At 62.5% G+C, this 55,103-nt stretch carries 60 protein-coding genes and 2 pseudogenes (1 of these 62 running past the window's edge); 29 read left to right on the top strand and 33 right to left on the bottom strand.

Annotation, left to right across the window (positions count from 1 at the left end; genetic code table 11):
* A protein-coding gene (locus tag SAZ10_RS13260) for a YjhX family toxin (protein WP_318609711.1) crosses the window boundary here: on the top strand, positions 1-82 show its final stretch. It extends 176 nt beyond the left edge of the window; only the last 82 of its 258 coding nucleotides appear in the window; the start codon falls outside the window, past its left edge; its stop codon occupies positions 80-82.
* Positions 83-123: 41 nt separating this feature from the next.
* On the opposite strand, the gene SAZ10_RS13255 is transcribed toward SAZ10_RS13260, so the two are convergent.
* From SAZ10_RS13255 to SAZ10_RS13235, 5 genes are all read right to left on the bottom strand, one after another.
* Positions 124-555: a CBS domain-containing protein gene (locus tag SAZ10_RS13255; RefSeq protein ID WP_318609710.1), complete on the bottom strand. Its 432-nt coding sequence runs from the start codon at positions 553-555 to the stop codon at positions 124-126.
* Positions 556-696: 141 nt separating this feature from the next.
* Entirely contained in the window at positions 697-1,815 is a 1,119-nt protein-coding gene (locus tag SAZ10_RS13250; RefSeq protein WP_318609709.1) for an ABC transporter permease, read from the bottom strand.
* Positions 1,815-2,516, bottom strand: coding sequence for an ABC transporter ATP-binding protein (locus tag SAZ10_RS13245; protein WP_318609708.1), 702 nt, complete (start codon positions 2,514-2,516; stop codon positions 1,815-1,817). The genes SAZ10_RS13250 and SAZ10_RS13245 overlap by 1 nt, the downstream gene beginning before the upstream one ends.
* Before the next feature lie 32 nt (positions 2,517-2,548).
* Entirely contained in the window at positions 2,549-3,133 is a 585-nt protein-coding gene (locus tag SAZ10_RS13240) for an ABC transporter substrate-binding protein (protein ID WP_318609707.1), read from the bottom strand.
* A 184-nt stretch (positions 3,134-3,317) separates the two neighbouring features.
* The gene (locus tag SAZ10_RS13235) at positions 3,318-4,127 is read right to left on the bottom strand and encodes a rhomboid family intramembrane serine protease (protein ID WP_318609706.1); all 810 of its coding nucleotides are present in this window, start codon (positions 4,125-4,127) and stop codon (positions 3,318-3,320) included.
* 365 nt (positions 4,128-4,492) lie between these two features.
* On the opposite strand from SAZ10_RS13235, the gene SAZ10_RS13230 reads away from it, so the two are divergent.
* Both SAZ10_RS13230 and SAZ10_RS13225 read left to right on the top strand, forming a co-directional pair.
* Positions 4,493-5,122 carry a PAS domain-containing protein gene (locus SAZ10_RS13230; protein ID WP_318609705.1) on the top strand — a complete coding sequence of 210 codons (630 nt, stop codon included), beginning with the start codon at positions 4,493-4,495 and terminating at the stop codon, positions 5,120-5,122.
* A 112-nt stretch (positions 5,123-5,234) separates the two neighbouring features.
* The gene (locus SAZ10_RS13225; RefSeq protein ID WP_318610114.1) at positions 5,235-5,852 is read left to right on the top strand and encodes a PilZ domain-containing protein; all 618 of its coding nucleotides are present in this window, start codon (positions 5,235-5,237) and stop codon (positions 5,850-5,852) included.
* A 119-nt stretch (positions 5,853-5,971) separates the two neighbouring features.
* On the opposite strand, the gene SAZ10_RS13220 is transcribed toward SAZ10_RS13225, so the two are convergent.
* Complete coding sequence (locus tag SAZ10_RS13220) at positions 5,972-6,856, bottom strand: LysR family transcriptional regulator (protein WP_318609704.1); 885 nt, start codon at positions 6,854-6,856, stop codon at positions 5,972-5,974.
* A gap of 108 nt (positions 6,857-6,964) precedes the next feature.
* On the opposite strand from SAZ10_RS13220, the gene SAZ10_RS13215 reads away from it, so the two are divergent.
* Positions 6,965-7,504, top strand: a complete 540-nt coding sequence (locus SAZ10_RS13215) for a VOC family protein (RefSeq protein ID WP_318609703.1) — start codon at positions 6,965-6,967, stop codon at positions 7,502-7,504.
* A gap of 308 nt (positions 7,505-7,812) precedes the next feature.
* Positions 7,813-8,421 (top strand): transglutaminase-like cysteine peptidase, encoded by a 609-nt coding sequence (locus SAZ10_RS13210; protein WP_318609702.1) that lies wholly within the window; start codon positions 7,813-7,815, stop codon positions 8,419-8,421.
* Positions 8,422-8,810: 389 nt separating this feature from the next.
* On the opposite strand, the gene SAZ10_RS13205 is transcribed toward SAZ10_RS13210, so the two are convergent.
* The 3 genes from SAZ10_RS13205 to SAZ10_RS13195 form a co-directional block, all read right to left on the bottom strand.
* Entirely contained in the window at positions 8,811-9,521 is a 711-nt protein-coding gene (locus SAZ10_RS13205) for a hypothetical protein (protein ID WP_318609701.1), read from the bottom strand.
* 270 nt (positions 9,522-9,791) lie between these two features.
* Complete coding sequence (locus SAZ10_RS13200; RefSeq protein ID WP_318609700.1) at positions 9,792-10,526, bottom strand: hypothetical protein; 735 nt, start codon at positions 10,524-10,526, stop codon at positions 9,792-9,794.
* Positions 10,527-10,691: 165 nt separating this feature from the next.
* Positions 10,692-11,219, bottom strand: coding sequence for a gamma carbonic anhydrase family protein (locus tag SAZ10_RS13195; RefSeq protein ID WP_318609699.1), 528 nt, complete (start codon positions 11,217-11,219; stop codon positions 10,692-10,694).
* A 183-nt stretch (positions 11,220-11,402) separates the two neighbouring features.
* On the opposite strand from SAZ10_RS13195, the gene SAZ10_RS13190 reads away from it, so the two are divergent.
* Positions 11,403-12,137, top strand: a complete 735-nt coding sequence (locus tag SAZ10_RS13190) for a hypothetical protein (protein ID WP_318609698.1) — start codon at positions 11,403-11,405, stop codon at positions 12,135-12,137.
* A 4-nt stretch (positions 12,138-12,141) separates the two neighbouring features.
* On the opposite strand, the gene SAZ10_RS13185 is transcribed toward SAZ10_RS13190, so the two are convergent.
* The 5 genes from SAZ10_RS13185 to SAZ10_RS13165 form a co-directional block, all read right to left on the bottom strand.
* On the bottom strand, positions 12,142-12,351 hold the full coding sequence (locus SAZ10_RS13185) for a DUF3126 family protein (RefSeq protein WP_318609697.1): 210 nt from the start codon (positions 12,349-12,351) through the stop codon (positions 12,142-12,144).
* A 105-nt stretch (positions 12,352-12,456) separates the two neighbouring features.
* Positions 12,457-13,305: a serine O-acetyltransferase gene (gene cysE, locus SAZ10_RS13180; RefSeq protein WP_318609696.1), complete on the bottom strand. Its 849-nt coding sequence runs from the start codon at positions 13,303-13,305 to the stop codon at positions 12,457-12,459.
* Positions 13,306-13,464: 159 nt separating this feature from the next.
* Complete coding sequence (locus SAZ10_RS13175) at positions 13,465-14,238, bottom strand: alpha/beta fold hydrolase (protein WP_318609695.1); 774 nt, start codon at positions 14,236-14,238, stop codon at positions 13,465-13,467.
* Between the two features lie 10 nt (positions 14,239-14,248).
* A complete protein-coding gene (locus SAZ10_RS13170) occupies positions 14,249-14,746 on the bottom strand; it encodes a DUF192 domain-containing protein (RefSeq protein ID WP_412535224.1) in 498 nt (165 codons plus the stop codon).
* A 166-nt stretch (positions 14,747-14,912) separates the two neighbouring features.
* On the bottom strand, positions 14,913-15,419 hold the full coding sequence (locus SAZ10_RS13165; RefSeq protein WP_412535223.1) for a cold-shock protein: 507 nt from the start codon (positions 15,417-15,419) through the stop codon (positions 14,913-14,915).
* Between the two features lie 303 nt (positions 15,420-15,722).
* On the opposite strand from SAZ10_RS13165, the gene SAZ10_RS13160 reads away from it, so the two are divergent.
* Positions 15,723-16,163, top strand: a complete 441-nt coding sequence (locus tag SAZ10_RS13160; RefSeq protein ID WP_318609693.1) for a VOC family protein — start codon at positions 15,723-15,725, stop codon at positions 16,161-16,163.
* Positions 16,164-16,320: 157 nt separating this feature from the next.
* Here SAZ10_RS13160 and SAZ10_RS13155 read toward each other — a convergent pair whose 3' ends face one another.
* A complete protein-coding gene (locus SAZ10_RS13155) occupies positions 16,321-20,655 on the bottom strand; it encodes an autotransporter domain-containing protein (RefSeq protein WP_318609692.1) in 4,335 nt (1,444 codons plus the stop codon).
* A 363-nt stretch (positions 20,656-21,018) separates the two neighbouring features.
* Here SAZ10_RS13155 and SAZ10_RS13150 point away from each other — a divergent pair, with 363 nt between their 5' ends.
* The 4 genes from SAZ10_RS13150 (at position 21,019) to SAZ10_RS13135 (ending at position 25,057) form a co-directional block, all read left to right on the top strand.
* Complete coding sequence (locus SAZ10_RS13150; RefSeq protein WP_318609691.1) at positions 21,019-21,819, top strand: helix-turn-helix transcriptional regulator; 801 nt, start codon at positions 21,019-21,021, stop codon at positions 21,817-21,819.
* Positions 21,820-22,061: 242 nt separating this feature from the next.
* Positions 22,062-23,594, top strand: a complete 1,533-nt coding sequence (locus tag SAZ10_RS13145; protein WP_318609690.1) for an acyl-CoA carboxylase subunit beta — start codon at positions 22,062-22,064, stop codon at positions 23,592-23,594.
* Between the two features lie 299 nt (positions 23,595-23,893).
* The gene (locus SAZ10_RS13140; protein ID WP_318609689.1) at positions 23,894-24,742 is read left to right on the top strand and encodes a M4 family metallopeptidase; all 849 of its coding nucleotides are present in this window, start codon (positions 23,894-23,896) and stop codon (positions 24,740-24,742) included.
* Positions 24,743-24,793: 51 nt separating this feature from the next.
* Complete coding sequence (locus SAZ10_RS13135) at positions 24,794-25,057, top strand: protealysin inhibitor emfourin (protein ID WP_318609688.1); 264 nt, start codon at positions 24,794-24,796, stop codon at positions 25,055-25,057.
* A 24-nt stretch (positions 25,058-25,081) separates the two neighbouring features.
* Here the strand turns inward: SAZ10_RS13135 and SAZ10_RS13130 are convergent, their stop codons facing one another.
* From SAZ10_RS13130 to SAZ10_RS13115, 4 genes are all read right to left on the bottom strand, one after another.
* Positions 25,082-25,708, bottom strand: a complete 627-nt coding sequence (locus SAZ10_RS13130) for a CDGSH iron-sulfur domain-containing protein (RefSeq protein WP_318610110.1) — start codon at positions 25,706-25,708, stop codon at positions 25,082-25,084.
* Positions 25,709-25,821: 113 nt separating this feature from the next.
* Positions 25,822-26,874 carry an aldo/keto reductase gene (locus SAZ10_RS13125; RefSeq protein WP_318609687.1) on the bottom strand — a complete coding sequence of 351 codons (1,053 nt, stop codon included), beginning with the start codon at positions 26,872-26,874 and terminating at the stop codon, positions 25,822-25,824.
* A gap of 122 nt (positions 26,875-26,996) precedes the next feature.
* Complete coding sequence (locus SAZ10_RS13120; RefSeq protein ID WP_318609686.1) at positions 26,997-27,458, bottom strand: hypothetical protein; 462 nt, start codon at positions 27,456-27,458, stop codon at positions 26,997-26,999.
* A gap of 307 nt (positions 27,459-27,765) precedes the next feature.
* Positions 27,766-28,272, bottom strand: a complete 507-nt coding sequence (locus SAZ10_RS13115; protein ID WP_318609685.1) for a DUF1993 domain-containing protein — start codon at positions 28,270-28,272, stop codon at positions 27,766-27,768.
* 116 nt (positions 28,273-28,388) lie between these two features.
* Between SAZ10_RS13115 and SAZ10_RS13110 the strand changes: the two genes are divergently transcribed.
* Entirely contained in the window at positions 28,389-29,435 is a 1,047-nt protein-coding gene (locus SAZ10_RS13110) for a DUF1176 domain-containing protein (protein WP_318609684.1), read from the top strand.
* A gap of 78 nt (positions 29,436-29,513) precedes the next feature.
* On the opposite strand, the gene SAZ10_RS13105 is transcribed toward SAZ10_RS13110, so the two are convergent.
* From SAZ10_RS13105 to SAZ10_RS13075, 8 genes and pseudogenes are all read right to left on the bottom strand, one after another.
* Positions 29,514-30,377 carry an alpha/beta hydrolase gene (locus SAZ10_RS13105; protein WP_318609683.1) on the bottom strand — a complete coding sequence of 288 codons (864 nt, stop codon included), beginning with the start codon at positions 30,375-30,377 and terminating at the stop codon, positions 29,514-29,516.
* 16 nt (positions 30,378-30,393) lie between these two features.
* A pseudogene (locus tag SAZ10_RS33595) lies at positions 30,394-30,557 on the bottom strand (precorrin-3B synthase); the annotation flags it as partial.
* A gap of 93 nt (positions 30,558-30,650) precedes the next feature.
* Complete coding sequence (locus tag SAZ10_RS13100) at positions 30,651-32,264, bottom strand: molybdopterin-binding/glycosyltransferase family 2 protein (protein WP_318609682.1); 1,614 nt, start codon at positions 32,262-32,264, stop codon at positions 30,651-30,653.
* Positions 32,261-32,971, bottom strand: coding sequence for an XdhC family protein (locus tag SAZ10_RS13095; protein WP_318609681.1), 711 nt, complete (start codon positions 32,969-32,971; stop codon positions 32,261-32,263). The genes SAZ10_RS13100 and SAZ10_RS13095 overlap by 4 nt, the downstream gene beginning before the upstream one ends.
* The gene (locus SAZ10_RS13090; protein ID WP_318609680.1) at positions 32,971-33,309 is read right to left on the bottom strand and encodes an XdhC family protein; all 339 of its coding nucleotides are present in this window, start codon (positions 33,307-33,309) and stop codon (positions 32,971-32,973) included. The genes SAZ10_RS13095 and SAZ10_RS13090 overlap by 1 nt, the downstream gene beginning before the upstream one ends.
* A gap of 28 nt (positions 33,310-33,337) precedes the next feature.
* Complete coding sequence (locus SAZ10_RS13085) at positions 33,338-34,588, bottom strand: VWA domain-containing protein (RefSeq protein WP_318609679.1); 1,251 nt, start codon at positions 34,586-34,588, stop codon at positions 33,338-33,340.
* A gap of 8 nt (positions 34,589-34,596) precedes the next feature.
* Positions 34,597-35,526 (bottom strand): MoxR family ATPase, encoded by a 930-nt coding sequence (locus SAZ10_RS13080; protein WP_318609678.1) that lies wholly within the window; start codon positions 35,524-35,526, stop codon positions 34,597-34,599.
* A gap of 28 nt (positions 35,527-35,554) precedes the next feature.
* Positions 35,555-36,049 carry a flavin reductase gene (locus SAZ10_RS13075; protein ID WP_318609677.1) on the bottom strand — a complete coding sequence of 165 codons (495 nt, stop codon included), beginning with the start codon at positions 36,047-36,049 and terminating at the stop codon, positions 35,555-35,557.
* Positions 36,050-36,219: 170 nt separating this feature from the next.
* Here SAZ10_RS13075 and SAZ10_RS13070 point away from each other — a divergent pair, with 170 nt between their 5' ends.
* The 7 genes and pseudogenes from SAZ10_RS13070 (at position 36,220) to SAZ10_RS13040 (ending at position 41,425) form a co-directional block, all read left to right on the top strand.
* Positions 36,220-37,305 carry an ABC transporter substrate-binding protein gene (locus SAZ10_RS13070; protein WP_318609676.1) on the top strand — a complete coding sequence of 362 codons (1,086 nt, stop codon included), beginning with the start codon at positions 36,220-36,222 and terminating at the stop codon, positions 37,303-37,305.
* A gap of 47 nt (positions 37,306-37,352) precedes the next feature.
* Positions 37,353-38,315, top strand: a complete 963-nt coding sequence (locus SAZ10_RS13065; RefSeq protein WP_412535222.1) for a P1 family peptidase — start codon at positions 37,353-37,355, stop codon at positions 38,313-38,315.
* Positions 38,316-38,392: 77 nt separating this feature from the next.
* Positions 38,393-38,947: pseudogene (locus SAZ10_RS13060) on the top strand (DUF2259 domain-containing protein); the annotation flags it as partial.
* A gap of 98 nt (positions 38,948-39,045) precedes the next feature.
* On the top strand, positions 39,046-39,120 hold the full coding sequence (locus tag SAZ10_RS13055; protein WP_318610108.1) for a hypothetical protein: 75 nt from the start codon (positions 39,046-39,048) through the stop codon (positions 39,118-39,120).
* Positions 39,117-39,662: a hypothetical protein gene (locus tag SAZ10_RS13050; protein WP_318609674.1), complete on the top strand. Its 546-nt coding sequence runs from the start codon at positions 39,117-39,119 to the stop codon at positions 39,660-39,662. Before SAZ10_RS13055 ends, SAZ10_RS13050 begins: the two co-directional genes overlap by 4 nt.
* A 106-nt stretch (positions 39,663-39,768) precedes the next feature.
* A complete protein-coding gene (gene purB, locus SAZ10_RS13045) occupies positions 39,769-41,070 on the top strand; it encodes an adenylosuccinate lyase (RefSeq protein WP_318609673.1) in 1,302 nt (433 codons plus the stop codon).
* 190 nt (positions 41,071-41,260) lie between these two features.
* Entirely contained in the window at positions 41,261-41,425 is a 165-nt protein-coding gene (locus SAZ10_RS13040) for a hypothetical protein (RefSeq protein WP_318609672.1), read from the top strand.
* A 14-nt stretch (positions 41,426-41,439) separates the two neighbouring features.
* Here SAZ10_RS13040 and SAZ10_RS13035 read toward each other — a convergent pair whose 3' ends face one another.
* Entirely contained in the window at positions 41,440-42,252 is an 813-nt protein-coding gene (locus SAZ10_RS13035) for a VOC family protein (RefSeq protein WP_318609671.1), read from the bottom strand.
* A 173-nt stretch (positions 42,253-42,425) separates the two neighbouring features.
* On the opposite strand from SAZ10_RS13035, the gene SAZ10_RS13030 reads away from it, so the two are divergent.
* Positions 42,426-42,980 (top strand): alpha/beta hydrolase, encoded by a 555-nt coding sequence (locus SAZ10_RS13030; protein ID WP_318610107.1) that lies wholly within the window; start codon positions 42,426-42,428, stop codon positions 42,978-42,980.
* Here SAZ10_RS13030 and SAZ10_RS13025 read toward each other — a convergent pair.
* Complete coding sequence (locus tag SAZ10_RS13025) at positions 42,969-43,757, bottom strand: HpcH/HpaI aldolase/citrate lyase family protein (RefSeq protein WP_318609670.1); 789 nt, start codon at positions 43,755-43,757, stop codon at positions 42,969-42,971. The two genes, SAZ10_RS13030 and SAZ10_RS13025, sit on opposite strands and share 12 nt — an antisense overlap.
* A gap of 101 nt (positions 43,758-43,858) precedes the next feature.
* Positions 43,859-44,179 (bottom strand): DUF1476 domain-containing protein, encoded by a 321-nt coding sequence (locus SAZ10_RS13020; RefSeq protein ID WP_318609669.1) that lies wholly within the window; start codon positions 44,177-44,179, stop codon positions 43,859-43,861.
* A 264-nt stretch (positions 44,180-44,443) separates the two neighbouring features.
* Here SAZ10_RS13020 and purC point away from each other — a divergent pair, with 264 nt between their 5' ends.
* The 4 genes from purC (at position 44,444) to SAZ10_RS13000 (ending at position 46,659) form a co-directional block, all read left to right on the top strand.
* Positions 44,444-45,238, top strand: a complete 795-nt coding sequence (purC, locus tag SAZ10_RS13015) for a phosphoribosylaminoimidazolesuccinocarboxamide synthase (RefSeq protein WP_318609668.1) — start codon at positions 44,444-44,446, stop codon at positions 45,236-45,238.
* A 35-nt stretch (positions 45,239-45,273) separates the two neighbouring features.
* The gene (gene purS, locus SAZ10_RS13010) at positions 45,274-45,519 is read left to right on the top strand and encodes a phosphoribosylformylglycinamidine synthase subunit PurS (protein WP_318609667.1); all 246 of its coding nucleotides are present in this window, start codon (positions 45,274-45,276) and stop codon (positions 45,517-45,519) included.
* A complete protein-coding gene (purQ, locus tag SAZ10_RS13005) occupies positions 45,516-46,187 on the top strand; it encodes a phosphoribosylformylglycinamidine synthase subunit PurQ (protein ID WP_318609666.1) in 672 nt (223 codons plus the stop codon). The genes purS and purQ overlap by 4 nt, the downstream gene beginning before the upstream one ends.
* Before the next feature lie 76 nt (positions 46,188-46,263).
* Positions 46,264-46,659, top strand: coding sequence for a hypothetical protein (locus tag SAZ10_RS13000; protein ID WP_318609665.1), 396 nt, complete (start codon positions 46,264-46,266; stop codon positions 46,657-46,659).
* A 115-nt stretch (positions 46,660-46,774) separates the two neighbouring features.
* Here SAZ10_RS13000 and SAZ10_RS12995 read toward each other — a convergent pair whose 3' ends face one another.
* The gene (locus SAZ10_RS12995) at positions 46,775-46,951 is read right to left on the bottom strand and encodes a DUF1127 domain-containing protein (protein WP_318610106.1); all 177 of its coding nucleotides are present in this window, start codon (positions 46,949-46,951) and stop codon (positions 46,775-46,777) included.
* A gap of 148 nt (positions 46,952-47,099) precedes the next feature.
* Here SAZ10_RS12995 and SAZ10_RS12990 point away from each other — a divergent pair, with 148 nt between their 5' ends.
* From SAZ10_RS12990 to SAZ10_RS12970, 5 genes are all read left to right on the top strand, one after another.
* A complete protein-coding gene (locus SAZ10_RS12990) occupies positions 47,100-48,512 on the top strand; it encodes a PLP-dependent aminotransferase family protein (RefSeq protein WP_318609664.1) in 1,413 nt (470 codons plus the stop codon).
* 286 nt (positions 48,513-48,798) lie between these two features.
* Entirely contained in the window at positions 48,799-51,015 is a 2,217-nt protein-coding gene (gene purL, locus SAZ10_RS12985) for a phosphoribosylformylglycinamidine synthase subunit PurL (RefSeq protein ID WP_318609663.1), read from the top strand.
* Positions 51,016-51,028: 13 nt separating this feature from the next.
* Positions 51,029-51,262, top strand: a complete 234-nt coding sequence (locus SAZ10_RS12980) for a BolA family transcriptional regulator (protein WP_318609662.1) — start codon at positions 51,029-51,031, stop codon at positions 51,260-51,262.
* Between the two features lie 197 nt (positions 51,263-51,459).
* Entirely contained in the window at positions 51,460-51,795 is a 336-nt protein-coding gene (grxD, locus tag SAZ10_RS12975; protein WP_318609661.1) for a Grx4 family monothiol glutaredoxin, read from the top strand.
* A 100-nt stretch (positions 51,796-51,895) separates the two neighbouring features.
* The gene (locus SAZ10_RS12970) at positions 51,896-53,161 is read left to right on the top strand and encodes a multidrug effflux MFS transporter (RefSeq protein WP_318609660.1); all 1,266 of its coding nucleotides are present in this window, start codon (positions 51,896-51,898) and stop codon (positions 53,159-53,161) included.
* Positions 53,162-53,207: 46 nt separating this feature from the next.
* On the opposite strand, the gene SAZ10_RS12965 is transcribed toward SAZ10_RS12970, so the two are convergent.
* Complete coding sequence (locus tag SAZ10_RS12965; RefSeq protein WP_318609659.1) at positions 53,208-54,035, bottom strand: inositol monophosphatase; 828 nt, start codon at positions 54,033-54,035, stop codon at positions 53,208-53,210.
* Positions 54,025-54,906 (bottom strand): tRNA 2-thiocytidine(32) synthetase TtcA, encoded by an 882-nt coding sequence (gene ttcA, locus SAZ10_RS12960; RefSeq protein ID WP_318609658.1) that lies wholly within the window; start codon positions 54,904-54,906, stop codon positions 54,025-54,027. Before ttcA ends, SAZ10_RS12965 begins: the two co-directional genes overlap by 11 nt.
* Positions 54,907-55,103: the final 197 nt, after the last annotated feature.

Here is a 55,103-nt window from a genome sequence, read left to right as displayed (position 1 = left end):
GGTCGCCTCCTCGAACAGCGGCCCCTACCGCATCACGCGGCGAGGGCTGGAGCTCGTCCGTTCCGAACTGGACAACCGCTGACACAAAGCCGCCGCCCCGGATTGTCGGAGCGGCGGCTCCTCTTATGCGGTTGCGATATACTGCTTGATGTCTTCCGCCTCGCGCTCGACCTCCTCGATGCGCTTTTTCACAACGTCGCCGATCGAGATGATGCCGTCGAGCTGGCCGTTTTTTTCGACGGGCAGATGCCGGAACCGGCCCTCAGTCATGATTTCCATGACCTGGTTGATCGTGTGGTTTTCGTTGCAGATGTTGACCTTGGCCGTCATCGCCTGTCGAACGCTCTGGTCCAGCGCCGACGCGCCGTGCTTTGCCAGCACCCTGACGATATCGCGCTCCGAAAGGATGCCTATCACCTTGCGATCGCCATTGGTGACTACGAGCGCGCCGATCTTGTGATCGGTAAGTTGCTTGATCGCCTGGGCGAGAGTCTGGTTGGGTCCGATCGTGTGGACGTCGCGTCCCTTGCCTTCCAGAATGGCTTTGACGTTCATCGTTTCCTCCAAGTGATATTGCGCCCCTCCCCTCGGCGCGGGAATCTGTCGCCCCGATACCGGAGCGTCTTTACCACCCTGAAATACATGGTGCGCCGCTGCAGCCGCCATTTCAAGCCCGACCTGGATAGAGGCCTGGACTCAGGCGCGCCTCAATGCGTCGGCCGGCGTCATCGAGACGGCTCTCCAGGCGGGATAGAGTGATCCGAGCACGGAAAGCAGCAACGCTCCCGCTACGCTGGGCGCTACGATGCCGAACGAAGGCTGGAATGCGAGATACCTGCCGACAACGGGCAGGAAGTTGAAGAAAGAGCAGGCAAAAAAACCGAGTGGCACGCCGACAGCACAGCCGGCGAGGCCGGTGAGGACGCCTTCGAGCATGATCGTTCCCACGATGCGCCGATCGCTCCAACCGATCGCCATCATGATGCCGGTCTCCCGCGTCCTCTCCTGTACCGCCATAAGAAGCACGTTGAGCACGCTGATGCCCGCCGTCGTCAGCGCGATCACGGAGATCACCAGCGATACGGCGCGCAGCACCTCGACATTGCGGTCATGCGAGAAGAGCTGGTCCGTCGGGGCAACGCTGAACGGGCCGAGCGCCTCGATCTTGTTCCTAATGGCGTCCCGGCCCTCGGCACCGATGCCAGGTTGGAGCGCGAGGTAGAACAGCGTCACCTGGTCGGCACGAAAGGCAAGCTCCTGCAGATCCTGCAGCCTGAGGTAGATGACGCCACGATTGATGGCTGTCTTATAGCCCGCGACGCCGACGATCCTCATGCTGTGGTCGAAGATCGTCACATCCTGACCGACCCCCTTGTTCAGCGCCTTGGCAACATTATCGCCGAGCACCACGACATAGCGCTCGCCCTTCTCGGGCAACCGTCCGGCGGCAAGCGGCATGGATGGCCAGAAATAGCTGGAATCAGCCATGCCGACTGCAAGGAATTGGTTTTCATTGTCGACCGGCGCGAACATGGCGAGCTCGCCGGCGACGCCCGCTACACCCGGCACTGCTGCGATCGCCTTTTCGAGGCTGGCCGGCACGAAGCCGCCGAACAGGTCGGCGGCACCGCGCTGGGAGACGGTCAGTTCGGCGCCCCGCTCGAGCGAGCTCTCGCCCGTCGTTCTCTCGATGCTCCGCGACAGGGCGAGCAGCGCAAGCGCGGTCGCGACAGCGAGCGCAATGCCGAGCACCAGCAGGACCGTCCGCGCCGGGCGGCGTAGCAAGTTGCGCCAGGCGAGCATCGCGAGTGTCATCAGCGCGCCTCCTGGGTCCCCCTACCGGCATCGACAATGCGGCCGTCCTTGATTCGGACGACAGTGTCGGCGAGCGAAGCGATCGCCTCATCATGGGTGACAAGCACGAGCGTCATCCCGGCTCTGCGGCGCAACGCGAACAGGAGCTCCAGGACGGCCTCGGTACTGCGGCTGTCCAGATTGCCGGTCGGCTCGTCCGCCAGCAGAAGTTCCGGCCCGTTGGCGATGCTGCGGGCAATCGCGACGCGCTGCCTCTCGCCGCCTGACAGCGCGAAGGGCAAATGCTTAAGGCGGCCGCTCAAACCTACCTGATCGAGGAGTTCGGCTGCGCGGCTGCGCCGCGTGCTTGCAGAGAGGCCGGTGCCGCTCATCGCGATCTCGACATTTTCGAGTGCGGACAGCGTCGGCAACAGCAGGAACTCCTGAAATACGATGCCGATCTTCTCTCGCCTGAGCGCGGTCCAGGAATGCCTGTCCACGACCTCCCTGCCCTGCCACAGAACGCGACCCGCCGTCGGCCAGTCGAACCCCGCCATGATGTGGACGAGGGTGCTCTTGCCGCTGCCGCTCGCGCCGACGATCGAAACGAAGGCACCACGCTCGACTGCCAGGTTGATCGCGCTCAGCGCGACAAGCGAGCCCCCGTCGTAGGTCCGGCTGACATTGCTCAGCGCAACCAACGGCGCCGTGGTGTCGTCCAAGCTTCCCTCAGAGCGCGGGCGCAACGCTGTCGCTACCCGCCGACAGATCTTATCAGTGCGGCAACATCGCCGTCGGTCCTTTTCAGCACCTCCTTGGCGTCCCGTCGGGCGGAGGCCGCAAGGCTTCTGCCGTCGACCGTCATGTCGACCGCCTTGAGCATGCCGCCGGCACTTCTGTGCACTTCCCAGATCACCGTCCGGCCCGCTCCCTTCGACTGCCTTACGGCGACGAGCCGATCGCCGCTTTCGCCGACGCGAACGCCGACGATCTCGACTATATTCCCAGCAATTTCATTGCCGTGAGAGGTGCAGTCCGAGACCGCTCTTTTCGTCAACCCGCGGGAATAGGCCGTACGCTGGTTGCCGCTCATGTGCGGCCAGGCTTCTTCGGCGATCGACGGAGCCATCGCGTCGATGTCGAAGGCCTGCTTGACCAGAATCGCGCAAGCAGTGCGGATCGCTTCACGGTCGCCAGGGGCGACCGGCGCGATCACTGCGTTGATGCGATTGACGAAGGCTGTCGTCGCCCGGTCTGCCTCGACCGCAAGGGCGGCCGATACCGGCAGAGAAAGAAGCGCGACGATGAGGCCGCTGATCGGCCGTTTGGTTGTCGGCATGCGAACTCCAAACTCCCGCATGCACATCATAGCTGCAAGAGCCCGTTCGGTCTTTCAAATTGCAATACGAGGGGACACATCCGGCGGACCAGTGAGCAAAGCCCAGCGAGCCGACTATCGCTTGTTGCGAAGGATGCTCGCCCAAGACGACCGCGTCATTCCTCACCGCCGATCCGTGATGGGCTCAACTCGGCCTGTCTTGCCCGTCCGGCTCGGCTGCCTGATCGGGTGGATCCAGAGGTGGAATATTCTCTTCCTCCGGTCTGTCGATCCAGTTGATGCCGAAGAAGCCGGCAAGAAAGCCGCCGATATGGGCTTCCCAGGCGATCTGACCCTCGATGCCGGGAGCGAAGCTGATCATTCCCGTCGCGAGGTTGATCAGCATCCATATCGCAAGGAATGTAACGACCCCGCGCGATCGCAGGCAGGCAGCGACCGGCAGGACCGCGCCATGGAACGCGGCTTTCCCATGGCTGCGGTCGATCTTGAAGCCAAACCGGGCGGCCGCCCCCATCATCCCGGAGATCGCCCCAGAGGCACCGACGACCGGCGACTGGTCGTGCCAATGCAGGACAAAGTGCAGCGCTACGGCGCTGATCGACGTCAGCGCCCAGAATAGCAGGAACCTCGTCGTCCGCAGCCGATTGGCAAGCGGCGAGCCGAAGGCGGCAAGCCAGATCATGTTGACCGCCAGATGCGCCACAGAACCGTGCAGAAAAGCATAGGTGAGCGGCGAGGTGAGGACAGTGAACGGCCAGGTGAAGGCCGCGATGTCGAGATCGAGCTGTCCGCTGTAGCGGGCAGGAATGAAGGCTGCGTTGGCCATCAACAAGAGATAGCCGCGCTCGGAAAGGAAATAGGCATCGGCGACATAGACGATCACGCAGATGCCGATGAGACAGAGCACCACCGGAGGCAGGTTGAACACCGGCTCGCGAGGTGCGTTTTCCTGGTCGCGCGATTCGTCGCTGCGGCTGCTGTGTGATTCGCTCATTCGGGGGGTTCCATCTGCTTCCCCGCATTTAACGCCGAAGGCAGCAGGCGGCAAAAGAAAAGCCGTCCAAGGTTGCCCTTGGACGGCCCGGTCGAGCCCCACTCTCCCGAAAAACCCTTTGACTACAGTGCCTTCCGGCCCGTCCGCCGGAAAACGCCGTGGAGTAAGAGCGGTGTGCCATGTTCAACTTGCCAGTGCAATCGAAACCATTCCTTAACCTTAACGGTTCCGACCGGTGAACAAGAAAGTGAACCGGGATGGCGATACTGGCACGCCTCGTGCTGGGCAATCCATACAGGCCGTCGAGGGGCGCCCTTCTGTCCACCGATGGCACACGGGCAGGCAGATCGTGCGGAGCATGCATCATGAAGTTGGACGGATCGATCGCATTGTTCCAATATTGGAACAGGTTGCGCGCGGGACGGCCCGCACCGAAACGAAGTGAAATCGAACCTGCGGATATCAAGACGCTGCTTGCCGACACCTTCATCCTGGAGAAGGACGCTCGCGGCGAAGCCGTGTTCCGGCTTGCCGGCACGCGCCTTTGTGCGACCTATGGGCGTGAGCTCAAGGGCTTCACGTTCGCCTCGCTGTGGAAGGAGAAGGATCAGCGCATGGTCCAACGCCTCGCCTATGGCGCCTTCGACGCGAAGTCGGTCGTCGTGATCCGTTACCGCGGCATGAGCCGGGCCGGTCGTTTCATAGATTTCGAGCTGATTATGTTGCCGCTCGATGGCGGCTTCGAGCACCCGCGCTGCCTGGGCGTCGTGTCGAGCTTCGAAAAGCCGTTCTGGCTGGGGGCCGACGCCATCATCGAATCTGCAATCGACACGGTCCGCGTCATCGATCCAGATCGGGAACCCTTCTTCCTCGGCAACCGCCCGGCGATCGCTGTCCCGCCGCTGGCACCGAGCCAGATCGCTCTCACACAGGGACCGAGCAGGGGCCGGCGGATTCGCCATCTGATCGTGCTCGAGGGCGGCCGGGAGAATTAACTTCGGGTGCAGCCGCAGCCGCTCGGCTTACCCGTTGTTAACCCGTTTCGCCTTATTTTTCGCGTAAGTTCCTCACAATTGCGCGATCCGATCGAACAGGGCGATGGCAGGCATAAGATCAGCGGCGATGGATCACGCGCCATCCTGGGCGGAAAAGCGGAATTTTCAGCGCGTACGCGTGAAAATTTACGGCCGCTTCATGCTGGAGGATCGGACCGAGCATCCTTGCCAGGTGACTGACATGTCGCCCGGCAACGTGGCGTTGCGCGCCGATCGCATCGGCGAGCCCGGCGAGAAGGTGATAGCCTATCTCGATCACATCGGCCGCATCGAGGGCGTCATCACCCGCACGCTGGAAGACGGCTTTGCGATGACTGTCATCGCGTCGGAGCGCAAAAGAGACAAGCTCGCCGCACAGCTTACATGGCTTGCCAATAAGCACGAGCTCGATCTGCCCGAAGATCGCCGTCACGAGCGCGTTGCGCCCCGCAACCCGATGACCGTGCTCAGGCTTGCCGACGGACGGCAATATCAATGCCGCATCATCGACTTGTCACTCTCCGGAGCGGCCGTCGAAATCGACGTCAAGCCCGCGCTCGGCGTGCAGGTGATGCTCGGCACCATGCGCGGCCAGGTCGTGCGTCATTTCGAAGACGGCGTAGCGATCGAGTTCGCAGTCGTGCAGATGCCAGAGACGCTCGACGCCGAGTTCAACGACCTGCGCGGCTAGCGCGTCACACCACCCCTCACCTTCCACCACTGCCTTCCGTCAGGGCTGGGCCCAACCAGCTCGACTTCAGTCGTTTGCACACATCCGTGCCCACACCGGTGTCATTTCACAGACCTGCCTTAGGGATGAAGCCCCAGGCGCTTGACGGTAGAAACAGCGAAATCCATGAACTCCCTGACCCGTTCGGGCACGAATTTTTGTGCCGGGTAGGCAAAGTAGAGGCCGGTAAAGGGCGAGCGCAGATCGGGGAGCACCCGCACTAGATTGAGCTGATGGGCGAGATAGCCGGGTAGGAAGCTGATCCCCATCCCCATCGCCACAAGCGCCCTGACCGTCAGCAGATCGTCGCAGGCGAGTCCGCCCGACAGGTCGATGCCGATCTTCTTGTCGCCCATCAGCATCGGCAGCGGTCGCGCCCATGGCTTGCTGATGGCGATGAGATCGTGGTGTTTGAGGTCGTCCAATGAGGCGGGCATGCCCCGGCGGTCGAGGTAGGACTGACAAGCAAACAGTCCCGACGGACCTGTCACGAACGCTCGCGAGATCAAGCTTGAATCACGCAGAGGGCCGACGCGTACGGCGAGGTCGAGGCCCTCAGCGACGAGGTCGGCAACGCGGTCGGTGACGACGAGATCAACGGCAACCGCCGGATAAGAAATACGGAAGGCGGCAATGACAGGCGGTAGAAGCGTCTGGGCAATGTCTACTGACGCCGTCAGCCGAAGCTGTCCGCCCATCCCCACCACCTCTGCGCGAAGCTCAGCTTCGACGGTCTCGATTTCTCGCAGCGCGGCTCGGCATCGCTCGAAATAGGCCTGACCCTCAGGAGTTGCGCGCAGCATTCTGGTCGTGCGCTGGATCAATGTGAACCCGAGCCGTCGTTCCAGGGCCGCTACCTTGGCACTCACCGTCGTTGCAGGCATGCCAAGACGTCGCGCCGCGCCGGCAAAGCTCCCCGCCTCAGGACGTTGATGAAGACGCTGATCTCGTCGATGCGCATTCACGACATTATGCAGAAAACGGGATGATCATTCCAGTCATCTCACATTTTCCGGGCAATGCGTTTGCGCGATACTCCGCTCGTGGAAATCGCCTGCAAAGGAGCGGAGGCCATGAACGACCAGCAGATCAATGCCAATGACGCCGCCAGTATCGCAGACAACTATAACATCGACCCGCGCGTTCGGGTCGGTCACGTCCATCTCAAGGTCGCCGACATCGAGCGATCGCTGGCCTTCTATTGCGGCGTCCTCGGCTTCGGCGTCAACATTTCGATTGGTAAGGAGGCCGTCTTTCTCGCCGCGGGCGGTTATCACCATCATCTGGCGCTTAACACTTGGGAAAGCCGCGGCGGTGCCGCGCCTCCCGCGGGCACGACGGGCCTACACCACGTAGCCTTTCTCTATCCGACACGGGCTGCCCTGGCGGCTGCGCTGCGTCGCCTGCGAGCGGCGGGAGTGGCGCTCACCGGCGCGAACGACCATGGTGGCTCGGAGGCGATATATGTGCGCGATCCTGACGGCAACGGGGTAGAACTCTATTGGGATCGCCCGGAACCGGAATGGCCGCGCAACCCGGACGGCACGCTAAAGCTGATCAGCAAGCCGCTCGACGTGGACAATCTGGCCCGCGAGGGAGCGCCCGACCGCTGAGCGGGCGCCGCCATGGCAGGCTTGGACTCGCAGGACTCACTGCGCCAGCGGGAGCTTTGCATCCTTTGGGCGGTACCGCCGGCGGCATCTTGTTCAAATCCGTCCACACGGCCTGGCTTTGAGCCGTTGGCAGATGGCGAGGCGGTCAGCCCTAACGCCTACTCGATTCAAATTTTAATCGGTTTTTCCGTAAATCAAACTCAAATATAGATTTCTTTCTACCTGATTTTTACTCAACTTCTACCCCCGACCTTTGCGTGAAGTAAATCGCCTTGTGTCATTGTCTCCATGTAAGGGGAGACGACACGATGACGAAATCGGGGACAGCATTTCTTGCATTGTTACTTGCGCTTTCATTCGATGCTTTGATCGGCTCAGCAGAAGCCGGGCAGGAATTCATGCGCACAGGCGGGCGAACGACCCAGCCGGTCGGTCACTACGAATTCTGCCAGAGCGAGCCGGAAGAGTGCAGACAGATCACTCCGAAGCAGCCGCCGGTCCTGCTGACGCGCGAACTATGGGCGGAGATGGTCGACATCAACAACGAGGTCAACACGACCGTGACCCCAAAGACCGACATGGAGATCTGGGGCAAGGAAGAAGTGTGGTCCTACCCCGTCGGCGGCGTCGGCGACTGCGAGGATTATGTGCTGGAGAAGCGCCGCCAGCTGATGAAGCACGGCGTTCCCGCCGGAAACCTGCTGATCACCGTTGTGCGCCAGAGAAACGGCGACGGGCACGCCGTGCTCACAGTGCGGACCAGCAACGGAGACTACATCCTCGACAATCTGGAGCCGCGCATCCTCGGCTGGGCCGATACCGACTACACGTATCTGAAGCAGCAATCGATGCGGAACTCCGGCGCCTGGGTGTCGATCGAGGATGATCGCAACATCGCCGTCGGCTCAGTGAAGTGAGAAGCAGTCCGGCTGAAGCGACGGCCGGCCCAGGATTGCAGAAATTCCGAGCGCAGCCCGCTTCAAAGCGGCGCGGTCGGAGGAGAAAACCCGGTCGAGTCCCCACCCTCCCCGTCCCCAACGACCGGGTCTAAGGAGCCGGCCCAGTCCCCGGGCCGGCTCCGCTTTTTCGGGACACCCTTTGAAATGGCAATAAACGCCGCCTTTCAGCAAGTTAGATTTCAGCTTGCAGCTCGTGCACGTCAGCAGTCCCGCGCCCGCAGAGAGTGCAGTCAGGCGCGAGGCTCAGTCTAGGCTTGGATACAAAATATCCGGCGCTAGCAATCTCAGTACGCGCATTACTGATGGTTGCCCGAGGAGGTCAAACGCCTTCCCTGAAGCTTCGTCAGTCAAGCCTGACGATGTAGCCGAACACTGTGGTTTGCCCACCGGTAGCAGAATGATGCCGCACGCTGCGCGATGACCTCGTCTGCGTTCAGAACGAAGAAGGTGCGGCAGCTATAAGCCGTGGCCCTGACTGCGATCGTCCCCTCTCCGAGCTGATCGATCCAGTAATCGACCTCGGCATCGTGACCACCAGCCCGTCTGGTATTGTGATGATAGATGACGGCGGTGCGGCCATCGGCCAGCGCCGTGGCTTCCGTCAACGGCATCTGCTTGCCGAAGACCTTCTTGCTGCGACGTCGAGGGTTGTCATCGACCAAGCCGTTGTCAGGATCGGCAAATACGATGTCGGCATCACGAAGATCGGTGACCACGCGACTAAACCAATCGGTTCTCCAACTTGCTCTTGATTGCCAATGTATCGACGAGGTGGTCAGCAGTTCCCTAGAAAAACGGCCGTCAATTGCTCCTGTAGCTTCGAGGTCACGAACACTTCGACCGTTGGCAACAACGGGAGCGAGGGCATCGAAGAGTTCAGGATCTAGATGCCGCCAACGTTGAGGAGCCTGCAGATAGCTCGTGTGCTTGCCATCTGCATTGTGTCCTTCGTCAGGATACAAATACCAGGCGATGCCTAATTTCCTCCCCTTCGACAGGTGTCGGAGGAGGGCAAGCTTAACGAAATCGCCAATATCACCAGCATAACGGTTCTGCATAGTGCGTCCTCAGCGGGGTGCCGCTTCCGTGAGCGAGCGTTTGACCAACGCACATGTGCGATGCCATGACCAAGACGCGCGTCAATTGCAGATTGCTTTGTTGAGCTTTGCTTCTGACGTAGGTTTGGTTTTCGCTTGCGTTGCTGACAGAATTGGACTGTTCCCCACTTACGCGGAGCAACACAAACCTCCGCCCCAATCTCAAGAAAACAGGCATTGAAAAACAAGGCCTTACATTAAAAAGATTCACAAAATCTCTGGTGTTCCCCGCTAGAACGGAATGTCTTCGTCCAGACTGCGACTAAAGCCGGAGGACCGCCTTTTGTCGGGGTTTGGCAGTGCCTTTTTGGGAGCTTCGATTTGTTTGCGCTCGCTCCAGGGTGGAAGCGCATCCCTTAATTTCTTAGCCTTCTCGATCCACTCAAAAATTCGATCAATGGTTTGCTGCAACGGTTTGAGTTCGTCATCAACCTGACGAGCCACCTTTGCAGCTTCAACAGCAAAGGCAAAGAACGCTTCCGTTTTGGTGCGGTTGCGGTCAACCTCCGAGGCGAAGGCATTCAGCTTATTGAACAGCGATTGGCGTCGATCTTCGGGCAACTCCATTGTATACAGCCGTTCACGTATTGCCCCGATCAAAGTGTGGATCGTTTGTCGCGCCGTGGCGTCGAGAACCACGACGGTCTCTATATTGGTTTTCTGTCGCCTTGCCGCCTCCATGAGTATCTTTTGCGAGGTTATTTCGGCGTGCCTGCGGAAAGCCTCAAAGAAACCGGAGAACGCATCATCCTTCAAGGGCGGGTTACGGAATTCAGTCAGAATGCCAAGAGCGTGAACCTCATCGAACGCAATCAAGGTATCCACATATTGGCGTTCCAGATACCAGCCGCTGTTGTTGTTTTCCCACGAGGCTTCGAGCGCCTTGAATTTCTTTCTGTGCAGGGCCGCGAAAGCTTCCTCAGGATCGTCGGGAAGTTCAAGGTATTCGTTGTCCGGCTCACTCATTCCTAAGAATTCCCCCTCTCTCGCGCCACTTCAAGTGAGAACGCGATCGATCGAAATGTAAGCGCCTAGACAGCGAGCGACAAGAATACTCGCAGGCAGAACATGCCTTGTTGCGCAACGCTGCGCTAAACATGCCGCCCACTCGATTCGCACCACACAAGACAGCTAGACGAGCTTCAACCTGGACAGGAATCGACGTCCGTTTTCGACATAGTGCTCGGCAGATTTCTTGAGCCGCTCCACTGCCGCATCGTCGAGCGTGCGGATCACCTTCGCGGGTGTTCCGACGATCAGGGAACGCTCCGGGAATTCCTTGCCTTCGGTCACCAGGGCGCCGGCGCCGACGAGGCTGTTCGCCCCGATCTTCGCGCCGTTGAGTATGATCGCGCCCATCCCGACCAGGCTGTTGCTGCCGATCGTGCAGCCGTGCAACGTCGCCCTATGGCCAACCGTGCAGCCGCTGCCGATCATCAGCGAGAAGCCCGGATCGGTGTGCATAACCGTATGCTCCTGCACATTGGAGCCAGCGCCAATCTCGATCAATTCATTGTCGCCGCGGATCACCGCGCCGAACCAGACACTTGCGTCACGGGCAAGGCGCACGCGGCCGATCAGCACGGCATCCGGCGCAATCCAGTTGGTCGCGGCGTCCTCGAACTGCGGCTCCACTCCGTCGAGGGAATAGATCGGCATGACGTTTTATCTCTCGGGAGATTGGCATCAAACGAAACCCCAGCCTATCGGATCGCGCAGGCGTTCGACAAGGCTGGCCTCGCCGGCCTTTACCTTCCGTTTACCATGCAGCTCGCACAATCTGCGACGCGGTGCGTGCCTCCGCCCTGCAACCCAGAGCCTTTCCCGTCAGGAACGCTGCAAATGAAACAGCAGGCCGCGACAGTGCAACCTGAAATCAGGCCGATCGATTCGGCCTTCATGTGGCGCGTCTTTTATATCCTCGGCTCCCTGGCCCTGCTGTCGGTTCTTATCAGCATCGGCGGCAAATGGCTCGGGAAGTCGATCGTGATGGCCGGACATACCGACGACACCACGGTCCAGCAGGTCGTTATCGGCAACAACGTGATCTCGGCGCCGGCAAATGCGATCCGTTTCGAGCGCGACCGGCGCGACGGCATCGCCCCCAGGCTCGACCTGTACCTTCACTGGCCCGACATGAATGGGTACAGCACGGGCCTCAGCAACGACTTCAACAATGTCGGCGGAACGCGGCGGATCATCTTCCTCTCAATCGAGGAACGAATGATGTCGCGCGACATGAGCGGCCGCTTCGAGCCGATCTACCAGTCGCTGATCGTTCCTCGCGGGAAGGCCGGGCCATCAGGCGTGACCTTCTACGATTTCAACGAGAAGTCCGGCTACATCAACGAGGAGCTTGCTGTCGCGCCCCGCTCCGGCGCCGAGCCTTTCGTCGCGCGCTGCCTGACCGGACCGAGCGCTGAGGAATCACTGGCGCCCTGCCAGCGCGACATCCATGTCGGCGACGATCTCAGCCTCACCTACCGCTTTCCGTTGGAGCTTCTGAAGGATTGGCAAGCACTCGACCAGGCGATCGCCGGGCAGGCGCGCAAGCTGATCAGGAGCGGAAAGAGCTAGACTCCTATTCGAGATCCACGTCGAGGATCGCCATCGAAAAATTGTAGGACAGGTCGCCCTCGTCCTCGTCCTTGAAGATGATGCCGAGAAATTCGTCCCCGATATAGAGCTCGCAAGAATCATCCTTGCGCGGGCGAGCCTTGACCTGAAGCGCAGGGTTCTTGAAGGTTCGCTTGAAAAAGGCGTCGAGCTTACGAATCTCTTCTGGCTTCAACACAGCCTCCGGCGTCGCTGGTGTTTCGAATCGAGACGCGCTTCTGGCATGTGAAGGATGGCTGTGTAAAGGCGGGCCGGCTATTTCCGGACTGCCCTAGCCGCCTCAGATGTCGAAGCTGATCACCTGGTCCATGCTCTGCGAAGGCAGGAGCTGGTCCATTTGCCTGGACGGCTGGTCGCATCCGGCTTCGCCGACGATGCGAGCCGGCACACCTGCCACGGTCTTGTTGTGCGGCACTGCGGACAGCACGACCGAGCCGGCTGCAATCTTGGCGCAGTGGCCGATTTCGATATTACCGAGGACCTTCGCGCCGGAACCTATCAGGACGCCGTAGCGGATCTTGGGATGCCGGTCGCCGCCGGATTTGCCGGTGCCGCCCAGCGTCACATCCTGCATGATTGAGACGTTGTCTTCGATGACTGCCGTCTCGCCGACCACTAGGCCGGTGGCATGGTCGATGAAGATACCCTTGCCCATCTTCGCGGCCGGGTTGATGTCGGTCTGGAACACGGAGGAGGACCGGCTCTGAAGGTAGAGCGCAAAGTCCCTGCGGCCTTGGATCCAGAGCCAATGAGCGAGACGATGCGTCTGGATGGCATGGAAGCCCTTGAAGTAGAGCACCGGCATCAGGAAGCGGTCGCAGGCCGGATCGCGATCGTAATAGGCCTGGATGTCGACGCGGACGATGCTCGCCCATTCGGGCCTGTCGGCCAGCATCGCATGGAAAGTCTGGCGGATGATATCCGCGCTGAGATCGGGATGATGCAGGCGTTCGGCGATACGGTGGATCACCGCGTATTCGAGCTTCTCGTGGTTGAGGACCGACGCGTATAGGAAGGCTGCAAGCAGCGGATCGCGCTCGACGGCCTCCCGCGCCTCGTCACGTATGCTCGTCCAGATCGGATCGACGGGCTGCAGGTTGCCGCTTCGCTGTGCAACGATCGAGTTCATCGGCGTCTCCTGTTTGGCCGCACGATATAGGTCAAATGTGTGTCCGATTGAACACTATTTTCCTTATCGTTGTCTCAAGTGGAATTGAATGCCGCTCTTTCAAGGGCGCTGAGGACGGGCAGGTCGCCGATCGATTCGCAGCGGAACGGCGCTATGTTTCTATTCGCTGATCGGATGCGCCTTGAGAAAATCGATCGCCCGCTTCTTCAAGGTGCGGTCGCCGACCGAAAGCATGTGGTCGCGACCTTCGATCGGGAAGGCGACTGCATTCGGCATCAGCGCGGCGAGCGCCTCTGCCGAGCCGGCGATGTCGTCTTTCGTGCCGACGGCAATCAGGGTCGGCTGGGCGATGCGCGACACGTCATCCTCGCTGAGCAGTTCGCGCGAGGTCGCTATGCATGCGGCGAGCGCCTCCCGGTCACTCTTCGTCTGGTCGGCAAAAGTACGGAACATACGGCCTCTATCGTCCGAAATGGCCGCGGGATCGAGGGCGACGAGGGCGTCCGCGATCTCGTCCCACTCGCCGACCCCGTCGACAATACCGATTCCGAGCCCGCCCAGGATCAGGGACGCGATCAGTTGCGGCTCTGCAAGGGCGAGGAACGCCGAGATCCGTGCACCCATCGAATAGCCGAACACATGGGATCGCTCGATGCCCAGATGCAGAAGCAGGGCCGCCGCGTCGCCGGCCATTTTGTCCGGATAATAGTCGGCCTGGTCATAGCTCTTCGACGATGCTCCATGGCCGCGATTGTCGAAGGCTATCGCTCGATAGCCGGCGTCGGTCAGCGTCTTGACCCAACCGGGCGTCACCCAGTTGGTCCTGTGGTTGGAAGCAAAGCCATGGATCAGCAGCACAGGCTCGCCCGACCCGGACGCCGGCCTTTCATCGATGAAGGCGAGCTCAAACCCTTCATGCGAGAAGAACTGCATGCCGTCTGCCTTATTCCTGATTGATGGCCTTGTGGCGCACCTTGTCGCCACGGGCAATGCCGTTCTTCGCAGCAGTCCCCGCCTTCAGCTCCAGCACGAAGCGCACCGGCTCGCCTGGCGAGATGAGCGCTTCTGAAAAGGGTTCCCCCTTCTTGATGGCCCTCACCGTGCCGTTCTCGGAGATAAAGATCAGGTCGAGCGGCATCGGCGTGTTTTTCATCCAAAAGCCGAGCTGCTGCTGGGCATCGAAGACGAAGAGCATGCCGTGGTCGGGATCCATGTCCTGGCGGAACATCAGCCCGCGCTCGCGCTCACCGGGGTTCTTGGCGATCTCGATCGTGAAGGAGCGCCCGCCCTCCTTCGTCTCGATGATGAGCGGTTCCGGATCGACCGGAAGGACCATCGCCCGACTGTCGGCCGAGCTCGGCGATTTCATCGCCAGGAACAGGCCTATAACGGCGACCGCAACAAAAACGGCGCCTGCCGTCTGCCAGAAATAGCGCAGCATGAAGAATCCCGGGTTCGGCCGCTCATATTCGAGCAGGATTAATCGGAGTGGAGTCACTCATCCTGCTCCAAGCTCCTATCTTGTCGCATGATCTTGGCCGAAAAGTCTGCACGTTTTGCTGCGCTGACCGTCAATTCGGGATCATGCTTGCGAATGTCCACACACCTCAGTGCGAGACCGGCAGCGTACCCATATCAGGATGAATTTCGGCAGCCATAAGGCCCTTGTCGCCGCGGCCATAACGAACGAGCACGACCTGGCCGGGCCTGAGCTCCGTGATGCCGAAGCGCCTGAGCGTCTCCATATGCACGAAGATGTCTTCGGTGCCTTCGCCGCGTGTCAGAAAGCCGAAGCCTTTCGTGCGGTTGAACCATTTGACCAAGGCGCGCTCGAGCCCACTCTCGGGAGTCACCACGACGTGAGTGCGTTGCACCGGCTGCTCGGCAGGATGCACCGCGGTCGAGCTATCCATCGAAAGCACGCGAAAAGCCTGCAGCCCGCGTTCACCCTGGCGCACGAGACAGACGACCCGCGCTCCCTCCAGTGCCGTCTGGAAGCCGTCACGCCTAAGGCAGGTCACGTGCAGCAACACGTCACCCCCACCATTGTCCGGCAGGATAAAGCCGTAGCCTTTCGCGACGTCGAACCATTTTATGGCGCCGGACAACTCCATGAGATCGGTGGCTTCGCCGCCGTCGTCACGGGTCAACGCGTCTCCATATTCCGCGTCGCGCCCCATTAAAGAGGCCTTGTCCCCCATAAGAACGCACCCTTTCCGAGTACCGCTGCAACCTGATTCTTGACTTAAGGATAACACTCGACATTCCCACTTATGCAAGTGGTGCCGTGTAATTTTCCCCTGTTGCCTAGAAATACTATGGCATGGGGTGGTCATCGGCGGCCGTCCTCTGTTGCCCTCCCGACTGCCGTCGCCCTATGTAATCGCGCGTTCGATTGCCAAGCAAAGGAATAAATCATGCGCTATCTGCACACCATGGTCCGCATCACCGACATCGACAGGTCGCTGGATTTCTACTGCAACAAGCTTGGGCTGGAGGAGATCCGCCGGCATGAGAACGATAAGGGCCGGTACACCCTGATCTTCCTCGCGGCCCCGAAGGACAAGTCGACCTCTGCGACAGCACGCGCACCGGAACTCGAGCTTACCTACAACTGGGACCCGGAGGTCTATAGCGGCGGGCGCAATTTCGGCCACCTCGCCTATAAGGTCGACAACATCTACGAGACCTGCAAGCGCCTGATGGATGCCGGCGTCACCATCAACCGGCCTCCGCGCGACGGCAACATGGCTTTCGTCAAGTCGCCGGACAACATCTCGATCGAGCTTCTGCAGGAAGGCGAGCCGCTGCCGATCCAGGAGCCTTGGGCATCGATGCCCAATACAGGCAGCTGGTAACAGCAATCGGGCGATCGAAGCAGTCGCACAGCGAGCGCGTCATTCGAAGTTCCCGGCATCGCGACGAACGCCAGATCCGGCACCAGCGGCTGCGGCCAGCCCGATTGGGGCATGGTCCCAAGGCGGGTGACGATTGCCGTCACTCGCCCTGTCCTTGTCAGAACTGCAGCTTGAGGTTCGCTTGCAAGCCGTGCTCCTGGGCATCGGCTGCAACTTGGCCCTGGTAGAAGATGCCAAACGTGGCGGAAGGCGTCAGCCTGAGATCAAGACCGGCTTCCGCGACCGCGGCATCCTTAGCAATGCTCACGCCCGCGACCGTGAAAGCGTCACCCGCCGAGAACGCCTGCGCAGACAAGACGGTCGTGTCGCCAAAGGCGTGCTGCCAGCCGAGTGAACCGCGCGCTGTCGTGCTGACGCCACCGAGATCGAAGGTCGCCGAAGCGCGCAGACCCAGTGTCGTCAAGGTAGTATTGGTGCTCTGCCCCTCGGCATGCAGCGCCGCCGCTCCGCCTTGCTCGCCGAAGCTGCCAGTGTTCAGGCTGACATAAGCGAGATTGGCGAAGGGTTCGAGCGACACGGCCGACGTATCGATGCGATAGCCGACATCGCCGAACGCCTGGAATATTCCGGCGTTGTAGCTGCCCTTGAGGCTGTCGGCGAAGCCGGGGAAGGCAACCGAGCGAGCGGTCTCAAGATCGTGCCAGGTGTAGGCCGCACCGGTGCGGAAGCCGAGATTACCCTGTTGGGTCCCGCCATAGAGGCCGAGGTGATAGTTGTCGCTCGAGCCCGACGAAGCGCGGTCCTTCACATTGAAACTGGTGCGGCTGTAGCCGCCAAGAATGCCGAACCGCCATGTATCGAAGACAGGCGCATCGATACCGGCCAGGAAGCCGCCGGTATCGTAGTTGAGCCGCTCGGCGTTGCCGTCGCCGCTTGCCTGCCCCCACGACCCGAAGCCATAGCCCCAGATACTGAAACGCTCGGCTGGCGCGGCGGCAGCGGTGAACCTCGGACTGCCCTCGACATAGCTCATCACCGGCACGGACGATACCGCAACATCGCCGAAGGCAGAGCGGATGCGATCAATCGCGGCATCGCGAACGAAATGGCTGTCCTCGATCAGGGCCGTCTTCGCGCTGGCGTGGATCTCGCCCGAGAGGGCATCGAAGCTCCGACGGAGCATCGCGTCGTCATCGGGCAATTGCACGATGGCGTCATAGAGCGGATTGCCTGCGGCGAAGCCGATGCTGTCGATTGCGTTCGCCGTTGACCGCTGATTACGCGTGGCAGCCGCCGAAGCAAAGGCCACGTCATTGCGCGCGAGCGTCAGATAGACACTGTTAGGGTCATAGCTGAGCCACGGGTGAAGGAACGCGAAGTTCGACGTGACGCCGGTAAAGGCACCGTTCAAGCCGCTATCCGCTGACAGGATGGTGTAGGTCGAATGCGGATTGTAGGTCCCGCCGGCGCCGATATGGGCGACCGATCCACCCCTGAGGGTGGCAGTGCCGATCACATGAACGAGATCGGAGGCGGTGCTAGCCGGACCGACTTCGACGGCAAAGACCGATCCCTGATTGAGGACCAGATCGCCGTTGATGGTGAGCGTGCCGATCGAGTTGCCAGGTAAAAGCATGCCTCCCGGGGCGATCGTCACGAGTGATCCAACGCCCGAACCCACCGTGCCGTGGCCACCGAGTGCGGCGTCCTTCAGCACGTTCATGGAGCCACCGAGCACCGCGCCCGCATGGGTCGTATCCGAACCGACGATAAGGCTGCCCGCCGCAACATTGGTGGTTCCGGCGAAGGACGCGCTCTGGCCGTCATAAAGGAACGTGCCGCTTCCGGTCTTGACGAAGTTGCCCGTGCCGGTGAGCACACCGCCCCAGGCAGCGTTGACCAGTTGATTGAAGGTGAGCGACGCGCCCGAGGCGATATCAGCGTTGCCGGAGAAGCGTTCTGCCGTCGTGACAAGTCCGCCCGCCGAAATAGTCCAGTCCAGGTTGGATGTTCCCGCGAGGGTAAGAACCCCGGCCCCCCGCTTGATCACCGCGCCATTCGTGCCGTTGAATCCGGCGATAGCGCCGCCGAAAATGCCATTCGTCGTCTCATCGAAGATCAGCGTGCCAGCATTGCCGACATTGCCGGAGACCGAGGCGCTGTTGCCGATGAGCGTTCCCGCTGCGACGAACGTGTTCCCATAGCTATTGCCGGTATTGTCCAGCCGCAGCGTGCCGGCGCCCCGCTTGATCAGATCGCCAGCGCCGGTGATTGCGCCAGTAAGGCCCAGCGTCACGTTGGCCGCCACGTCGAACCCTCCGGTCGCAGCAAGTGTGACGCTGCGGCTGGTATCGAAGCTGCCCGTGGCCGCCAGCGTACCATCGTTGAAGACCAGCCCGCCGTTCGCCGCGCCCAGATTGCTATTGGCCGACACTTGCAATGTGCCGGCATCGATCGTCGTGCCGCCGGCGTAGGTATTGGCTCCCGAAAGCCTGAGCGTGCCGGCGCCCCGCTTGATCAGATCGCCAGCGCCGGTGATTGCACCGGTAAGGCCCAGCGTCACGTTGGCCGCCACGTCGAACCCTCCGGTCGCAGCAAGCGTGACGCTGCGGCTCGTGTCGAAGCTGCCCGTGGCCGCCAGCGTAGCATCGTTGAAGACCAGCCCGCCGCTTGCCGCGCCCAGATTGTTATCGGCCGACACTTGCAACGTGCCGGCATCGATCGTCGTGCCGCCGATGTAGGTGTTGGTTCCCGAAAGCGTCAGCGTGCCGGCACCCCGCTTTATCAGATCGCCAGCGCCGGTGATTGCGCCGGTAAGGCCCAGCGTCACGTTGGCCGCCACGTCGAACCCTCCGGTCGCAGCAAGCGTGACGCTGCGGCTGCTGTCGAAGCTGCCCGTGGCCGCCAGCGTACCATCGTTGAAGACCAGCCCGCCGCTGGCCGCGCCCAGATTGTTATCGGCCGACACTTGCAATGTGCCGGCATCGATCGTCGTGCCGCCGGCGTAGGTATTGGCTCCCGAAAGCCTCAGCGTGCCGGCGCCCCGCTTTATCAGATCGCCTGCGCCGGTGATTGCGCCGGTAAGCCCCAGCGTCATGTTCCCCGCCACGTCGACCCCCCCGGTCGCAGCAAGCGTGACGCTGCGGCTGGTATCGAAGCTGCCCGTGGCCGCCAGCGTGCCATCGTTGAAGACTAGCCCGCCGCTGGCCGCGCCCAGATTGTTATCGGCTGACACTTGCAGCGTGCCGGCATCGATCGTCGTGCCGCCGGTGTAGGTATTGGCTCCCGAAAGCCTCAGCGTGCCGGAGCCGTTCTGGATCACAGCGCCATTGCCGCTGATCGTGTTCGCCAATGTCTGATTGTCGGTCTGGGTAAAGGAAAGGCTGCTGCTCACGTTCACCTGGATATCGCCGACCAGCGACCAGTTCGTGCCCACCAGTCTCAGGCTGTTGGCGCCTCCCGTCAGGACCATTGCGGCAGCCTGGCTGCCGTTGCCATTCAGCCCTCCGGCGATCGTTCCGGCATTGACGATAGTCGCGTTCTGGCCGCGAACGCCCGCGCCACCGAAGCCGGCTCCCCAGCCGTTGCCGCCTCGCACCACGCCTGCACTAGTGTTGTTGAGGTAGATGGAGCCAGCGACAGCTCCGCCGTCGAAAAGGCTGCCCTCGCCGCCACTGCCGATGCCGTCTCCGCCTCTGAGGCCGCCGCTGCCGCCCTGGATTGTCCCGCTATTTGCGGAAACGACAATGTTGCCGACGTCGCCCCCCCTGCCGCCACCTCCCCCGCCGCCGCTGCCAGCCCCGCCCCCGCCGATCCCGGCCCCGCCGCCGACGCGGATGCCGACGCCTCCGATGCCCCCGCCGTCGCCACCCTGGATCGTGCCGCTGTTCGTGGAAACGGTGATATCGCCGACGCCGCCACCGGCGCCGCCACCGCTACTACCGCCGCCACTGCCACCGCCACCACCGCCGCCGATGCCGGCTCCTCCGCCGCCGCTGCCGCCACCACCATTGCTGCCACTACGGCCTTGGATCGTCCCGCTATTCGTGGAAATGGCGATGTCCCCGGCGCCGCCGCCGATGCCGGCGCTGCCGCTGCCGCTGCTTCCACCACCGCCGCCTCCACCGCCGCCGACGCCGCTACCGCCACCGCCACCGCCGCCACCGCCTCCGTACGGACTATTTGAGGCGCCGTTGCCGCCATTGCCGCCAGCGGCGTCATTGCTGCCGCCACCTCCGCCGCCGTTACCGAAGGCGGCTGCGCCGCCGTCTGTCCCGGCGACACCACCTGCACCAGCCGTGCCGCCGCTGCCCCCAAAACCGGCATCACCGTCGCCACCATCCCCGCCCGCTGCCTGGGCGAAGGCTGAAGAGGCCATCAGGAGCAGCGAACCGGCAAGCGCGGTGGAGAGCTTGAAGCGATTGAATGGTGAAGGAAGCGCAGCGGCTACATTGTCGTGAATAAGGCGCGGCTGGACGTGACGGCGTTTCAACTTCAGCGTCCCTTTCCTGGAATCTTTTGCAACACGCGTTCGATCAGGCGCTCGCGGGGTGTGGCGCATTTATCTATCTGCGCGCCTGGAAGGCGCAGGCGGCACCGGCACGGATCAAGACCGATCCAATTTCGACGGCCGGACATGATGAGAGTTCGCAGCGGGGCCTCAGACCTCCTGGGCCACCTGCTTCTTCATCGTCAGTCGGATGATGCTGGTTTCGGCGTTGCATGTTGCCCGGCACTTGATTCACAAGTCTTTTTCTCTGTAACCGGGCGTTGCACGCTTGTCGTCCCTCAGGATTAGGGGACGCGGCTGGCTTGCCCACCTCCTCCAACCACGGCCTGCTTGCTGGAGCCTGTTATGCCTGCTTCCCCCGCCACCTCCGACTGGCAAACCCGCGTCTATGCCCTGTGGGACGCGCTGGCTGATTTCTCGTCCAGCCAAGTCGTCGATGCGCGCCAGTACCTTCTGAGCGAGCTATGCGCGCTGCTGGAAGCGGACAATGCCATGTGGTCTGGCGCCGTGCGGCTGGCTCAGCCGAATCTGAATGACGCGCTCGGGGGCTGGCGTATGCCGGTGATGACCTACCTGCACCCTCTACCCGGCATCGACACCACCATTCGTGACTACCAGCGAAGCTATGAGGACGGCCCGGACATGAAATCCGTGCGCTTTCACGCGCAGGCAGGACGGTTCCGCGTCCTGCTCATTGCGGACCTGGTGGAGCCGGAATGGTTCGAGAGCGACTTCTACCGCCATATTTTTCGCAAGGGCATGAATGCGGCCGACGTCATGTTCGTGGGCGCACCGGTGAACGAGGACGCAGAAGCCGGACTGGCCTTTTTCCGCGCGCAAACGCGCTTCACCCGCGACGACTGCGCACTGGCGGAACAGGCGCTGCGCAGCCTGCGCTGGCTCTGGCGCAGGCTGTTGCTGGGGCACGGCCTAATGCTGGCTGACACGCCGCTGACGCCGGTCGAGCAGCAAGTCCTGCAATTACTACTGCAAGGCAAGAGCACTAAGCAGATTGCCGCCGGCATGGCACACAGCCCCAATACCACCAACGAATACCTGCAACGCCTCTACCGAAAATACGGCGTCGGCAACCGCGCCGAACTGATGGCGCTGTGGCTGGGACAGACCAAGCCACGAAACAACTGAGCCGCCCGGGCATCCAGTCGCTGTTTGCCAATGCTAGGACCAAGTGCCTCGACATGGTGCTGTCCGAAGCGTTGGACCGCATCGGCTGCGTCAGGAGGATGTCGGGGGCGTTCTCAAGCGCGAAGTCGGACAATTGAGATCGGTGCGGAGCTGAACAGACTGTCCCTGTTGTCCGTTTGCGCAGGCTTGCCGGCATGGTACCACGCCGAAATAGCTGGCAAACATCTGACTGGGGATCCGCCATGAAGGACGTGCTTAGGGAACTGGAGCGGCGGCGCGAGATCGCCCGCGCCGGAGGCGGCCAAACCCGCATCGCCGGCCAGCACGCACGCGGCAAGCTGACCGCGCGCGAGCGCATCCAGGTCTTCCTCGACGAAGGCTCGTTCGAGGAATTCGATATGTATGTCGAACACCGCTCGACCGATTTCGGCATGGAGAAGACCAAGATCCCGGGCGACGGTGTCGTCACCGGCTGGGGCACCGTGAATGGCCGGCCGGTCTTCCTGTTCGCCAAGGACTTTACGGTCTTCGGCGGCTCGCTCTCGGAAGCGCATGCCGAGAAGATCATGAAGGTGCAGGACATGGCGCTGCGCAACCGTGCGCCGATCGTCGGCCTCTACGACGCCGGCGGCGCGCGCATCCAGGAGGGTGTGGCGGCTCTCGGCGGCTATGCCGAGGTCTTCCAGCGCAATGTGCTTGCCTCAGGCGTGATCCCACAGATCTCGGTGATCATGGGCCCTTGCGCCGGCGGCGACGTCTATTCGCCGGCCATGACCGACTTCATCTTCATGGTGCGCGATACCTCCTACATGTTCGTCACCGGGCCGGACGTGGTGAAGACCGTCACCAACGAGACGGTCACGTCCGAACAACTCGGCGGCGCCTCCGTGCACACCACGAAGTCGTCGATCGCCGACGGCGCCTATGACAACGACATCGAGGCGCTGCTCCAGATGCGCCGGCTCGTCGATTTCCTGCCGGCGTCGAACACGGCCGAGATTCCCGAAGTGGATTGCCGTCAGTCGGCGACAGACCACGATTTGTCACTCGACCGGCTGATCCCGGACAACGCCAACAAGCCCTACGACATCAAGGAACTCATTCTGAAGACGGCCGACGAGGGCGACTTCTTCGAGATCCAGGCCTCCTTCGCGAAGAACATCGTGACCGGCTTCGGCCGGATGGAGGGCCGCACCGTCGGCTTCGTCGCCAACCAGCCGATGGTGCTCGCCGGCGTCCTCGATTCCGACGCCAGCCGCAAGGCGGCGCGCTTCGTGCGCTTCTGCGATTGCTTCAACATCCCGATCGTTACCTTCGTCGACGTGCCCGGTTTCCTGCCGGGCACCGCGCAAGAATATGGCGGGCTGATCAAGCACGGCGCCAAGCTGCTTTTCGCTTATGCGGAAGCAACCGTACCGAAGGTGACGGTGATCACGCGCAAGGCATTCGGCGGCGCCTATGACGTGATGGCGTCAAAGCATCTGCGCGGCGACATCAACTATGCCTGGCCCACTGCCCAGATTGCGGTGATGGGAGCCAAGGGCGCAGTCGAGATCATCTACCGCAAGGACATCGGCGATGCCGAGAAGATCGCGGCGCATACCAAGGCCTACGAGGACCGCTTTCTGTCGCCCTTCGTTGCCGCCGAGCGCGGCTATGTCGACGAGGTGATCATGCCCCACTCTACGCGCCGCCGGGTGGCGCGCGCATTGCGGCTACTCAGGAACAAGGATCTCGAAAACCCTTGGAAGAAGCACGACAATATTCCGTTGTAACTGCTTGAGCTTTTGTTGCTTTCAGGCCGCCATACTATTTCAGTTTGAAAATTCCCGTGGCGTAGTAAGCTGGACGTATTCGTCCGGAAGCTCGGAGGGGTGCAGCTATGTTTGCACGCTGCGGATGTTGTATTGTCCCCAGGAACGTGATCGAGCGCTTTGCAAATGACCGGTCCCTCCCGGCTCCGTCTCGTGAGGCGTTTCGCACAACAGCTGCGCTAGAACCGATATGGCGAAAGCTGCGCGTCGCGCACAACCAGGCAATTCAGGCAAGCCTCGCCGCAAATCCTCCGACTACAGTGCTTGCGCCGAAACCGGCGGTTACGGTCTATGACTGCCAGCACTCGACCTCCTTGCCGGGTACTCCGATCCGCAATCCTAGCTCGTCTTCGGATGCCACTGCGAAACGTACTTTCGACGAGACGACGGCCGTCGCTGATTTCTTCAACACCTGCTTCGGCCGCAACTCCGTCGACGATCATGGCATGACGCTCATGTCTTCGATTCACTACGACGTCGCCTATAGCAATGCCTTCTGGAACGGCTCGCAAATGGTCTATGGCGACGGGGACGGACAGATATTCCTGGATTTCACCAGGTCCAACGACGTCATCGGCCATGAGCTCACGCATGGCGTGACGCAGTATACCGCCGGGCTGGTCTACACGAATGAGGCCGGCGCCCTGAACGAGAGCATCTCCGACGCGTTCGGCTCCATGTTTCGTCAGTGGCAGGCCGGCCAGACTGTCGAAAACGCCGACTGGCTGATTGGAGCCGACATCATGGGGCCGGCCGCAAGCGCCAAGGGCTACACCTGCCTCAGGGACCTTTCGAACCCAGGCGGCGCTCACTGCATGTCGCGGCAGCCGTTCGACTATAGGAACTATGTTCCCCAAGGCGATCCGCACCTCAACAGCGGCATTCCGAATTTCGCCTTTTACCAAGCGGCGAAGTCGATCGGCGGGCGATCCTGGGAGAAGGCTGGGCGAGTCTGGTACGCCGCGCTGACGAGTGACCGGGCCACCAAAAACATGAGATTCAAATCCTTCGCCAGGCTTACAAGGGCCATGGCAAAGCAGTTGTTTCCCGACGAGCCGGCCATATATGCTGCCGTGAATGACGCCTGGACCAGCGTGGGCGTTCGCTGAGGGTCGATACCGGCGACGGCGAATCTTGTCAGGCGAGGATTTTGGATTTCGATGGATCGCTTCATCATCGAGAGGCGTGGCGGCTTTGCCAGCATCAGAGCGTATGGGGAGATCGATGCCGATTCCCTCGACCAGGAGGACAGAGACGCCCTCGAGAAGCTACTTGGCCGAAAACGCCCCCTCCCCCCCGACCCTGGCGCCGATCGGTACGTCTATGTCGTCACGCGCAAGAACGAGTCCGGCTCGAAGACGTGCGAAGTGCCGGAAACCTTGATGCCGCTATCCGTCGCTCGGATGCTGAAGGATCAGATCTGAGGCTGTTCGGGCAGCTGTTCCTGCTTAAGGTGCCTGGAAGCCGACCGCCTTGTGCGTGCCGTCGCAGAATGGCTTCTTGGAAGAGTGCCCGCAGCGGCAGAACCAGGTCTTCTCGGCGCGATCGACGCAGCGGCCGGTGCCGGATTCGACCTCGAGCTTGCCGGTGACCATCAGCGGGCCGTTTCGCACCGGCTGCACTTCGACCGCACCGACGAGATCGGTGATCTTCAGTTCGGTCTCTTTCGAGGCGGGCTCGCCAGTTGCGACGAAACCGCCTTTGATATGCGAGTTGTCGCAATAAGGTTTGCGGCGCGAAAGACCGCAGCGGCAGAGCGTGGCGCGGAAACCGACCTCTTCGCCATTGATGCGCAGGTCCGCATGAAAGGCGAGCGGCCCATTCTCCCGGACGATGACGACGTTAGCGGCGGGCGGGCCTTCATTGGCACCGCCGTCCTTGCGCGTCACGTGGATCGCGCCCGACGGGCAATTGTGGGCGATCCGCATCAGCGCTTCCACGTCAGTGGCATCGGGATCGATCCACGGTCCCTTTACATTGGCCTTGAACGCTTGCGGCTCGCCCATCACACATCGCCGCGCGTGGATGCAGCGATGACCATCGAAACTGACTGTGGCCTTCTCGCCTTCAACGATCTCGACGCCATGGTCCGCTCCAGGAGTTCCTCAACGAAATCTGGGGTGCTGAACGACTATCCGCCTGAGCTGCATCGAGTTCAAGGGGCCATTGGCAGTCGCTCGGGTCAATGTCAGGGGCACGGATTACCGAGCCTTTGATGCAGCCCGTCGACCGCTTTTTGCATCTCGTCGGTCCAGGCGATATCGACCGTGGACAGGGCCATTTCGAGCTGCGGCATACTAGTCGCCCCGATGATGTTCGAGGTCACGAACCATCGGCTCGTTACATAGGCGTTGGCGAACTGGGCAGGCTCCAGGCCGAAGCTGCGCGCGAGGTCGTTATAGGCGAGCAGTGCCTCGGGCGCGCCCGGCGTCTCGTAGCGCTGGCCGCGATTGAACAGCGTCGAGCGCGCACCGGGCGGCCGGGCGCCATGATCGTATTTTCCGGTGAGATAACCCTGTGCCAGAGGTGAGTACGCCAGCAGGCTGACGCTCTCGCGCTCACAGGTCTCAGCGAGGTTCACCTCATAGGTGCGGTTGACGAGGTTGTAGGCGTTCTGCACTGACACGAGGCGCGGGCCGACGCCATTGTCGCTCTCGGCGATGAAGCGCATCACGCCCCAGGAGCTTTCGTTCGACAGGCCGAAGTGGCGGATCATACCCGCCTTCACCAGCTCGCCGAAGACGGCGAGCGTCTCGGCAATAGGGGTCTCGTCCTCGTCGCGCCGCCCTGGCGCCGTGCCGACCCGCGTAGGGTTCGCACCCCACGGAACCACCCGTTCCGGAAAATGGATCTGGTAGAGGTCGACATAGTCGGTGCCGAGGCGCTTCAGCGACTTCTCGATCGCGTCGAAAATGTCGGCGCGCACCAGCTTCGACGGCCGGTCTCCGCGAAACCAGCTGTTCGCCGTGCGTCCTACCACCTTGGTGGCCAGAATCACCTTGTCGCGATTCTTACGAGCCCTCATCCATTTGCCGATATAGGTCTCGGTGCGCCCCTGCGTCTCCGGCTTGGGAGGGATCGGATAGAGCTCAGCGGTATCCATGAAATTGACGCCGCGATCGACGGCAAGGTCCATCTGCCGGCGAGCTTCGTCCTCGGTATTCTGCTGGCCCCAGGTCATAGTACCGAGGCAGATTGCGGAGACATGAAGATCAGTGCGGCCGAGACGGCGCTTCTGCATGGCTGAACTCCGGAAGGATTGGGCGCGGGAGTGGCGCCCGGGAGAAACGCACGATAGACCATCGTCCCTTTGCGGGGAAGCCGACGGAGCACGCTCGCCGTTGCCAGCCACAGGCTGAGGACTCAACGCCCCCGGCGCTTGGCCTTGCGCTCCGCTTCATCGATCAACATGTTGGCGACCTGCATCCTGACCATCGCTCTTTGCCGAAGATGCGGCGCAACCCGGTCAGGATGGTTCTTGAAGGCAAAGACGCGGCGCCTTCGGGCGAGTTCTTCGGGCGCGACGCTGGCGTTGAGGCCGAGCTCCTTGGAAATGGCGGCAGGTTCGGTCGACGGCAGCTCAGCCTCCTCGGCCTTTGCGGCCTCCGCAGCTGCGAACAGTGCTTCGGTCACCGCCTCGGCGTCCCTGTATTCGGCCGCCGCGACATCGGGTGAAACACGGATGCGCCCGGAATGCAGCGCCTCTGCCACAGAAAGGTAATCGAAGCGGATTGTCGGCCGTACCGGTTGCTGCGGCTCGGGAAACGATTCGGCGATCAGCTCGTCGAGCATTGCCGCGAAATCGAGATTGTCACCCGCACGCATGAACTGAGGGTCCCCTGTTGCCCCGAAATTCTGGAACTACCCTTCCGAGCCGGACCCTAGCGCCGGGTCGTTAACAATGAGCATGCGCGTCGCCGCGAAATTTAGGCGAATGCCGAGGCTGCTTTGCCCGACGTGAGACGCACCACGCGGGCGTGACCCAAGCTGCCAGCGTAGAAATACGGCGCAGCCTCGGAAAAGTTCCAGGCAAGGTGGGCCCTTTTCAAATCCGAATGAACAACCGGATAGGGCGGCGTAGCTATCCTGTTTGAAAGCACGCCCCTCCGATGGCCCTGCCTCCGAGCGGCGTTTACCGATTGCCCAGGAAATCGACCTTCGACAGAGGCACGCCATTGTGCCTCAAGATGTCATAGGCCGTGGTAAGGTGGAAAAAGAAGTTCGGCAACGCGAAGTGCTGCAAATATTGCAGGCCGGTGAAGTTGAGGTCTCTCTGCCGGCCTTTGATGACGATAGGCCTGTCTTCCGCTCCTTCGAAATCGATTTCGGCAAATGTGCCGAGATAGTCCCGGGTCTTGGCGATGCGGGCATGAAGGTCGGCGAACGTCTCTTCCGTGTCCTCGTAGGGCGGAATCTCGCGGCCCGCGAGCCGCGACGACGCACCTTTGGCGTGATCGCTGGCGAGCTGCACCTGCCGCTTCAGCGGGAACATATCCGGGGAGAGCCGCGCGTTGACGAGCACGGAGGGCTCGACCTTTCGCTCCACAGCGTTGGCCTCCGCCTTGGTCAGCACGTTTGCAAGCGAGCCGAGTGAATGCAGGAACATCGGAACGGATACGTGATAGAGCGATACGGACAAGTGCTTCCTCCTTGGGATTCTGCGCGATCAGATTTGAGCCTGAGGCCACCGCCGGAAAGGGGCCACACGGCACCACATCCATGTTAGCTTCCGCCCGTTCAAGTTGGGAGTCGTCCATGAAGAATGTCCGTGCAGTCGTCGCGCTCGCCTGCGCCGTCGCACTGCCCTCGATAGCGTCCGCCGAAGACCAGTATCTCGACAACCGCTCCGACGCGGGGGCACTGGTCCGCTCGTTTTACAATGCGGTCAATCGCAAGGAATATGCCAGAGCCTGGGACTATTTCGGCGACCAGAAACCCGCCAAGACTTTCGATCAATTCGTAAAGGGCTATGCCGACACGGAACGTGTCGATGTCGCCACAGGCGGGATCAGTGAGGAAGGTGCTGCGGGCAGCGTCTATTTTCAGGTTCCCGTTGCGATCAAAGCAACAGACAAGAACGGTGACGAGAAGGTGTTCGCTGGCTGCTACACGGCCCGGCTCGCCAATCCTGCGATCCAGGAGCAAGGGTTCCAGCCCATGCACATCGAACAAGGCGGACTGAAGCCCGGCTCGGCGGACGGGCCGCTCTCCGACGCCCTGCCCGAACAATGTGGCGATACCCCGGCGGCCAAGGGCGATCCCACCCGCGACAAGGTCGTCGAGGCTTTCAGAATGGCTTATAGCGACACCTGCCAGACTCTGATGGCCGATGCCGAGCCTGGGGCGGCCGATCCGCAAATCCACGTGCTGAAATATCGCCACAAATATGAGACGGACAGCGATCCGGAGCACGAGATGCGGCTCTTCAAGTTCGATTGCGGCATGGGCGCCTACAATTCGAATGAAGTCTATTACCTCGCCGACGACTCGGGCGGTTTCCGGCAGCTCCAGTTTGCGGAACCCGAGCTCGACATCCGCTATGAGGATCAGGAACAGACCAAGCTGAAATCGATGACGGTGATCGGCTACACGGCCGCCGACCAGCTCGTGAATTCGGATTTCGACGAAAAGGACAAATCACTGACATCCTTCAACAAGTGGCGTGGTATCGGCGATGCCTCTTCGATCGGAAAATGGATCTTCCGCGATGGCGACTTCACGCTCGTCCGCTACGAAGTCGATCCCACCGAGGACGAGGAGATCAATCCGCAAACGGTGATCGACCTCGAAAGCGCGCCGTGAAGGCAATGGTGGGCGTTTTCCGTAAAATCGGCGGCGGTCAATGTAGCGCAAGCGGATAAAGGTAAACTGCCCCTGCACTTACCTTCCGACTGAAATCATCCAGTTGAGCACGCCACGCCAGTCCGTCATGCGGATCGGCGTGCCGTGTGTGCCGGTCTCGAAGCGCACGAAGCGCGCGGGATAGCCGCCTTTGGTCCGGCGCAGAGAGCGGAAGAAAGCCTCCTGCCCTTCGACAGCGAAGACGGTGTCGTGGCTGCCGTGACCGAAGAAGACAGGCATCTTTCGCCTGAAGGCGGCCGTGTTACGGAAGTTGTCGTCATTGACCGAGCCGAGCAGCAGCAGGCCTGACAGCCGCGGCGCGATCCGATCATTCTCGGCGAGCTTCCAGCAGATGTAGCCGCCCATCGAGCCGCAGGCGACGAACAATTTCGCGTTGGGCGATGCCTGCGCATAGTGTTCTACCAGCGCTGCGACTTCCGCTGCGCCCTGGTCGCCGAAATCCGAGAAGTCGGGCGAGAGGTAGAGACCCCCATTTTCCACCATCAGGTTTTTGATCCGGTTGAAATTGCCGCCGAAGCTGAAGTCGTCGACTCCCTGTTTGCGGCTGCCGCCCCGCCCGTGCAGGTAGACCGTGATGACCGAGGCACCTTCGGTCTTGCCGACGGCGTAGAAGCGTAGCTCGCCCGCGGGCGACTGCAGCTTCAAATCCTTCTGGGCTCCGCGAACGCCGAGCGAGACATAGGCGCGCTTCACCCGCCGCTCCGGCACCTCGTCGCGCTGGTTGATGTCACGCAGCTCGCGGTAGTCGACGACGAGATAGGCGCCGTCGTCGTCGGATTTGAGGGTAGCCGGGTAGGCGAAGAGATCGTCCTTGAAGGGTTGGAGGGGTGTCGCTTGGGCGGGGGCGGCCAATGGCAGAATTAGAAGCGCAATGGCGGCCAATAGCCATTTGCTGGTGCGCTGTCGCGCCCCCCTCTGTCCTGCCGGACATCTCCCCCACAAGGGGGGAGATTGGCTGTCATCAAGGATTTCGCCAATCTCCGGTGTTGGCGATTGGCGAAACCAAAGCGGTCGTCCAATCTCCCCCCCTGTGGGGGAGATGTCCGGCAGGACAGAGGGGGGCGCGAAGGGATACAAACCTTACCTCGAAATAGAGCCGGGAAAGGCTTGCGGTCTGCCCGGCCATCTTGTCAACGATATGATCGCTGCGCCGTCTCAATCCTGCAGCACGCCGCCGGCGAGCTGCATTGCCTCGGGTGTGTCGACATCGACGCTCGCCCCTGCCCCGATCTCGACATCGACGACCGCATTGCCCTCCGATTCGACGATGTGACGCGCGCCGGTATCGCCTTCGAGCTTCATGACTTCGGGAAACAGCGCGCGGGGCAGGATAACCGGGTTGCCGCGCTTGCCTTCATAGGCGGCGCGCACGATCGCCGCACCTGCCGACTTCACGAAAGCCGAAATCAGGCTGTCGAGATCGGCCGATGTCACGCCCGGCATGTCGCCGAGCATGATCAGCGCGCCGTCAGCCTCGGGCGCAAGCGCGCGTACGCCCGTCTTCAGCGAACCAGCGAGACCCAAGGCATAGCCGTGATTGTGGACGCGCCGCACGACGAGGCCGGAGAGGGCTGCCGAAACGCGCTCCTCCTGGTGGCCGGTGACGACGATCACCTCCCCTGCCCGGCTTGCGAGCGCCACGTCGCTGGTGCGCCGCACCAGCGGCTGCCCGTCGAACAACGCCATCAGCTTGTTCGGCCCACCCATGCGACTGGATCGCCCTGCGGCGAGCACCACCGCGTCCACCCTCAATGGGCGCGGCTTCGCCGCGGTCTCGCGCGGTTGCGGCCGCGTCGGTATCTCCATCAGCAACCCGCCGACGCCGAGCCCGGCAATATCGGCGTCGCTCACATCGATACCGGCAATCAGCCGGCCGAGCACCCAGTCGAAGCCGTTCTCCTTCGGGCTCCTCGCGCAGCCGGGCGCGCCGAGCACAGGCTTGCCTTCATAGCGGCCGAGCACGATGAGGTTACCTGGATCAACCGGCATGCCGGCTCGGATCACCTCGCCGCCGGCGAGCCTGATCGCCGCCGGGATCACGTCATCCGGATCGCTCATTGCCGAGGCGCCGAACATGACGACCATGTCATTATCCCGGGCGAGCGACTTCAACGCTTCGGCAACCGGCCCCTCACGATGCTCGGTCCTTCGCTCTGCGGTGACCCGGCTACCGGAGCGCTGAAGCCGCGCCTCGGTGATCTTCACCGTCTTGTCGAGCACGCTTTCCTTGACCTTAGGCAGGACTGTCTGAACGATGCCAACCTTGACCGGCCGGTACGGCCTGACGGCGAAAGCCTCGCGGCTTGCCGCCAGCTTCTCGATTTTCTCGACCAGCGCGTTGCTGACCGCGAACGGGATGATCTTGACGGTTGCAACCATCTGGCCGGCTTCGACCGGCGCAAACGCGGCCACGGTGGCGATCGTGATCGCCGGGTCGACGCGATTGATCTCATCGATCAAAGCCTTGTCGACCGTGAATATGCCCGCAGCTTGAGCGTGGAGGTTCACTCGGCCGGTGGCCGGTGTCTTCGTCTCGATCTTGTCGACGGCAAGAGCGCGTGCCACGCGTGCCGCCGCCTCATCTTCAACGAGGTCGTCCACGTCGAGAACGGCGGCGATCACCTCGGTGATCCCCGCCCGCCTCAACTCCGCCACGTCATCGGTCGAAAGCCGGTGCGCCTTGCGGAAACGCTTATCTCCGGCACTCGTCGCGTGGGCGAGTATCGCGCCAACCACCGCATCGTCGATCGGAAGCGGGCCGAACTTCACGCGGCCACATCCTTCTTGCGCCGGCCGGCACTGCGCGTCCTGAGCGCCGCAATGATTTCGGCGAGCACCGCAACCGCGATCTCGGAGGGGCTCGATGCGCCGATATCGATACCGATCGGAGCACGGATGCGTTCGATGTCTTCGCCCGAAGCACCAAGTGCAAGCAGTCGCTCGACCCGCCTGGCGTGCGTCTTGCGGCTGCCCAGCGCGCCGACATAGAAGCAGCCGGCGTCGAGAGCGGCCTTCAATGCGAAGTCATCTATCTTGGGATCGTGGGTGAGCGCGGCAACCGCCGTGTAGCTGTCGAGCGGCTTCTCCTTCAGCGCGTCTTCCGGCCATTCGGCAAACAGGGGAACATCGGGAAAGCGGTCAGCCGTCGCGAAGGCCGTGCGCGGGTCGATGATTTCCATATCGAATCCGGCGATCTTGGCCATGGGCGCCAGCGCCTGACTGATGTGGACGGCTCCGATCGCGACCAGCCGGGGATGCGGGAGATGAACATTCAGGAAGAATGTGCGGCCTTCCGCCTCGATGGAGCCGGACACGCCGGAACGGAAAGCCTTCGCGACTGCCGCGCCGAGCGCGCCGGCGACCTCGTCGCCTTCTTCGACCACGCGGTCACGGCCGTCGCCCAAGTCGGTAATGAGGATCGCGGCGCGCCGCTCACGGCGTGCGCTGTTGAGCTTCTTGAGTGAGAACGGGTCCATCAGCCGAGCCGCTCCACATAGACCTTGATCCGCCCGCCACATGAGAGGCCAACGCGCCACGCGGTCTCGTCCGCGACGCCGAATTCCAGCATCTTCGAGCCGCCCGAGCCCAATATATCCAACGCTTCGGCCACCACTGCGCCTTCGACGCAGCCGCCGGAAACGGAACCCTGGAAATTGCCATCCGCGTCGATGACAAGATGGCTGCCGACCGGCCGCGGCGCCGAGCCCCATGTCTCGACCACGGTAGCGATAGCGACCTCCTTGCCTTCGTTCATCCAGGTCTCGGCGATCAGAAGCGGGTCGCGGGCTTCGTCGAGTAGGGCTGTCTGGCTCATGACGTCGTCTCCTTCCCCGGGAATATGGTCACGCCGCTCGCCTGCTGCCAAGCCCTTGCCAAAACCGCGGATCGAAGCTGCGCGAGCCTTTCTCGGAGAGCGAAAGGCAGAGGTCGGAAAGCGCGTCGAGATTGTGCACCGGCCGCAACTCGTCGACATGCGGCAGCATGGCGCGCACGCCGCGCGCCCGCGGCTCGAACCCGTCGAAGCGCAGCAGCGGGTTGAGCCAGATCAGCCGGCGGCAGGATTTGCGCAGCCGCTCCATCTCTTCGCTCAGGCCCGAGACGTCGTCGCGCTCGAGCCCGTCGGTGATCAGGAGCACGACCGCGCCCTGGCCGAGCACACGCCGCGACCACAGCCGGTTGAACTCGCGGAGCGTGTCGCCGATGCGCGTGCCGCCCGACCAGTCCTTCACTGCTTTCGAGGCTTCCGCCAGGGCCTCATCAGGGTCACGGTGGCGCATCTGACGCGTCAGGTTGGTGAGGCGCGTGCCAAAGACGAAGGTGTGCACGCGCCGCCGCTTCTCAGCCAGCGCATGCAGGAAATGCAGGAAGATGCGCGTGTACTGGCTCATCGAACCGGAAACGTCGGCAAGCACGACCAGCGGTGGGTGAACCTCGCGCGGGGAACGGAATTTCGGCACGATCAGGTCGCCGCCGGTGCGCAGCGCCGAGCGCATCATGGCACGCGGGTCGGCCCGACGGCCATGTGGATCAGCCCTGAAGCGACGTGTGGCGACCAGATTGAAAGGCAACCTCAGCGCCGCGATCGCCTGGCGCGCGTCGGACAGTTCCTTTGCCGTCATCTGCGCGAAATCCTTCTCACGCAGCACCTCGTTGCCGGAGAAAGTGAAGCGCGCATCCACCTCGATTTCGGGGATCTCCTGCCTTCCCTGATCCTTGCGGTGACCTTCGAGCAGGGCCTCGGCGACGCGTGACTCGGCTGCCCGCAGCCTTTCCCTTTCGCGATTGTCCGGCGCGACGGGCGAGAACATCGCGAGCAGCTTCTCGATCAGCTCGTGCGATTTCCAGAACAGGCGGAATGCTTCGTCGAAAACGGCGTGATCCTCGTGCCGGCTGACCAGCACTGAATGCAGCGTCCAGTAGAAATCTTCCCTGCTGCCGATCCCGGCCGCCAGCACCGCCTCGATCGCATCCTTCACAGCCGCCGGCCCGACCCGCATGCCGGCCTTGCGAAGCGTGCGGGCAAAGTGGACGATGTTGTCGGCAAGCCGCCCATCCGCATTCACGACGGCCGGTTTCGGGCGATGACTCTCCATAGCGGCCACTATTCGGCGGCCGACAGCTCGGCCTTGACCTCATTGAGGATACGCCGGCTCTCGCCCTCCCCGAGGCGGGCAATGTCATCCTGATATTTGAGCAGCACGCCGATCGTATCGGACACGGCCTCAGGATCGAGGGCGACCTTGTCGAGCTCGGTGAGCGCGCTTGCCCAATCGATCGTCTCGGCGACGCCGGGCACTTTGAACAGCTCCAGCTCCCGCAGCTTCTGGATGAAGCGCACCACCTCGGCCGACAGCCTGGCGTTGGCGTTCGGCACCTTGCGCCGCACGATCTCCAGCTCGCGCGCCGCCTCGGGATAGTCGACCCAGTGGTAGAGGCAGCGCCGCTTCAGCGCGTCATGGATCTCGCGCGTGCGATTGGTCGTGATGATGACGATCGGCGGCTCCTCGGCCTTGATCGTGCCGAGCTCGGGGACCGTCACCTGGAAGTCGGAAAGGATTTCGAGCAGGAAGGCTTCGAAGGCTTCGTCGGTGCGGTCGAGCTCGTCGATGAGGAACACCGGGGCGGCACCCTTGGTGCCGGTCAGCGCTTCCAGCACGGGTCGCCGGATGAGGTACTTTTCGGAGAAGACATTGCTCTCCATCACATCGCGGTCTGCAATGCCTGCAGCTTCATCCATGCGGATTTCGATCATCTGGGCGGCGTAGTTCCACTCATAGACCGCCGAGGAGACGTCGAGCCCTTCATAACACTGCAAGCGGATCAGTCGGCGGCCGAGCGCGCTTGCCAGCACCTTGGCGATCTCGGTCTTGCCGACGCCCGCCTCGCCCTCGAGGAAGAGCGGCCGCTGCATCTTGAGGCTGAGGAACAGCACGGTCGCCAGCGCGCGGTCCGCGACGTAGTCGGCCCCAGTGAGCAACGCCAGCGTCTCGTCGATGCTCTTGGGCGCGGGTCGCGGCTTGAGCTTGTCCATTCTTTCTCCGAATGCCCGCCCTGGCGCTTCAGAGCGCGTGATAGGCGCGGTTGAAATAGAGGAGAGGTTCGACCCTATCGCCGATGCGCAGGCCTGTCACCTTGCCAAAAAGCACACGGTGGCTGGCGAGATCCTTGGAGTCGATCACCTCGCAGTCGAATACGGCGAGCGCGCCCTTCAGAACCGGCGCTCCCGTCGACAGCGATTCCCAGTCGCCGAGGGCGAAGCGCTCATCCTGGGTCAAGCCTGTAAGACCCGAGAAGGCCTCAGCAATCGGCTGAAAATCCTTGGGAAGCGTGTTCACGGCAAAGCGGCCGTTTTCGATGAACAGGTCGTTCGAACGGTTTTCGCGGTTGAGACAAACAAGGACGGTCGGCGGGCTGTCGGAGACCGAACAGGTTGCAATCACCGTCGTGCCGCGCCGGCCAGCGCGGCCGTCGGTCGTCACGACATGCACAGCCCCCGCGAAGCGCGCCATTGCGTCGCGATAATGCTGCGGCCCAATCTCATTTGTCTTCAGCACGGCAAGAGCCCCGAATGTGCACGATCCCAAGTCTTATATGGTTCCCCGGGGGTATGTCACAAGCCGGCTGCAGACTGATCAGCCCAAATCCGTGTTGCTTCGGCAGGGCGCAGCCTATACCTCTCTGCAACTATGAAGACCTTCTGCCCCAACGCCTTCGCGAGCGGGCCATGCCTCGGCTGATTCGGCTCGTGGCGGGCACGACGCTCGCCGCCGTGGTGACATCATGGTGCTCTTGGGCTTCAGCAGACGATCTCCGAATCGGCGTGGTTGCCCCCCTCACCGGCCCCTCCGCGCGGCTCGGCGCGCAGGTGAAGGTCGGCGCCGAGGCCGCAGCGGCTGAAACAGATCCCGCCGCCGCACTCGAACTCGTCGACGACCAGTGCACAAGCGATGGCGGAGCAGCGGCGGCCAAGAAGCTCGCCGAGGACAAGGTCGCGATCGTGGTCGGCTTTCTCTGCACGGAGTCGATCGAGGCGGCGATGCCGATCCTCAAGCAGGCCGGCATCCCGGTGATCACCGTCGGCGTTCGCACCAACAGCCTGACCGACCGCAAGAACAAGACCGGCTGGCCGGTCTTCCGGCTCGCGCCGCGCGCAGATGCAGAAGGCGCTGCCGTGTCCTCGATACTGATCGATCTTTGGCGATCCGAACTCTTCGCCATCATCGACGACGGCACGATCTATGGTCGCGACCTGGCCGAAACCTTGCGCTCCGAATCAGAGAAAGCCGGCCTGAAACCGGTCTTTATCGACACGTACCGGCCGCAGCTCGACAACCAGATCGGGCTTGCGGGCAGGCTGCGCAAGGCCGGCGCGACGCATGTATTCGTGGGCGGCGACCTGGACGACATCGCGATCCTTGGCCGCGACGCCGCCAAGCTCGGCTACGATCTCACGATCGCTGCCGGCGAGTCGCTGCGCTCGGCCGCTTCGGACGTGCCGCTGCAGCCTGGCACGCTGATGGTCGGTTTGCCCGAATGGTCCGATATCGCGTCGCCCGAGGCCGTCGCCGCGATCAAGGCGCGCGGCGCCGAGGCGGATGGGTACGCGCTGCCAACCTACGCCGCTGTCGAGATCGCCAAGGCCGCCAATGTGCAGGCTTCCGGCCGCCCACTGCTCGACAGCCTGGCCAAGGGCGATTTCATCACGGCAATCGGCAAGATCGGCTTCGATGACAAGGGCGACCTCAGGGATAGCCCCTATCGCCTGTTCCGCTTCGACGGAAAGAAATTCGTGGAGGCAGCTACCCAGTGACTTTCCGCGCTGGCCCGAGGAACCTCATCACGGACGTCGCCGGCCTCATGGTCGGCAATGCGACGGACGAAAAGCTCAAGTCTGGTGTTACCGTCGTGCTCTGTGAAGAGCCCGCCGTCGCCGGCGTCCAAGTGCTCGGCGGCGCGCCGGGCACCCGCGAAACCGACCTGCTCGACCCGCACAACACGGTGGAGGCGGTCAACGGGGTCGTGCTCTCCGGAGGCTCCGCCTTTGGCCTCGATTCAGCGTCCGGCGTTCAGTCTTTCCTGCGCGAGCGGGGTATCGGATTCGAGGCGCGTGGGTTCCGTGTGCCCATTGTGCCAGCGGCAATCCTGTTCGACCTCCCGAACGGTGGCGACAAGGATTGGGGGCTTCATTCACCCTATCGCGAGCTCGGCTACGAGGCGGCTCAGGCGGGGTCCATCGATTTTTCGCTCGGAACCATCGGCGCCGGCACGGGTGCGACCACAGCCGGGCTGAAGGGCGGGCTGGGATCCGCTTCGACCGTGCTGCCCAACGGCATTACCATCGGCGCCCTCGCCGCAGCCAACGGCGCCGGCTCGGCCACTGTCGGCCACACTGCCCACTTCTGGGCGGCGCCGATGGAAATTGGAACTGAATTCGGAGGACTTGGCTTTCCGCACCCCTTTCCGCCAGATACCCAGGATATCGGCCTCAAGTCCCGGCTTGCGGGGCCCATCGAAAACACCACGATTGCCGTCATCGCCACCGATGCAAAGCTGACCAAGGCCGCAGCGAAGCGCCTGGCGATTGCCGCACATGACGGCTTCGTGCGCGCCATGTGGCCGACGCATACCCCCGTCGATGGCGATCTTGTCTTCGCGCTGGCGACCGGCCGGAGCGGCAAGGCGCTCGATATCGAGACGGCGATCGAACTCTACGCAGTCGCGGGCGCTACGATGGCGCGAGCGATTGCCCGAGGGGTCTATGCCGCGACACCCAGCCCCAACGATGTCTTTCCCGTCTGGTCGTCGCGTTCACGAGGCTGAAAGCAATCCAGCGTATCAAGGTCGGCAGTAGCCCAGCTCTGTGCTGGGCTGCTTTGCACAAGTGTTGTCGGGCATTGATGCGTATCATTGAAATCATCACCACGGCCTTGGCGACCCTGCTCGTCTTGCTCTTGCCTGCCCATGCCGGCGACACCGCCACGATCAACGTGCTGGGTTTCAGTGAGGACGGCCGCGTCTTCGCGTTCGAAGAGTATGGCGTCCGGGATGGTTCTGGTTTCCCTTACGCGAACCGCTTTTACATCGAGACCGCGACTGACGAATTCGTTGCCGGCACGCCGATTCGTGTGACGTTGGAAGACGAAGCGACCAGTGTCGAGGCCGCCCGGGCCGATGCAAAGTCGCGAGGGGAAAAGCTCTTCAAGGATGCCGTCCTTGACGTGAACCGCGGCGACCTCGTCGCCTTCAACGCGGTTACCGAACATTCGGCGGACCCCTTTCGCCTGTCGGCCAATCCGCGCCCGAGTTTCGCGCCGGTCGACCTGGTATTCGAAGTCCGGCTCGAGGAGTTCAATTTGCAGCCCTCTGAACAGTGCAAGGGGTTCGATCAGGTAGTTGGCTTCAGGCTTGTTCGCATTGCTTCGGCCCCGGGCGATCGGACAGTGCTGCTGCACGAGGATACCAGCCTGCCGAAGAGCCGCGGTTGCCCGAATGGATACCGGCTGGGAGGGATTAGGCCTTTTATCCCCAGTCCGGTCATCCCGTTTACGCGATCCTGGTCGCCATCCGGAGCTATGGCTTCGAGGGACCCGACTTTCGCTGGATTGCAGTGACGGGAAAGCTGTGAACTCGAGCGTGCCCATCGTCTTCGAGGCGCCGCGGCTTACATTCAGACACCGCCTGGCAGCCCACTTTCGCCGTTCCATGCCCTCGTTGGCGACGACTGTCGCGGGCGCCGGTTGCTGGGCAGCGGTCATGGGGATAAGCGCGCTTGCCGGTCTCTGGGCTCGCGGCTGGCATACGCCGGGAAGCTTCGTGTCGGTCGTCCTGCTTTTCGCTCTTGGAGCCGCAATCGCTTTTCCGGTCGCGCTCACCGCCGCCCGATTCGTGTCGCTCGGCTGCTCGGCCGAGACAGCCTTCGCCGCCGCCTTCCTTGCCCTGTCACTCGCAACAGTCGGGGTAACGTCCGCGCTCTTCGCGCTCCAATACCGCCAATATTATGCCGCCTGGCATGCGGATTTCCTCACCATCACCTGGTGTTTCCAGCTGGTGTTCACGATGTTGACAGCCCTGGTGCAATTTGCGGTTCTGGGCACGAGGCTCTTTTTCCCGCTCGGCTTTCTTGCCCTGTTCCTTGCCAGCTTGTGGTTCGTGCGCCAGCCGCGTTGAGCAGGGTGGGCAGCGCCGTTAGCGCAGAATGAATTGAAACGGGGTCATTGCAATTTTTCGGGCTCATGCGCTAGGAGGCACTCGCAACGGAGCCAGCGCACAAGAGATGATCCCTCGCTATTCGCGGCCTGATATGGTCGCCATCTGGTCCCCCGAGACCAGGTTCCGCATCTGGTTCGAGATCGAGGCGCATGCCTGCGATGCGCTCGCCGAGTTGGGCGTCATTCCCAAGCAGGCCGCCCGGACGATCTGGGAAAAGGGCAAAGCTGCGACGTTCGACGTGGCTCGCATCGACGAGATCGAGCGCGAGACGAGGCACGATGTCATCGCCTTCCTCACGCACCTTGCCGAGATCGTCGGCCCGGATGCCCGCTTCGTGCATCAGGGCATGACCTCATCCGACGTCCTGGACACCTGCTTCAACGTCCAGCTGGTCCGCGCCTCCGACATCCTCATCGCCGACATCGACGCCCTGCTCGCGGCGCTGAAGAAGCGGGCCTTCGAGCACAAGGACACGATCACGATCGGCCGCAGTCACGGCATCCATGCCGAACCGACCACCTTCGGCCTGAAACTGGCGCAAGCTTATGCGGAGTTCTCACGCTGCCGCGCCCGCCTCGTGGCCGCGCGCGACGAGGTCTCGACCTGCGCGATTTCCGGTGCGGTCGGCACCTTCGCCAATGTCGACCCGCGCGTCGAGGAGCATGTCGCAAGGAAGCTGGGACTGAGGCCCGAGCCGGTTTCGACGCAGGTGATCCCGCGCGATCGCCACGCCATGTTCTTCGCAACGCTCGGCGTGATCGCATCCTCGATCGAGCGGCTGGCAATCGAGATCCGCCATCTGCAGCGCACCGAAGTGCTGGAGGCGGAGGAATATTTCGCGCCCGGCCAGAAGGGCTCGTCGGCCATGCCGCACAAGCGCAATCCTGTATTGACGGAAAACCTTACCGGGCTCGCCCGGATGGTGCGCAGCTTTTCCATTCCCGCCATGGAGGACGTTGCGCTATGGCACGAGCGCGACATCTCGCATTCCTCGGTCGAACGGATGATCGGCCCGGACGCGACGGTGACACTCGATTTCGCGCTCGCACGCCTCGCCGACGTCGTCGAGAAGCTGGTCGTCTATCCAGATAACATGCTGCGTAACCTCGACCGCTTCCGCGGGCTGATCCACTCGCAGCGCGTGCTCCTGGCATTGACCCAGGCCGGCGTTTCCCGCGAGGATGCCTATCGGCTCGTCCAGAGAAACGCCATGAAGGTGTGGGAAAAGGGCGCTGATTTCCTTGAGGAACTGCTTGCCGACAAAGATGTTCGAGCGGCGCTCTCCGAAGAGCGGATCCGCGAGAATTTCGACCTTGGCTACCACACCAAGCACGTGGATACGATTTTCAAAAGAGTATTCGGGTAGCCGCGACTGCGCTCGCGATTGTTTCAGCGGGCGCGAGGCAACGGAAGGCTTGCCTGCAGCCGCTCAGCCCTTTGTTTTTGCATGTGATCCTGACTGAGAGCCTGCAACTTTTGGGCGATCTGAATCACGCGCCACGGAACCCTACAATCGATAGATGCGTTCCTGTCGGTCGTTTGGTCTGGAGCCCTCCATGGCTGAAGAGGAACACGAAGAAAACTCTGCGAGCCGTTTCGGCTGGTTCACTGCCGGCGTGCTCACCACACTGGCCGCAATAGCCTTGATTGTCTTTGTTGAGGATCGTCTCTCTTCCCAGGCCGCACCAGATACGCCCGGCACGATCATCGAGGCTCACTGAGCAGCCCGATCGCTTCAGGCGGCCTTACGTGTAGTCCGGACGACCGTTCCCCAGGGATCCTCGCGGCTGCTTTCTCCGGCATCGCCTGCTATTGCCAGTTCCACCCAACTCAGTCCCGATCTTGCCGGGTCACGGCGCCCCGCCCCCGCACTCTGCCAGGAATTGGCGCCGACGTGGTGATGGTAGCCGCCGGTTCCCAGGAACACGGCCTGGCTGCCGTATTTCGCCATGGTGTCGAAACCGAACTGGTGGTGCCACCATTTTTCTGCCTCGGCGGGATCCCCGACCCGCAGGTGAATATGGCCGATCACGCTGTCTTCAGGCGCGCCCTGCCAGCCAGGGTCGCCCGCCGGTACCGTCGCCAAGACATCGGGAATGTCGAGCCTTATCGTCGCCATCTTGATCATCACGCCCTCCCGGCTCCAGTCATCGGGCGAGCGATCGGCGTAGATCTCGATGCCGTTGCCTTCGGGGTCGGTAAGATAGAGCGCCTCGCTCACCAGATGGTCGGAGGCGCCGTCGATCGGAATATGGTTGTCTATCGCATGCTTGATCCAGCGGCCGAGATCTGCGCGGGACGGCAAAAGGAAGGCCGTATGGAAAAGGCCGGCCGAGCGCGGGTCGTCCGGTTTGGCCGACGGGTCCGGCTCAATGACGAGCAGCGGACGCTGACCTGCGCCAAGGACGATGGCACCATCCTTGCGCGAAAGCTCCTGGAGCCCGACCACGGTGCGGTAGAATTGTGCGAGCCTGTCGGCATCGCGCGCCTTGAGGGCCACCCTGGATATGCTGATCGGCCTCGTCGCCGCGAAAGGAAGGTTGCTCATAGCTGACTCCGCTCGGCCTGGGGCCGCCCGGCCCGCCGATCCAGCAGAAGTCGGCTAGAACGCGGCCGATCGCAAGTGGCCAAACTTCGAACACGCTGTTCAGTGCCGGCTCGGCTCTGCTTCTCATGCCTCCTGATGTTGCGCCGCAGCAGGCCGGAAGCTACATGCGGGGAATGAAGGTCAAGGAAGCCGACATTCTGATCGTCCCGGGCTACACCAATTCCGGCCCTCACCATTGGCAGAGCCGCTGGCAGGCGAAGCTCTCGACCGCGCGGCGCGTCGAGCAGGCCGAATGGTCGAAACCCGTGCGCGAGGAGTGGTCCGGCAGCGTGGCGAATGCCGTCAACGAGGCGGAGCGGCCAGTCGTCATCATTGCCCATTCGCTTGGCGTCCCGGCGGTCGTCAACGCCATACCCGACTTCCGGAAGAAGGTTGCAGGGGCCTTCTTCGTGGCGCCGCCGGACGTGGCCAACGAGACAATCCGCCCGAAGCACCTGATGACCTTCGGCCCCTACCCTCGCGATCCGCTGCCCTTCCCATCGATCACCGTCGCCAGTCGCAACGATCCCTATTGCGCCTTCGAGGTCGCCGAGGACATAGCCTCGGCCTGGGGATCGCTGTTCATCGATGCCGGCGAGGCCGGCCACATCAACACAGACGCCGGCTATGGCCCCTGGCCGGAGGGTTCGATGACTTTTGCGAGATTCCTGTCGCGCCTACGCGCGTGAAGTTTTTTCCGCAATCGAGCAACGGGCAGCGTCGAGCAGGCTCTGCGCGCCGACCGCGATCAGCTTTTGCTCGCCGCCGAGCGCCATGAACTGGAAGCCCATCTCCGCAAAGCGGCCGGTAAAGCTCGGATCCACGACGAAGATTCCGGCATATTTACCGGCCTTCCTGGTGCGGGCGGCTATATCCGCGATCGCTTCCATCATGTCTTCGAGCGTCGCATTGACGGCCTTGCCATTCGTCCAGGCGATGGAGAAATCCGACGGCCCGACGAAGACCGCATCGATGCCGGGGGTGTCGAGAATGCCATCGAGGGCTTCGAGCGCGGAACGCGTTTCGATCATCGCAAAGGAAACGGTCCGCTTGTTCGATTCGGCGAGCCACTCGGCAAAATCGCCCTTGCCCTGGCGAGGGAAAGCGAAGGTCGGCCCCCAGGAGCGCTCGCCGAGCGGCGGGTATTTCATCGCGGCCGCGAACAGCCTTGCATCGGCGACCGAGTTGACCATCGGGGCTATTACAGCCTCCGCTCCGAAATCGAGGGCGCGGCTCGCCATATCGAAGCGGCCGACCGGAATGCGCACCGCTGGATGCCGGCCCGCGCGCAGCACCGGCACGATTCCGCGCAGCACGCTGTCCTCGTGATGCCCGCCATGCTGCATATCGAGCGTGATCGTGTCGAAGTTCTGGGCAGCGATCACCTCGACGGTGAGCGCGTCAGGAATTCCCGACCAGGCCGTAAAAACAATCTCTCCGGCAGCGAGTCGGGAGGCGAGCGTCATCGAACGATCCTGAGCTGATTTCACCGCATTCAGACGCAAGCATATGCCCCCGCGAGCGAAAAACCACCCTTGGCAAGGATGGTTTTTCTTGTGCCAGAGGCCTAGGTCGTTTTGAGCTGCTCGACGGCGAGCGCCATGAGCTCATCCATCTTGCGACGGATCTGGTGCTCGGAAAGAGGCACGCCGGCGGCGTCGATATCAGCCTTCACCTTCCGGTAAACGTCCTCGTCACCGGCTTCAACAAAGTCCGAGACCACAACCTCCTTGGCGTAAGCTTCGGCTTCGGCGCCGCTCTTGCCGAGCTTCTCGGCTATCCAAAGGCCGAGCTGCCTATTGCGACGGGCACTGGCCTTGAACCGCAGCTCCTCATCATGGGCGAACTGCCGTTCGAACCCTTCCTCGCGGTCTTTCATGCTGGTCATGTATTCCCTCCGGGCACCATCGCCGGTTCAACTTTGCCAAGCCCGCACAAACCAAATGCATCGCCTGCGGTCAATATGGTGTACGTGATGCCGCATTGCAGCATTCCGTATGGGAAAGCAGTTGATCACGCGGAAATGTAGATTGAGCGAGGCCCTGAGTTGCGCTAGAGACCGGCTTGAGAAGCAGAGCGCGCGCGCATTGCACCGCGCATAGTGGAGGGTCCGGGTTCCCACGGCATACCCTCGTAACCCAGAGAAATCGCGATGAAGACTCGCCGCCGCATATATGAAGGCAAGGCCAAGATACTTTACGAAGGGCCGGAACCAGGCACTCTGGTCCAGTTCTTCAAGGACGACGCAACCGCGTTCAATAAGAAAAAGCACGAGATCGTCGACGGCAAAGGGGTGCTCAACAACCGGATCTCGGAGCACATCTTCACGCATCTGAACCGGATGGGCATCCCCACCCACTTCATCCGCCGGCTCAATATGCGCGAGCAGCTCATCAAGGAAGTCGAGATCATTCCGCTGGAGGTGGTCGTGCGCAACGTCGCCGCAGGTTCGCTGTCGAAGCGACTCGGCATCGAGGAAGGCACGGTGCTGCCGCGCTCGATCATCGAATTCTACTACAAGGCCGACGCGCTCGACGACCCGATGGTGTCGGAAGAACACATCACCGCCTTCGGCTGGGCGAGCCCGCAGGAAATCGACGATATCATGGCGCTCGCCATTCGGGTCAACGACTTCCTGTCCGGCCTGTTCCTCGGCGTCGGCATCCAGCTCGTCGACTTCAAGATGGAGTGCGGCCGCCTGTTCGAGGGCGACATGATGCGCATCGTCGTTGCCGATGAGATTTCTCCGGATTCGTGCCGGCTGTGGGATGTCGCCACGCAGGACAAGCTCGACAAGGACCGTTTCCGCCGCGACATGGGCGGGCTGGTCGAGGCCTATCAGGAGGTTGCACGGCGCCTCGGCATCATGAACGAGAACGAGCCGCCGCGACCGACAGGCCCAGTGCTGGTCTCCACCTCCGACGGGCCCAAGGGCACGAAACACTGATCCCCTGCCCCGACCACCTCAGGAGTTTATCGGACGTGATCAAGGCGCGAGTAACGGTGACGCTCAAGAACGGCGTGCTCGACCCGCAAGGCAAGGCGATCGAACATGCGCTGGCCGGCTTGGGCTTCGACGGCGTCGGCTCTGTGCGTCAGGGCAAGGTGTTCGATATCGAGATCGATGGCGCCGACAAGGCGAAAGCCGAAGCCGATCTCAAGGCCATGTGCGACCGCCTGCTGGCAAACACGGTTATCGAGAACTATAGTATCTCTGTAGCCTCATGAAATCAGCCGTCATCCTTCTGCCCGGCCTCAACCGCGACCGCGACATGATCGCGGCGCTGACCAAGATTTCCGGCGAGCCGCCGGCGACCGTCTGGCAGACCGACACCGAAATTCCGGATGTCGACCTGATCGTGATTCCGGGCGGCTTTTCCTATGGTGACTATCTGCGCTGCGGCGCCATCGGCGCGCGCATGCCTGTGATGCGCGCCGTCGCCGAGAAGGCCAATCAGGGCGTGCTCGTCATCGGCGTGTGCAATGGCTTCCAGATTCTGTTGGAAGCCGGCCTCTTGCCCGGCGCGCTGATGCGCAATTCCTCGCTGAAATTCGTCTGCCGGGAAGTCAAGCTCGAGGTCGCGAACGCCAACACCGCCTTCACGCGCTTCTATGCTCCGGGTCAGGTCATCCGCGCACCGGTCGCCCATCATGACGGCAACTATTTCGCGGATCCCGAGACCCTCGCCCGGCTCGAAGGCGAAGGCCAGGTCGTGTTCCGCTATGCCGAAGGCACCAATCCGAACGGTTCGATCAATGACATTGCCGGCATCGTCAACGAGCGCGGCAATGTGCTTGGCCTGATGCCGCACCCGGAGAATTTGATCGAATCCGCCCATGGCGGAAGCGACGGTCGCGCACTGTTCGAATCGGCGCTGGGCCTGGCCGCGGCCTGACGCCGCCCTGGCGCCTCCAGTCCTGCTCAAGCCTCGGCATGTGAAATCGGCTGGTGTCCAATATGAAAGCCCGCCGATGATTCGCTGCATTGTCCTGCTTGCCACTCTCGCCGCACTTGCGGCTTGCCAGTCGCAGAAGTCACCTTCGGCGCCTGCCGGCAAGAGCGCCGCTCTGCAAACGATGGAGCAGGTGGCAATTGCGGCCCATAAATGCTGGTTCGCCAGCAAGGATCCTGCCTTCCGGTCCTATCGCTTCGCCAATGAATTGAATTCGATGAGCGGGCAGCCGCGTTTCCTGCTGGTGCCGGCAAAGAATTATGGCGGGCTACCGGCCCTTGTCGTACAGGCGCGCGGCCCCGCCGGAAAACTGGAGGCCTTCGGCCCGCTGATGCAGGAGGAGCTGGGGTCCCGCATCGAAGGCGATCTCCGGCGCTGGTCGGCCGGATCATCGAGCTGCTCGGCGATGGCCTGACCGCCGCCTCCATTGGAGTGGCGCGCGTTCACGATGGATCGCCACGCCCTCCTACCTCCTTGTCCAGACATCGGATCCGTCCGAACACCGACCGCGCGGTTTTCGGTCCGACGCGCTAGAGCCACATAGGCCTGCTGGCCTCTCGATAGGCGTCACCGCGAGAGATGCCGATATCCTTGAGCTGATCGTCGCTCATTTCGAGCAAGGCGCGGCGGCTGCGCCGTCTCTCCAGTTGCTCCTCGACCCAGCCCAGCACCGATGTGATCGACATCCTGGTTCCTGTCTTCGCCATATCGGCCTCCATCTCGTGGCTGTCGGAAAACACGCGAATTGTCTCGATTGCAGTCATTGCTGTCTTCCTAAATTAAATTGCACCAGAATTGAACGGGTACATTCTATGAATTGACTCTCGGATTGATGCAATCTATGAAATTGTCTCGATGACAAATTGGCTTCCGGATCTCTCTCACGGCTCAGGCCCGCTCTACACGCGCCTTGCCGAACGTATCGAAGACGCCATCGCGGACGGAACCTTGCCGCCGGGCGCAAAACTCCCGCCGCAGCGGGATCTCGCATACGACATTGGGGTGACAATCGGCACGGTGGGCCGCGCCTATGCGCTCGTGCGCGAACGCGGGCTCGTCAGCGGCGAAGTCGGGCGGGGTACATTCGTTCTTGGCCGAGAGCCGAGCCCGGGAATTGCACCCGTGCCAGTCGCTGCGCACCACGTCGGCATCCGCAATCCGGCAAGCCCCGGCAAGCTCAGGATGGACAGCACCTCTGCGCCTGGCGTCGGCCAGGACGAAGCGATTCAAACACTGATCAGCCAAATCATCCGCTCCTATCCCACCGAGGTCGTTGACTACACCCGCATGTGGCCAGCGTCCTGGCAGGAGGCAGGCAGCCGGTGGCTGAGATGCGGCGACTGGACGCCAGCGCCAGAAACGATCGTATCGGCCAACGGCGCCCATGCCGCCATCATGGCCGTCATCGCCGCGACCACCGCGCCGGGCGACAAGGTCGCCTTCGAGCAGCTCACCTATTCGCCGATTTCGCGCAGCGCCAACCTCATCGGCCGGCGCACCATCCTGATTGATGGCAACGACGAGGGTGTGGACCCCGAGGATTTCGAGCGCCTGTGCGCGCAGCAGCATCCCAAGGTCGCCTTCCTCATGCCGTCCCTGAAGAATCCGACGCTCTCGATCATGTCGTCGGAGCGACGCCGTGCGGTCGTCGAGGTCGCGCGCAAATACAATGTCTGGCTGATCGAGGACGCGCTCTACGGCGAGCTGCTCACCGATCAGCCGGCGCCGCTCGCCGCACTGGCGCCGGAGCGCACCTTCCATGTCGGCGGCCTCTCGAAGACCGTCTCGGCCGGCATCCGCTCCGGCTGGGTCTCGTGTCCGGCCAATTTCCAGTCGCGCGTCCAGACGGCGCACAAGATGATGACTGGCGGCATCCCGTTCCTGCTCGCCGAGCTCGCCGCCGAGCTGGTGCTCTCCGGCGAGGCCGATTCGATTCGCGCGCAGGTTCGGCGTGAGCTGGAGGGCCGTGAGGCGCTCGCACGGTCGAGCTTCGCCGGGCTGGACTTTACGTCGCACCGCGTTGCGCCGTTCCTCTGGATGAAGCTGCCCGAGCCATGGCTCTCCACCACCTTCAAAAATGCCGCGGCAGCCGAGGGTGTGCTGATCGATGACGAGGACGAGTACAAGCCGATCCGAACGGACAAGGTCTATCACCGTGTGCGAGTCAGTTTTTCGCATCCGCCTACGCGTCAGGACGTGCAGAGCGGCTTCGCCACCCTGCGCCGGCTGATCGACCATGGAAATCCCGGCTATGACGGCTACGGCTGAGCGAGCGCCCTAGGCTGTGATTTTTGCAGCTGGGCAGTGTATCACCGCCTGACTTGCGCTAAGGGGAGGCAAGTTTTTGACCGTTGGCGCCGCCCCTCATCCGGCTGCCGCCACTTTCTTCCCGTAAACGGGGAGGAGGACTTTCATGCGCAGCCAAGGCGCTCGTCTTGCAAAGTCGACGATTGGCGAAAGCATCGATGAAGGCATGCTCTCCCCGTTTGCGGGAAGAGGATGCCGGCAAGCAGTTGAGGGGCAGCGCAAACGTCTGAGTTCTAGGACCCCTTGGATGGATTCGGAAAAACCAGTCGCGATCACACCCGAACTCATTGCCGCGCACGGCCTGAAGCCCGACGAGTACCAGCGGATTCTGGAGCTGATCGGCCGCGAGCCGACCTTCACCGAGCTCGGCATCTTCTCGGCAATGTGGAACGAGCACTGCTCGTACAAGTCCTCGAAGAAGTGGCTGCGCACCTTGCCGACCAAGGGGCCGCAGGTAATTCAGGGTCCCGGCGAGAATGCAGGAGTGGTCGACATCGGTGATGGCGACTGCGTGGTCTTCAAGATGGAGAGCCACAATCACCCTTCCTACATCGAGCCCTATCAGGGCGCGGCTACGGGTGTCGGCGGCATTCTTCGCGACGTCTTCACCATGGGCGCCAGGCCCATCGCGGCGATGAACGCATTGCGCTTCGGTGAACCGGATCATCCGAAAACCCGCCACCTTGTCGCCGGCGTCGTCGCCGGGATCGGTGGATACGGCAACTCCTTCGGCGTGCCGACCGTCGGCGGTGAGGTCAATTTCGACGCCCGCTACAATGGCAACTGCCTGGTCAACGCATTCGCGGCGGGCATCGCCAAGACCGATGCGATTTTCTATTCGAAGGCCGAGGGCGTCGGGCTGCCCGTCGTCTATCTCGGCGCCAAGACCGGCCGCGACGGCGTCGGCGGCGCGACCATGGCCTCGGCCGAATTCGACGACAAGATCGAGGAAAAGCGCCCGACCGTGCAGGTCGGCGATCCCTTCACCGAAAAATGCCTGCTCGAAGCCTGCCTCGAATTGATGGCATCGGGGGCCGTGATCGCCATCCAGGACATGGGGGCCGCCGGCCTCACCTGCTCGGCGGTCGAAATGGGCGCCAAGGGGGATCTCGGCATCGAGCTCGACCTGAACAAGGTGCCGGTGCGCGAAGAGCGCATGACCGCCTATGAGATGATGCTCTCGGAGAGCCAGGAGCGCATGCTGATGGTGCTGCGCCCCGAGAAGGAGAAAGAAGCCGAGGCGATCTTCCGGAAATGGGGCCTCGATTTCGCGATCGTCGGCCGCACGACCGACGATCTGCGTTTCCGGATCCTGCAAGACGGCGCCGAGCGGGCCAACCTGCCGATCAAGGATCTCGGCGACCAGGCTCCGGAATATGATCGTCCCTGGACCGAGCCAAAGAAGCCTGCGCCGCTCGCCAATGACGATATTCCCCAGGCCGATATAGCCGACGCGCTCCTGAAGCTTGTCGGCGGGCCAGACCTTTCCAGCCGCCGCTGGGTCTATGAGCAATATGACACGCTGATCCAGGGAAATTCCCTGCAGATTCCAGGCGGTGACGCTGGCGTGGTGCGCGTCGACGGGCACCCGACCAAGGCGCTGGCCTTCTCATCCGACGTCACGCCGCGCTATTGCGAGGCCGACCCGTATGAGGGTGGCAAGCAGGCAGTCGCTGAATGCTGGCGAAATCTCACCGCCACCGGCGCCCTGCCCTTGGCGGCGACCGACAACCTCAATTTTGGCAATCCAGAGCGCCCCGAAATCATGGGTCAGTTCGTCAGGGCGGTGACCGGCATTGGCGATGCCTGTCGATCGCTCGACTTCCCAATCGTCTCGGGCAACGTCTCACTCTACAACGAGACCAACGGCCGCGGCATCCTGCCCACGCCCACTATCGGCGGGGTCGGCCTCCTCGGCGATTGGTCGAGGATGGCGCGAATCGCCTTCGCGGCCGAAGGCGAAGCTATCCTGCTCGTCGGCGCGCCGCCCGACTGGGGCACGCATCTCGGCCAGTCGATTTACCTGCGCGACATACATGGCCGTGCCGACGGCCCCCCGCCGCCGGTCGACCTGGCACATGAAAAGAAGGTCGGCGACTTCGTCCGCGCGCTGATCGTCGACGGTCATGCGACGGCTGTCCACGACCTCTCGGACGGCGGCCTGGCGGTGGCTCTCGCGGAGATGGCGATGGCGTCCGGCATAGGTGCGACCGTCAACAGCCTCCAGGGCCGCCCTCCCATCCCCACATTCTTCGGCGAGGACCAGGGCCGCTATCTCGTCACCATTCCGCGCGACAAAACAGAATGGTTCTTCGACAAGCGCGTGGTCGACACCGGCATTTTTGCGCCGTGGATCGGCATGACCGGCGGCCGCGAATTGAAACTGGGCGAGGCGCGTGCGATACCAATTACGGAACTGAAGGCGGCGCACGAATCCTGGTTTCCGCGCTTCATGGGTAATTGAGCGAGGCAATCACATGGCAATGGACGCGCGCGAGATCGAGCGGCTAATCAAGGCCGGCATTCCCGACGCCAAGGTGACCATCCGGGACTTGGCCGGCGATGGCGACCACTATGCGGCCGAGGTCGTGGCCGAAAGCTTCCGCGGAAAGAGCCGCGTGCAGCAGCACCAGATGGTGTATGAGGCGCTGAAGGGCAATATGGGCGGTGCCCTGCATGCACTCGCCCTGCAAACCAGCGCGCCGGACTAATAAGTCGAGGGCAATCTTCTTCGAGCCGCATGGCGTTTTGATCCGAAGCCGCTTCATCCTTCGCTCGCCTCGCGGACGGGATGATAAGACGGCCGAAATCGTATCCAGCTGAACGCTGACTTGTTTCGGGTTGCCGTTGGGTCTATTTGAAGGGAACGATACAAGCCCGACTCCCACGGGCTCGAAAGGTTTTTCTGATGAGCGGAATCAACGATTATATCGACAGCGAAGTGAAGAGTAACGACGTGGTGCTGTTCATGAAAGGCACCCCAGGCTTCCCGCAGTGCGGCTTTTCCGGCCAGGTCGTGCAGATTCTCGACTATGTCGGCGTCGACTACAAAGGCGTCAACGTTCTCACATCGAACGAGCTGCGCCAGGGCATCAAGGAATATTCGAACTGGCCGACGATCCCACAGCTCTATGTGAAGGGTGAATTCGTCGGCGGTTGCGACATCGTGCGCGAAATGTTCCAGGCAGGCGAATTGCAAGCCTTCCTCGAGGAAAAGGGCATCAGCGTCCGCGGCGCTGCCTGATTCCGGTCCGGCACGTAAGGGGCCGGTTCTTAAAAACTGAACCATGGATGCGCCGGCCAGCCGGCGCATTTCGTTTTGCCGTCAAAGCGGGGACTTTGCGATGGACAAGCAGATTTCGCCGAGCAAAGAACTCGCCTTTCCGCTCCCGCGCTGGGAATTCATCGCGCTGCTGGCCGGCCTGATGGCGCTCAATGCGCTGGCGATCGACATCATGCTGCCCGGTCTGCAGCAGATGGGCGCCAGCCTTGGCGTCGAGAACCCGAACCACCGGCAATATGTGATCACTGCCTATTTCGCCGGCATGGCCTGCGCGCTGCTGCCTTACGGGCCGGCCTCCGATACGTTCGGCCGGCGCTCACCTCTCCTGTTCGGCATGGGGCTCTATCTGGTCGCGGCCTTCGGCGCGGCTTTCGCACCGAATTTCGAGGTGTTGCTTGCGCTGCGATTCATCCAGGGCATCGGCGCGGCCTCCACGCGCGTGATTGCCGTCTCCATGGTGCGCGACCGTTTCGGCGGCCGGCAGATGGCCGAGATCATGTCGCTGGTCTTCATGGTCTTCATGATCATTCCCGTGGTGGCGCCGAGCATCGGACAATTGATGATGCTGTTCGCCAGCTGGCACATGATCTTCATCTGCATGGGCACGATCGGACTTGCGATCACGGTCTGGGCCGCGCTGCGCCTGCCCGAGACGCAGCACCCGGAGGATCGACGGCCATTCACACTTGCCGCGACCGGCGAGGCCTTCGCGAAGGTTCTCACGACGCGCGTATCGCTCTGGTACACGCTCGCCACGACGGTCATGTTCAGCGCACTGTTCGGCTTCATCAACTCGGCGCAGCAGATCTATGTCGGCATCTATGGGCTGGGGGTCTGGTTCCCGGTCGTCTTTGCCTGCATCGCAGGCATGATGGCGGTCTCGTCGTTCCTGAATTCCCGCCTCGTCGTCAGGTTCGGCATGCGCCGGTTGTCGCATGGCGCGCTGATCGGCTTCTTCATCGTGAGCACGATCTGGTTCGTCTGGTCGCTGTTCGGCCAGTTGCCGTTTGCCGGCTTCGTGCTGCTCTTTGCGGCGGCCATGTTCCAGTTCGGCTGGATCGGCGCGAACTTCAACGCGCTCGCCATGGAGCCGCTCGGCCATATCGCCGGCTCGGCATCGTCGGTTCAGGGCTTCATCCAGACGCTCGGCGGTGGACTGATCGGGGCCTTTATCGGCCAGTCCTTCAACGGCACCACGACACCGCTTTCAGCCGGCTTCTGCGGTGTCGCCGCGCTCGGCATCATCATGGTGCTGATCGCGGAAGGCGGGGTTCTGTTTCGCGCGCAGCACGATCCGAAACCGGCCGGCGCCGAACTTGTTCACTGACATGGGGCGGTAAGCGACGCGATGCTTGCCGCCCGCCTCCCCTACCTTACTCCGCCCACAACTCGCGTCTGAGTTCTGCCCAGCTCGCCTTGTCGGGCGCGATCATCAATCCACCGTCGATATGCCAAGGCAGATAGGCGCTGCCGTCCAGCCGCGCGGCATAGCCGCCTGCCTCCTGGTGGATCAGCACGCCGCCGAGATGGTCCCAGGGCATGAGCTTGCCGTAGATTGCAAAATGCGCATGCCCAGAGGCGATCACGCGATATTCGTGCGCAGCGCAGCGGTAGCCGATCTGCGACAGGCATTTGGCGTGGTTGCGAGCGAGCCGCGACCGCTCCGGCTCGCTGCGATACTGCCATGATATCGCGCCCGTCATCTGCGAGACGGGGACCGGATCGGCGACCCTGACCGTGAGTCTCTCGTCGCCACGGGTCAGCACATGGCTTCCGGCACCGCGAACGCCGATCAGGAAGTCCTTGCCGACGGGATCATGGATGATTCCCGCGACCGTCTCGCCGTTGACGACGACCGCCAGCATCACGCCGAACAACGGGACATCCGAGGCGAAATTGAAGGTGCCGTCGACGGGATCGATGACGAAGGCAAGCTCGGCCTTGCCGAGCTGTGGCAGCAGGCTCCTATCGCCCTCGCTCGCCTCCTCGCCGACGATCAGCGCACCCGGATAGCGCCTGGCGATCGCAGACGTGATCACCCGTTCCGCGTTGACATCGGCCTCCGTCACCAGATCGGCGGCCGATGTCTTCTGGCGGATGTCGCCGGCGCCAAGGCGCCGGAAGCGCGGCATGATCTCGGCTTCGGCCGCCTCGGCCAGCGCATTCGCCAGCCATTCAATGTGGCGATCATCAAAGGGCATCGGCATCTCCGCGTTGGGCACCCGCGACCAGCGCCGCGAAGTCGAACAGCTTGCGGTCGATCAGGTGCGAGGGCCGCACATTGCCGAGCGCGCGGATCATCGTATCCTTGCGGCCTGGCATGCGGCGCTCGATATCCTCGAGCATCGTCTTCATGGCGTTGCGCTGCAGCCCCTCCTGGCTGCCGCACAGATCGCAAGGAATGATCGGGAATTTCATACCGGCCGCAAATTTCTCGAGATCGACCTCCGCGCAATAAGCAAGCGGGCGCACGACCAGGACGTCGCCCTCGTCGTTGAGGAGCTTAGGCGGCATCGCCGCGAGGCGTCCGCCATGGAAGAGGTTCATGAAGAACGTTTCCAGGATGTCCTCGCGGTGGTGTCCGAGCGCCAGCGTGGCGCAGCCCTCTTCGCGCGCAATGCGATAGAGATGACCGCGCCTCAGCCGCGAGCAGAGCGAGCAATAGGTGTTGCCCTCGGGGATCTTGTCGGTCACCACCGAATAGGTGTCCTGGTATTCGATGCGGTGCGGCACGCCGTGGCGCGTCAGGAATTCGGGCAGGATGTGCTTCGGGAAATTGGGCTGGCCCTGGTCGAGGTTGCAGGCAAGCAACTCGACGGGCAGCAGCCCCCGCCATTTGAGGTCAAGCAGGATGGCGAGCAGCCCATAGGAATCCTTGCCGCCGGAGAGCGCCACCAGCCAGCGCTCGCCGGACTTGGCCATGGCGAAATCTTCGATCGCCTGGCGCACGTTCCTCAGGAGGCGCTTGCGCAGCTTGTTGAATTCCACAGAGGACGGGCAGTCGCGGAACATCGGATGCACCGAATCTGCGGCTTCAGGGAGGTCGAGTTCCGGCGTTTGATGGACGGTCATGACAAGGTCTTCCGGGCGGGCAGCACCAAATGTTGATCGTTTGCGCCGCCCCTCACCTGCCTGCCGGCATCCTTGTATGGGACGTTGGTTGTCAAGAGCAGAGTTTGCCATCGGCTCCTCCTTTCCTTTCCGCTTGCGTTGGCTTTCGAGTGGGGGCGTCCGGCGGCGGGCCGGTGCCGCGCACCCCGACTCGGCGG

The organism is Mesorhizobium sp. BAC0120 (assembly GCF_033542235.1).
Taxonomy (GTDB): Bacteria; Pseudomonadota; Alphaproteobacteria; order Rhizobiales; family Rhizobiaceae; genus JAWRCU01.
This window is presented reverse-complemented; position numbering and strand designations above follow the sequence as displayed.

Coding starts and splice junctions, on each gene's coding strand:
- SAZ10_RS13255 (WP_318609710.1), bottom strand. CDS start 555: ATGAACGTCAAAGCCATTCTGGAAGGCAAGGGACGCGACGTCCACACG.
- SAZ10_RS13250 (WP_318609709.1), bottom strand. CDS start 1,815: ATGACACTCGCGATGCTCGCCTGGCGCAACTTGCTACGCCGCCCGGCG.
- SAZ10_RS13240 (WP_318609707.1), bottom strand. CDS start 3,133: ATGCCGACAACCAAACGGCCGATCAGCGGCCTCATCGTCGCGCTTCTT.
- SAZ10_RS13235 (WP_318609706.1), bottom strand. CDS start 4,127: ATGAGCGAATCACACAGCAGCCGCAGCGACGAATCGCGCGACCAGGAA.
- SAZ10_RS13230 (WP_318609705.1), top strand. CDS start 4,493: ATGAAGTTGGACGGATCGATCGCATTGTTCCAATATTGGAACAGGTTG.
- SAZ10_RS13215 (WP_318609703.1), top strand. CDS start 6,965: ATGAACGACCAGCAGATCAATGCCAATGACGCCGCCAGTATCGCAGAC.
- SAZ10_RS13210 (WP_318609702.1), top strand. CDS start 7,813: ATGACGAAATCGGGGACAGCATTTCTTGCATTGTTACTTGCGCTTTCA.
- SAZ10_RS13205 (WP_318609701.1), bottom strand. CDS start 9,521: ATGCAGAACCGTTATGCTGGTGATATTGGCGATTTCGTTAAGCTTGCC.
- SAZ10_RS13200 (WP_318609700.1), bottom strand. CDS start 10,526: ATGAGTGAGCCGGACAACGAATACCTTGAACTTCCCGACGATCCTGAG.
- SAZ10_RS13195 (WP_318609699.1), bottom strand. CDS start 11,219: ATGCCGATCTATTCCCTCGACGGAGTGGAGCCGCAGTTCGAGGACGCC.
- SAZ10_RS13190 (WP_318609698.1), top strand. CDS start 11,403: ATGAAACAGCAGGCCGCGACAGTGCAACCTGAAATCAGGCCGATCGAT.
- cysE (WP_318609696.1), bottom strand. CDS start 13,305: ATGAACTCGATCGTTGCACAGCGAAGCGGCAACCTGCAGCCCGTCGAT.
- SAZ10_RS13175 (WP_318609695.1), bottom strand. CDS start 14,238: ATGCAGTTCTTCTCGCATGAAGGGTTTGAGCTCGCCTTCATCGATGAA.
- SAZ10_RS13170 (WP_412535224.1), bottom strand. CDS start 14,746: ATGCTGCGCTATTTCTGGCAGACGGCAGGCGCCGTTTTTGTTGCGGTC.
- SAZ10_RS13165 (WP_412535223.1), bottom strand. CDS start 15,419: ATGGAGTTGTCCGGCGCCATAAAATGGTTCGACGTCGCGAAAGGCTAC.
- SAZ10_RS13160 (WP_318609693.1), top strand. CDS start 15,723: ATGCGCTATCTGCACACCATGGTCCGCATCACCGACATCGACAGGTCG.
- SAZ10_RS13150 (WP_318609691.1), top strand. CDS start 21,019: ATGCCTGCTTCCCCCGCCACCTCCGACTGGCAAACCCGCGTCTATGCC.
- SAZ10_RS13145 (WP_318609690.1), top strand. CDS start 22,062: ATGAAGGACGTGCTTAGGGAACTGGAGCGGCGGCGCGAGATCGCCCGC.
- SAZ10_RS13135 (WP_318609688.1), top strand. CDS start 24,794: ATGGATCGCTTCATCATCGAGAGGCGTGGCGGCTTTGCCAGCATCAGA.
- SAZ10_RS13125 (WP_318609687.1), bottom strand. CDS start 26,874: ATGCAGAAGCGCCGTCTCGGCCGCACTGATCTTCATGTCTCCGCAATC.
- SAZ10_RS13120 (WP_318609686.1), bottom strand. CDS start 27,458: ATGCGTGCGGGTGACAATCTCGATTTCGCGGCAATGCTCGACGAGCTG.
- SAZ10_RS13110 (WP_318609684.1), top strand. CDS start 28,389: ATGAAGAATGTCCGTGCAGTCGTCGCGCTCGCCTGCGCCGTCGCACTG.
- SAZ10_RS13095 (WP_318609681.1), bottom strand. CDS start 32,971: ATGGACCCGTTCTCACTCAAGAAGCTCAACAGCGCACGCCGTGAGCGG.
- SAZ10_RS13090 (WP_318609680.1), bottom strand. CDS start 33,309: ATGAGCCAGACAGCCCTACTCGACGAAGCCCGCGACCCGCTTCTGATC.
- SAZ10_RS13085 (WP_318609679.1), bottom strand. CDS start 34,588: ATGGAGAGTCATCGCCCGAAACCGGCCGTCGTGAATGCGGATGGGCGG.
- SAZ10_RS13080 (WP_318609678.1), bottom strand. CDS start 35,526: ATGGACAAGCTCAAGCCGCGACCCGCGCCCAAGAGCATCGACGAGACG.
- SAZ10_RS13070 (WP_318609676.1), top strand. CDS start 36,220: ATGCCTCGGCTGATTCGGCTCGTGGCGGGCACGACGCTCGCCGCCGTG.
- SAZ10_RS13065 (WP_412535222.1), top strand. CDS start 37,353: ATGGTCGGCAATGCGACGGACGAAAAGCTCAAGTCTGGTGTTACCGTC.
- purB (WP_318609673.1), top strand. CDS start 39,769: ATGATCCCTCGCTATTCGCGGCCTGATATGGTCGCCATCTGGTCCCCC.
- SAZ10_RS13040 (WP_318609672.1), top strand. CDS start 41,261: ATGGCTGAAGAGGAACACGAAGAAAACTCTGCGAGCCGTTTCGGCTGG.
- SAZ10_RS13035 (WP_318609671.1), bottom strand. CDS start 42,252: ATGAGCAACCTTCCTTTCGCGGCGACGAGGCCGATCAGCATATCCAGG.
- SAZ10_RS13030 (WP_318610107.1), top strand. CDS start 42,426: ATGAAGGTCAAGGAAGCCGACATTCTGATCGTCCCGGGCTACACCAAT.
- SAZ10_RS13025 (WP_318609670.1), bottom strand. CDS start 43,757: ATGACGCTCGCCTCCCGACTCGCTGCCGGAGAGATTGTTTTTACGGCC.
- SAZ10_RS13020 (WP_318609669.1), bottom strand. CDS start 44,179: ATGACCAGCATGAAAGACCGCGAGGAAGGGTTCGAACGGCAGTTCGCC.
- purC (WP_318609668.1), top strand. CDS start 44,444: ATGAAGACTCGCCGCCGCATATATGAAGGCAAGGCCAAGATACTTTAC.
- purQ (WP_318609666.1), top strand. CDS start 45,516: ATGAAATCAGCCGTCATCCTTCTGCCCGGCCTCAACCGCGACCGCGAC.
- SAZ10_RS13000 (WP_318609665.1), top strand. CDS start 46,264: ATGATTCGCTGCATTGTCCTGCTTGCCACTCTCGCCGCACTTGCGGCT.
- SAZ10_RS12995 (WP_318610106.1), bottom strand. CDS start 46,951: ATGGCGAAGACAGGAACCAGGATGTCGATCACATCGGTGCTGGGCTGG.
- SAZ10_RS12990 (WP_318609664.1), top strand. CDS start 47,100: ATGACAAATTGGCTTCCGGATCTCTCTCACGGCTCAGGCCCGCTCTAC.
- purL (WP_318609663.1), top strand. CDS start 48,799: ATGGATTCGGAAAAACCAGTCGCGATCACACCCGAACTCATTGCCGCG.
- SAZ10_RS12980 (WP_318609662.1), top strand. CDS start 51,029: ATGGCAATGGACGCGCGCGAGATCGAGCGGCTAATCAAGGCCGGCATT.
- grxD (WP_318609661.1), top strand. CDS start 51,460: ATGAGCGGAATCAACGATTATATCGACAGCGAAGTGAAGAGTAACGAC.
- SAZ10_RS12970 (WP_318609660.1), top strand. CDS start 51,896: ATGGACAAGCAGATTTCGCCGAGCAAAGAACTCGCCTTTCCGCTCCCG.
- SAZ10_RS12965 (WP_318609659.1), bottom strand. CDS start 54,035: ATGCCCTTTGATGATCGCCACATTGAATGGCTGGCGAATGCGCTGGCC.
- ttcA (WP_318609658.1), bottom strand. CDS start 54,906: ATGACCGTCCATCAAACGCCGGAACTCGACCTCCCTGAAGCCGCAGAT.